Here is a 57,671-nt window from a genome sequence, read left to right on the forward strand (position 1 = left end):
GTTCATATTTCGGATAAAGATGTCATGCCGTCTGTAGGATTGGCATATGGAAAAGAAAATGATGTTTTCGCCATCAATGTGTTTCCTGCATTTACTTATTCTATGGATGCAAAAGAATTCGGTCTTGGATTGTATACTTTGCTTGAATTTACCCCGAGAATCAATGATCGGCTTAATCTTTACAGTATGTTGATTGTAGAATCCGACTTCAGTTTCAAAGAACATCAGTCCAGCAGTCAGGTGATCCGTTTAGGAATAGAAAATAAGAAAAAAATGCAGTTCGGGATAGGAAGTAATATTTCCCAGGCTGGAAGCAGTTTTGATACCGATGTCAATTTCGGTGTATTTATAGGAAAGAAATTTTAATGATATGAAAAAATTATTCACACTCACTTTAGCATTGAGTTTTATACTAAGTATGGCACAGACAGATTATCATTTCCCGGAAGAATCTTCAAAACATGAAGGAACATGGCTACAATGGCCACATCACTATCAGCACGGGATGACCTACCGTAAAAGAGTAGAGCAGACATGGGTAGACATGACAAAAGCTCTTCAGTCGGGCGAGAAGGTTCACATTATTGCCTATAATGCTGAGGAAAAAAACAGAATTATCAGCCTTTTGGAGGAAAATAAAATTCCGATGAAGAATGTTGATTTCAAGGTTTATCCTACCGATGATGTATGGATCAGAGACAACGGGCCTATTTTCGTAAAAGACAGCAAAGGAAATGTTCTGATTGAAGATTGGGGATTTAATGGATGGGGAGAGAAATTTGATTTTGAAAACTGTGATGAAATTCCACAAAAGATAGGTGCGGATCTTGGAATAAAAGTCATCAATCTGAATGAGGAAATGGTGAATGAAGGAGGTTCTGTGGAAACAGATGGAAATGGTGTTTTAATGGCTTGTAAAAGCTCAGTAATCAGTCAGAAAAAAGGGGCTACGAGAAACAAAGACATTACGCAGAAAGAAGCTGAAGAAATGTTTGAAACTTATTATGGAGTATCCAAAGTGATTTGGCTGGACGGAGTAACAGGATTAGACGTTACCGATATGCATATTGACGGATTTATGAAGTTTATTAATCATAATACCATGCTTACGATGAAAGAAGACGATCTTCTTGAGCTGGGACTTTCTGAGAAAGATGTCAATACCCTTTATACGGCAACCAATGTAAACGGGAAAGCGTATAAAAAAATCTACATACCCGCTACTAAAAACAAAGTGAAAACAGCCTACGGAAAACAGCTGGAAGAAAAAGGCTCTTATGTTAATTATTATGTGGCTAATACTGTAGTGCTTGTTCCAAACTATGGAGATCCAAATGATGCAATTGCCAATAAGATTATTCAGGATCAGTATCCCGGTAGAAAAGTAATAGGAATAGACGTAAGAAACCTATATGAAAACGGAGGAATGGTGCATTGTGTAACCCAGCAGCAGCCCGCCGGAAATCCAGTAAGATAAATTCAAAAATTAAATGATAATTATTGTGCATCAGGTGGAGTCAATTGAATAAACTGGTTTCATCTGATGTCTTTTTGTGAAAACAATTCATAGAATACAGTGCTTTCCTTGGTTATTTTTCGTACATTAGTAAGAGGTTATATTTCAAATTCAGGTGAAAAATTATAATCTGTTTGAAATGCCTGCGGATAAGCCGAAACCGTTTCAAAAAGTAGGCAGAATTAAAAAAGACACCTATGGCCAATTTATTTCAAACTCTTACCAACACTGTAAAACATTGGTACATTCCATTAATCTTCGGAATTCTTTTCCTGATCTGTGGTTTTTATGTATTCAGTGTGCCACTTGCAACGTATGTTACACTTTCTATTTTCTTTAGTGTTTCATTCCTGTTTTCAGGAATTACCGAAATATTCTTTTCCTTACAAAACAGTAAATCATTACAGGGCTGGGGCTGGTTTCTGGTAAGTGGATTATTAACAACTGCAATAGGAGTGTATCTTATCGCAAATCCTCAGATTTCAATGACGGTGCTTCCGTTTGTCATAGGATTTACTTTGCTGTTCCGCTCTTTTCAATTATTAGGCTTTGCATTTGACCTGAAAAGTATGAGAATAATGAGCTGGGGAAATGTTGCCCTTGCCAGTGTGGGAGGAATTATCTTTTCTTTGTTGCTGATATTTAATCCGGTATTTACAGGAATTTCATTAGTAACCCTTACCGGAGTTTCTTTTATTTTTATGGGAATAGCTTCCATTATGCTCGCTCTGGATTTAAGAAAAATAAAAAAGATTCCAGGCAAAGTAAGCCAGGAATTAAGAGACAGAATCAAATCTATACAGGAAGAGATTGATGATCTTAAAAAATAAAGAAGAGTAAAGTAATATTTATCAATATAAAAGACCTTTTGAAAGGTCTTTTTTTATTTTTAAAATGACAGAACTGAATTCACATTATTCCCGTTCCAGATGTAAATAAGATTAAAAGGATCAGCCAGATAAAATACATCATCAACGAGAAATTTATACTCATGCCTGCCTTTCGGAACTTCAACCTCTGCGTACCAGTATCCTTTTTGCTTCTCAAGAACAATTGGTTCTTTTAGCCATTGGGTAAAACTTCCGATAAGTTTTACATTTTGAGCACCCGGCCAGGCATTGATTTTAAAAATAACCTTTCGGGAATTTCTTTTTACATATAAATTCGCCAGATAATCATCCGGAGAATTCTGAAGCACAGAGCGAGAGTATTTCTGCGATTGTATAGAATCTCCTTTATATTGATAAGCGATAGCGAGCCAGTCATTAATCAGTATGCTTTTACGCGTTCTCTTTTTCAGGGTTTCAATAAATGTGATGGCATCATCGGTTTTATATGTTCGGAGAAGATCTGCCGCAAAATAAATAGCATCATTATTTTTAAAATTATAAATATCCTGCGAATTTTTAAATAAAGAATTGTAAAGATGAATAGTTTCGGAGATCCCTCTACGCTGATAAACGGAACTTAAAACGGGTCTGATATTTTTTGGAAAATATTCCGTAATGTCTGAAGAATGTTTTCCTTTTTTCAGCTCTTTAGCTAATTTGAATCGGATAGATGTGGTAAAATCTCCCTTTAAATAAACCACCATTTCCTGCTTTTTCAGATTAATGGTCATTGAGTAGTTGGTTATAATATCTCCAGGTTCTCTCTGTGCAGTTTCTGCCAGAATATGGGTAATATTCTTTTCAGTAAAAGAAGGAGACTGAGCCAGAAGATCTGTGGATGTTTCTCTTCTCCAGCAGGCTTCCCGGTGTCCGTTAGCAATGCAGTAATTAGTCAGTGAAAAATTTTGGGTAGTTTTAGTCACAATATAATTCCCGTGAATTGTAGCGTAATCTCCGGAAGAATCAGCAATGAATAATTGAGCTCCTGAAAGCTTTACTAAGTTATAGGGAGCAATCAGTTGAAGCGCCTCTTTTACACTTTTACATTTTTTCAGAATATCATTTACTACCTCCTGTTCCCTGTTTATTTTTGATGAATTAGCAACTACAGGAATATCATCAATTGCAGTATAATCTAAAAAAAGGCCGTGTTCATTCATCCCTCCCTGAGGATATTGCCACATGATATCATTATATCCGTTATGTTTTTCAGACCATAGCATGTATCCCCATGATTTTTCTTCCCTGGGAATATACCAGAATCTGTATTTCATATCAGGGCTTTCATCCTCATTATTGCCTATCCATACATTTTTACCATCATTGGCTAGAAAAATAGTACAGGCATTTATTGGAATGAAAGTGCTTACTATCAAAAATAAGATATATATTATTTGGGGTTTCATTACTTTAAAGATAATTTTTTTTCATAAATGCCTGACAACCTTGTTGTTATTTTTTTATAATAATATTAAAGAAGCTGATTACTCATTTTAAAATTTTAAAAATGGCAGGAAAAAAGAAAACCACCCTTCAAAAAAGATGGTTTATATTTTAAATAAAATTATAGATGCTCTTATTTCTTCATTAATTTTAAAGACTGTCTGTCTCCTTTTTTAGTTTCAATCTGTATGATATAATTTCCTTTTTCCAATCTCTGAATATTCATTTGTTCATTGAATATGGAAGAACCGCTTTGAATTTTTTTGCCGGACATGTCAAAAATGCTGTACTCAAAACTTTCGCTGCTGTATTTCTTATTTTGTATCGTAATATTATCACCTGCGGGGTTAGGATAAAGGGTAAAAGCAGTATTCTGATCTTTTGCTGATGTTTCATTTATTCCCAGAAAACCACTGTTAAACTTAGTCAAAAAAGACTTGGAGCCATACGTTACGCTGCCGCCGGAATAGGCGAGAACAAGTGAGCCATCATTAAGATTAAATAACTTTTTAACATAATCAGCTCTTATTGATGCAGTGGGAGGAGCTGCCATGAAATACTGGAAACCGGCACTTGAAGTGGTATAGTCTACACTTCCGTTAGCATTCAGTCTTGTTACGAATAGTTGCTGAATAAGGTTTTGGGTACCATTATACATGTTCATTAAAGCTCCCATTACTACTATTTTTGAATTAGGTAATACGGTAATCTGTCCCAATGTCAATTGCTGTGCAGTGTTAAAGTAATAATCAGGTGTTTTTCCATTATTAGCAAATCCAGAAACAGAAGACCCATCTGAAATCTGGATTTTAGATAAGAAGAAAGTACCTAGGTATGGAGAGCTTTTCTGGTGCAATACCACAATGGAATTAGTAGCATAATCATATTCAAAATTTCTAACTGAGGAACCATCAGTATTAGGAATAAAAACAGCTCCATTATTACCAAATGTAGAATCATAAGTACCGTCAGGCAGCCTTCTTTCGATATAAGAGTCCTCTGTGTAGATTAAAGTATTGGTTTTAGTACCCGCCATTACCAGTTTTCCGTCATTTTGGATATAGAATTTTTTAGGATAAAATGTATTAAGTGCTAACTTTCCATTGGTACCGAAATTAGTATCAATCACACCATTCTGGTTTACTTTTACCATATAAGAACCCATATTGGAAATAAGAAGATAACTGTTTCCGTTCTGATCTACTGCAAAATCATCTGCTGTACCATTTTGGCTCACAGATTGGGTCGTAAAACCATTGGTGCCAAAACTGGTGTCCAGAGATCCGTCAAGATTAATTCTGGTTAGAAACCAATCATATAAGCTGTGGGTAGGAGTAGCATTTACCCTCCCATAGATCAATATTTTGTTATTGTTTAAAATAATTTTTTTGATAGATTCACTTTTATCTGAAGAATTGATACCCATGTCATAATTCTTTGTTCCAAAGGACGTATCAAGAATTCCACCTTGGTTTACCTTTCTGATGGTGATAGAACCTGTGGATGTAGCAGTAATAAATTGACCATCCGGCAGCATTACAGCATCCGATACTTCTCTATAATCATCATACATGCAATAACCGCCATTTCCAAATGTAGGATCCAGACTAAAGCTTTGGGCATTCAAAAAAATGGTAAAAATTGAAAAGAAGAAGAAATAATGTTTTTTCATAGGTTATAGTTTTTTAATTGATTAAAATTTTAAATCGAATTTGATTCTCAAGTTTTAAAAGTTGGCAAATATACGAACTATTGCTGTAAATGAAGTGGAGACTTGGTGAGTTACCAGATAATGTAAAATATTGTTTCAATAAAAGATTCACAGGTTTTTAAAACCTGTGAGATTTATTAAACTGGTATAATAATCCATAAGTAAATGTATCTGAGTAAGATATTAAAAAAAACAAAAACCATCCTTAAAAAAGGATGGTTTGTAGACCCACAGGGATTCGAACCCCGACTGACGGTACCAAAAACCGGAGTGCTACCGTTACACTATAGGTCTGCTTTATTTTGGTGTTGCAAATTTATATATTTTTTTCTTATTTACAAATATCTTATTTGAATTTTCTGCTGTTTAAATGAAAAAATAGGATTTGTTTTTTTCTAATCTCTGCCTCATTGAAGTAGGGCAAGAACTTTTTCCCAGAAAATCAAATCCGGATGATGGAATTTTTAATGAAAAAATAGTCTATTAATAAAAAACAAAAAACCATCCTTAAAAAGGATGGTTTGTAGACCCACAGGGATTCGAACCCCGAATGACGGTACCAAAAACCGGAGTGTTACCGTTACACTATAGGTCTGTTTTATTTTGGTGGTGCAAATTTAAAGCTTTTTTATTTATATACAAGAACTTTTTGAATTTTTTTTTAAATTTACTGTAGAATTTATTTACGGAAAACATGCTGATAGACTTCAATAATCTCAATATTAATAAATTATCATTCGATACCGAATTTGAAAAGAAAGTGAAAATTTTTCTGGAAGAGTGGTTTTCAGAAAAAACAGGAGTGAACGTACAGACTTCTGGCTCTACCGGAGTACCAAAAATTTTTGAAATTGAGAAAAAGAAAATGATCAATTCTGCGGTGATGACCTGTAAATTTCTTGGATTAAAAGAAGGTGATACGGCATTACTCTGCCTGCCAGTAGAATATATTTCAGGGAAAATGATGATCGTACGTTCTATAGAAAGACACCTGAAATTAAAAATTACCGAGCCTTCTTTAAAACCTGTTGAAAACCTGGAAGAAGAAATAGACTTTTGTGCCATGACACCACTTCAGGTCGAAAACTCGCTGGAAAAACTTCACCTGATCAAAAATTTGATCATTGGAGGTGCTGCTGTTTCAGAAAGCTTGAAAAGTAAGATTCTCCAGATGAATCTTAGCAATTCAAACCGTATTTTTGAAACCTATGGAATGTCTGAAACCCTTTCCCATATTGGTTTAAAACAATTGATGCCAGAGCAGGAAGACTATTTCACAGTTTTTGAAAATGTATCCATTTCTTTGGATGACAGAGGATGTCTGAAGATCTTTGCGCCCAATGTAAATGCTTCTGAATTGCAAACTAATGATTTAGTTGATATTAGAAACGGGAAACAGTTTAAATTTCTCGGAAGAATTGATAACGTGATCAATTCCGGAGGAGCAAAAATTTCCCCGGAAACCCTTGAAGCTTTGGTGAAAAAAGAACTCCTGAACGAAGCAGTATTTATGGGCTTGCCGGATGAAAGTCTGGGACAGAGATTGGTACTTATTATAGAAGGAAATGAATCGGATGAGGTGATAAAGAAAATTTCAGAAATACCTTTTGAGAAGAATTTCCACAGGCCGAAAGAAATTATTTTCATCAATGAAATCCCGAGAACACCCAATGGGAAAATAAACAGACTGGAACTTTATAAAAATATAAACATTAACCTTTAATAAAAAAATGAAAGACTTTTCGAAAGAACTCAGTTTCAAAACTTCCCGCAGCAGCGGGGCAGGAGGACAGAACGTCAATAAAGTGGAAACTGCCGTTACCGTACTTTGGAAAGTCGATAGCTCAGAGTTTTTTAATGAAGATGAAAAAGTATTGATTCAAAATAAACTCAAAAACAGGATTAATGCGGACGGCTTTCTATTCCTGACAGTTTCTGAAAGCAGAACCCAGCTCATGAATAAAAATAAGGCCATCGAAAAAATAATTGAAATTGTAAACAAAGCACTTATTGTTCCTAAAAAGAGAACGGCAACAAAACCCTCAAAAGGACAGAAACAAAAAAGACTGGACAATAAGAAAAAGCTTTCTGATAAGAAAGAGAACAGGCGTTTCAGACTTTAGCTTGCCTGCTTTTTGATCTAAGAAAATCTGAAAGTGTTCTTAGAATGTGGCCGCTACATTCCATTTTTAATCCCTATATTTGTAATAATTACAAAAGTTTTTATAATAATGACAGCAACAATCTTTTTATCAGCAGAAAGCCGACAATCAGGATTGTTGCTGTCATTACTTTATCTTCATACAGATTCTTTTCTGAAAAGTTCTAAGGACTTCATCATTTAGGCCCTGTCAGGATCCAAGACAGGGAAGAATTTCCGATTTTATATATTGTTTTTTGCGGTTTTCCATAGAAGAAAGCTGTCTTACACCTGGATTCTACATTGGATCATTGGGGAATAACTGCATATTAATTAAAAAAATGAAGAAAATGTCCAATTATATTGTTGTAACTACCGGAATTTATGATGCTATAAAAGATACACTCAGAAGAAAAAAAGTGAGCATCGGAGAAGAAAAAAGACTTACAGAAGAACTTAGAAAAGCAAAACAGGTGCTGAGAAGAGACCTGCCTGCCGATATTGTAACGGTAGAAAGGAAAGTGACCTTAAAAGATCATACATTGGATTTTGAGCACGAATATATTTTTGTGCCGTCTACCAAAGCAAAACTTAAAAAGAATAAACATTCCATACTTTCAGATATTGCCCTGGCGGTAGTAGGATATAAAGTAGGTGATATTATAGATTGGCCTTTCAGAGATGGAGAAAGGAAAATTGAGATTCTAAAAGTGGAAGCCTGGGAAGGATAAATTCCGGTTGAATGCCTATTAGGTTGAATTACAATGAAAGCGTGGCTCATTTTGGGTCGCGCTTTTTTATAAACTGAATGTTAGAAAAGGCAAAGACGCAGATTTCGCAGATGTTTATGAAAATCTGTGTGATCTATGTGAAAATTTAATCTAAAATTAAAGGTTTTCCCTTGCTGAAAATCTCAGATTTTATTGCGTCTTAAAATTTTTTATCATGCATCAAACTCTTTGCGCGTTCGCTTTTCCAACAAATAACAATTTAACAAATGATAAAAAAAGACGCTCTGTCACACTTTCTTCAAGTGCTTTGACTGCATTCCGTTTTTAAGTTTTATCTTTGCAAAAATTAAAAAAATGAGCAAACCGATAACTGAATTCATAGAAAAGTATTACCTGCACTTCAACGCAGCTGCATTGGTGGATGCTTCTAAAGGATATGTTGCACATCTTAAAGATGGCGGGAAAATGATGATTACTTTGGCAGGAGCAATGTCTACTGCTGAATTAGGAAAGATTCTTGCTGAAATGATCCGTCAGGGAAAAGTAGATTTTATCTCTTGTACAGGTGCTAACCTTGAAGAAGATTTAATGAACCTTGTAGCACACTCTCACTATGAAAGAGTTCCTCATTACAGAGATTTGACTGCTCAGGATGAGTGGGATCTTTTAGAAAGAGGTCTGAACAGAGTTACAGATACTTGTATTCCTGAAGAAGAAGCTTTCAGAAGATTACAAAAACATATCGTAGAGATCTGGAAAGATGCAGAAGCTAAAGGAGAAAGATATTTTCCACATGAATTCATGTACAAAATGATCCTTTCAGGAGTATTGGAGCAGTATTATGAAATTCCTAGAGAAAACTCTTGGATGATCGCTGCTGCAGAAGCCAATTTACCAATCGTAGTTCCGGGATGGGAAGATTCTACAATGGGTAACATCTTCGCTTCTTACTGTATCAAAGGAGAGCTTAAAGCAACTACAATGAAATCAGGTATCGAATATATGACTTACCTTGCTGACTGGTATACTAAAAATTCAGGAGGAAAAGGAGTTGGATTCTTCCAGATTGGTGGAGGTATCGCAGGAGATTTCCCTATTTGTGTAGTGCCAATGCTATATCAGGATATGGAAATGCATGACATTCCTTTCTGGTCTTATTTCTGCCAGATTTCTGATTCTACAACATCTTACGGTTCATATTCAGGAGCTGTTCCTAATGAGAAAATCACTTGGGGTAAACTGGATATTACTACACCGAAATTCATCGTTGAAAGTGATGCAACAATCTGTGCACCTTTGATGTTCTCTTATATCTTAGAAAACTAAGAACAAATTCTCAAACGAGATTACAATATCAGCGCTTCAATTTATTTGGAGCGCTTTTTTATTTCTTTGGAAAAAATATTAGACTATTTAAACCATTAAGGAAAATGAAGATGATAAGAATAATTAAGTTTCATCTTTGATGAGAAGTAAAGCATGCCGCTAAATAAAATAGCTTTAGCTAATTTCCCTTAATATTCTTTAAAACTTAAATAATCTTAACGGTTCAAATAAGTGGTACACAATATTCCCGCAGATTTTACAGATAAAAAAAATTGTAAAATCAGATTAAGATTAAATAAAATTCAACGGTATAAAATTTTATCGAAGATAAAATCCTTGCGCCCTACAACACATAGTATTAAAATAGTTTTGCGACTTTGCGTTTTCCAAAAAATATACATAAACATCTGTGAAAACCTGTGATATCCTCAGGAAAAATAAAATCAATCCAAAGAATTCACCAGCACAAAATAACGATACGCCAAAATTCTTTTTTCAATCTTATTCAAATGATTGGGATCTTTATTACTCAGTTTTGGGAGAAGTTTTTTATTAACCGCATTCAACAGTCTGAAAAATGATTTTTTCATATCTTTATCTTTTAATGAAACATCACCGAGCTTCATGGAGTTCAAAAATGATGCAAAAAAGATAGTAAGCAGATATGGACGAAATTTTCAAACAACAGGTATACGAAGTAGCAAGGCTTATTCCCAAAGGAAGAGTGTCTACTTATGGCGCTATAGCAAAGGCTGTTGGCTATCCTAATCATTCCAGACATGTAGGAAAAGCGATGGGAGGTTGCCCGAAAGATGTTCCTGCTCACCGTGTCATTTCAAGCTCAGGAGTCTTATCTGTCCCGGAATTTCAACCTAAATTGGAAGCTGAAGGGATTATTATTGAAAATTTCAGAATAAAAAATTTCAAAAAATTGTTCTGGGATCCGTTAAAGGAATTGTAATTTGAGTAGAAATTTAATTAAGAAGATTTTTTAAACGCAAAGCTTTCATTTGTTTTCTTTAATATTTAAGGGAGCAAAGGAGTAATCAATAAAATTAATTCTCTTTAAGCGAACGTAGTTTACTATAACAAAGCTTTATCAGCGACAAAGTCGCAGCTCTTTGCCTTCTGAAATAAAATATAAGAATCATTAGTTCTTTGCGTTAAAAAACACTAGCATACATTAATGCAAAAAAATGTCACTCATAACTTAATATGAGTGACATCTATATTTTTTACAGTTTCAAACCGTATTATTTTCTTCCTCTTGGGAGACCTTTCAGTTCTTCTTTCAGTCTTTCGTTTTCCTCTTTTAATAAAGAAATATAGTTTTGTAGATTTTCAATGATAGCTCCCGGAATATTATCATAATTATTCTGGTTGGTAATTACTCCTGCAGAAGAAGATCTATCATTAAATACAGGATGGTCATTATTAACAACTACTGTAGGTTCTTCCTCTTCATAAATATCTTCTACCGGTACATTCAAAAAACGGGCAAGTTTGTCCCATTCATCTTTTACGATCCTCACATCACCGCTTTCTTTTCTGCTGTAATTAGATACATCTGTTGCGATAAAATCAGCTACCTGCTGTTGAGTGTAGCCTTTTTGCTTTCTGATGACGCGTAATTTTTCTTTTTGCATGACCGACATTTTATACAAAAATGGCAAAAAAGCATAAGCTATACAATAAAAAGTATAAAAAATATAGAGCAGAGGAATGAAGGCTAAGGTAAAAAATAAAAAAGGTTTATAATATGAATGCTGTGTATATTATTTATTGATGATTTTCGCTTTCCCAACCTTCTGTAGACAAAAAAAGACTGCTTCAAAATGAAACAGTCTTCTCTATATTATTTTTCAAGCTGCTTATAGCTTCTCTGTATAAAATCTGTCAGGTCTTTTCCTTTCAGCAGGTTTTGTGAAAGCTTGGCAAGATCCAGAGCGTATTTAATTAAACTCTCTTTCTCTTCCGCATTCTCAGTCTTTAAAATCTGATTAGAAAGCTCACTGTTCGAATTCACCACAAGATTATACATCTCCGGGAAACCTCCCATTCCGAACATACCGCCTCCGCCTGTAGCCTGCATTTCTTTCATTCTTCTCATAAATTCAGGCTGGGTAATCGTGAACGGAGCATCATTACTGTCAAGATCTTCAAGCTGAACAGTAAATTTAGAATCCTGAATTGCTTCTTCTACATTTTTTTTCAAAGATTCTTTTTCCGTTTCATTCAGTTTTGAAATTACCGGCTCGTCTTTTTTGATCAGATTATTCACATGATCAGCGTCTACTCTTGCAAAAGAAATATTTTCCTTTGAAGTTTCAAGTTTCTGAATCACGTGTGAAATAATAGGAGAATCCAATAACAGAATTTCGTATCCTTTATCTTTCGCAGACTGGATATAGCTGTGCTGCTCATCTGCATTGGTAGCATACAATACAACTAACTTGTTATCTTTATCAGTCTGCATTGGTTTGATTTTCTCTACCAATTCATCCCAAAGGAAATATTTACCGTCAGTTGTAGGATATAGTGTGAATTTGTCTGCTTTTTCAGCAAATTTCTCTTCAGTAACAATTCCGTATTCAATAACTACCTTGATGTCGTTCCATTTTTGCTCATAATCTTCACGGTTTTCGTTGATCAGAGAAGCCATTTTGTCGGCTACTTTTTTCGTGATGTAAGACGAGATTTTCTTTACAGCACCGTCTGCCTGAAGGTAAGAACGGGAAACGTTCAATGGGATATCCGGAGAATCAATGACCCCTCTCAGAAGCATCAGGAAGTCCGGAACAATACCTTTTACTTCGTCTGTTACGAATACCTGATTTTGGTATAATTGAATTTTATCCTTGTCGATATTCAAATTGTTACTCAGTTTCGGGAAGAACAGAACTCCGGTAAGGTTGAAAGGATAATCAACATTCAGGTGGATGTTGAATAAAGGTTCTTCAAACTGCATTGGGTACAATTCGTGGTAGAACTTCATATAATCCTCATTAGTCAGTTCGCTTGGAGCAATCGTCCATGCCGGTACCGGATTATTGATGATATTGTCTACTTCTTCTGTTTCAGCTACAGCATCCTCAGGAGCACCTTCCGGTAAAGGAAGGGTATGTGCTTTTGTTCCAAATTTGATTGGAACAGGCATGAACTTGTTATACTTTAATAACAGCTCACGGATTTTTCCTTCTTCTAAAAATTCTACGGAATCTTCAGCAATATGAAGAATAATTTCTGTACCTCTGTCAGTTTTGTCAGCAGTTTCTTCAAGAGTAAATTCCGGGCTTCCGTCACAGATCCAACGTACAGCTGGCTCATCTTTATAAGACTTTGTAAGGATTTCTACTTTTTCTGCTACCATAAACGCAGAGTAGAATCCAAGACCAAAATGTCCGATAATCCCTGAATCTTTTGCAGAGTCTTTATATTTTTCCAGAAACTCTTCAGCGCCTGAGAAAGCAACCTGGTTGATGTATTTCTCAACTTCTTCACCTGTCATTCCAATACCTTGGTCAATGATGCGTAACGTTTTCTGGTCTTTATCAATTTTAACTTCAAGTTTTGGATTTCCATATTCCACTTTTGCTTCACCGATGCTTGTTAAATGCTTTAATTTTAAAGTAGCGTCAGTCGCATTGGAAATCAATTCTCTTAAGAATATTTCGTGGTCACTGTAAAGAAATTTTTTAATAAGCGGGAAAATGTTTTCCACAGATACATTAATATTTCCTTTAGTTGTCATATTTTATAATTTTTAATTTTCAAATATTTCTCAAAAAAAATACCACGAAGAAGAATGTGACAGATTGACATTTTCTCGATTTATAATCAAAAAAGTCTATTGTGTGGATTTTTCAAAGAAATACCTTATTTTTAATTCTTAAAATTCTTTAAAAATGAAGTTGAAATGTACAGTTTTTATTCTGCTCATCATGACCTGTTTTGTGTATGCGCAGAAAAAGCCTTTAGACCATTCTGTTTATGACAGTTGGCAAAATATCGGCTCGAGAAAAATCTCAAATGATGGAAAATGGGTTGCCTATTCTGTAGATGCTCAGGAAGGAAATCCTAACCTTTTTTTATATTCGGTTAAAAATAAAACCTCGAAGAAGTTTGCAAGAGCTGCAAAAGTGAATTTTACAAATGATTCCAGGTTTGCTGTTTTTCAAATCCGTCCGCAGTATAAAGATATAAAAGCGGTAAAAGATAAAAAACTCAAACAAAATAAATTAACAAAAGACAGTCTTGCAATCATTGATTTTTTAAATGATAAAACAGAGAAAATCCCCAATGTAAAAGGTTTTAAAACTCCTGAAAAAGCGGGCTCTTATGTTGCCTATCTCCTGGAAAATACAAAAGATAAATCTTCGGATGATGATTCTGATAAAGATGATGGAGATGAAAAGAAAGATGAGGAGAAAAATGCAAAACCATTGCAATTAGTGGTGCGAAATCTTTTGGATGGAAAAAGTACAACCTACGATAATGTAGTACGCTACGAGTTCAGCAAAAATGGGAAGCAGCTTGTTTTTGTGACTAAAAAACCTGATGAGAAAATCAGCAAAGATAAAAAGGAAAAGAAGGATTCATTAAATAATAAATCTGAGGATAAAAAGATCACTGACAAATCAAAACCAAAGAAATATACTCTTCAAACGGTACAGGTTGTTGATCTGCAAAAAGGAACTGTCAATAAAATCTCTGAAATGGAAGGCGATTTTTCACAGTTGTCTTTTGATGAAGAAGGAAATCAATTGGCCTACGTAGGAACTGCTTCTGCACAGAACGATATGGTGAAACTGTATCAGTTGTATTACTTTAATTTTAAACGAAACAAAAAAGAAATCGTTACCAATGAAAATGCACAGATGAAAAAGAACTGGGTGATTTCTGAAAACCGTTTACCTTTATTCAGTAAAAATGGAAAGCAGCTGTATTTTGGAGTTGGTCCAAAACCTATTGCAAAAGATACAGCAATGATTGCGAATGACCATGCTGTAGTAGATGTCTGGAATTACAGAGATGATTATCTTCAAACGGTACAGTTAAAAGAACTGAAAAATGATTTGAAGAAATCCTATGCAGCAGTAATGCAAACAGAAAAACCGGACTTTTTTAGAAATATCGATGGGGAAGACTTAGATACGTTACGATTGGTAAACGAAGGAAATGCTGAATTCGCAATGGGTATTACAAGTCTTAATAACCGTATTTCTTCGCAGTGGGAAGGTTCAACAAAGAAAACTTACTTCTTGATTGATAATAAAACAGGAGAGAGGACGGAAGTTATTAAAAACCTGGATGGAGCAGTTGCTGTATCTCCGCTTGGAAATTTTGTTGTGATTTTTGACAGAGAAAAAGGGAAATGGCTGAGCTATAACGTGAAAACAAAACAAATACTTCCGTTGAATACCGGTGTACCTGTTTCTTTCGTTGATGAAGAATTTGATATGCCGGATTTTCCGAATTCTTATGGAATTGCATCATGGACGGATAAGGACGAATCTGTGATTATAAGAGACCGTTATGATCTTTGGGAATTTTTCCTGAACGGTTCAAAAAAGCCGAGGAATATTACTAATGGATTTGGGCGTAAGAATAAAATAACATTTGATACGTACGATTTAGATAAAGATATTAAAAGCTTAAACCGAAAATCAGCCATTTATTTGTCAGCGTTTGATAATACGTCCAAGGCGAACGGAATTTTCAAAACATCTATTCAGTCGAATGCTGATCCTGTGAAAATTCAGATGGAAAATGCTTGGGGATACAGAACTCTTCAAAAAGCAAAAAATGCTGAAGAATATATTTTAGTCAAAGAATCGTATACAGATTCTCCCAATATTTTTACAACATCAGATTTCTCAGAACAGCAAAAGCTTAGTAATACCAATCCACAGCAAAGTCAATATAACTGGGGAACTAGCGAACTGGTAAACTGGACAACACCAAAAGGAAATACATCCACGGGAATTTTATACAAGCCGGAAGATTTCAATCCGAATAAAAAATATCCTATGATTGTCTATTTCTATGAAAAACTATCGGATAATTTAAACCGTTATGTTGCACCAGCACCAACACCTTCAAGATTAAATATTTCTTATTTTGTAAGCAATGGATATCTGGTTTTCACCCCTGATATCTCTTACACAGACGGATTCCCAGGAGAATCTGCAATGGAATACATCAATTCCGGAGTTGAAAAATTAAAGCAAAATTCTTGGGTAGATAGTGCTAAAATAGGAATTCAGGGACAAAGCTGGGGAGGTTATCAGGTAGCCTATCTGATTGCTCATACCAATATGTATGCAGCGGCATGGAGTGGTGCTCCTGTTGTCAACATGACTTCCGCATATGGTGGAATCCGATGGACTTCAGGAATGAACAGACAATTTCAGTACGAAAAATCGCAAAGCAGACTAGGAAAAAATCTATGGGAAGCTCCTGATCTTTATATTAAAAACTCACCGCTTTTTACTATTAATCAGGTGAAAACTCCGGTAGTTATTATGAGTAACGATAAAGATGGAGCAGTTCCGTGGTATCAGGGAATCGAAATGTTTACTGCATTACGCCGTCTCGGAAAACCAGTATGGCTTCTGAATTATAACGGTGATGATCACAACCTTATAAAACGCCAGAACAGGAAAGATATTCAAATACGCGAACAACAGTTTTTTGATTACTATCTTAAAGGAGCTAAAGCTCCGGTCTGGATGACGAAAGGGATCCCAGCCACCCAAAAAGGAAAAGACTGGGGATTTGAGCTGACAGATGATAAACCTAATTAATAAAAAATTCCGGCGGAGCCAAAGGCTCCGCCGGAATTTTTTATTACCAAAACAATGAAGAATAAACTGACACAATGGCATTTTTTTTATGATGGGTCTGTTGAGCACTTTTATTATATTTACCGCCAATTATAAATAACAGTATGGGAATCTTTGATTTTTTTAAGAAGAAAAATAACAATCAGGAAAATGTGAGTACTCCGGTTCAGGAAATGGAAATGCCAGAGGAAAAAATAGTAGAGGAAGTGGTGGAAGAAGTTGTGGAAACGATACCAGAAACTCCTTCACAGCAGGTAGAAGAGTCAAAAATAAATGAAGAATTTGAAAAAATCAGGATTTATAATGATTATATAGTGTATTCTATCGCTCTTCAGTTAAGAGGTGAGTATACACCTATTTCAGCTTTTGAAAAAGAAAATGGTGAGGTGGAAGGCTTTGCTTATATGGTAACTGAAGATGCATATGCACTTTCTCCACAGCAGGCGATCGGACAAATGGAGGAAAAGTTTGAGAATGAACTTCAGGCAGGAAAGATTAAATCTTATATGATCCTGTATCATTCTCAGTTTGATCATAACGGAAATCACACTCCGGCAATTCAGGAAGGGGAGTTTAAAGGGATTTCTCTTGCATATCATTTTGCAGGTCATGATAAGTTGAAAACAGGTCTGCCTTATGTTTTCGAAAATCAAAATGTTACTTATAAAGGTTTTGCAGAGTTTTCTCACGAAGAAAATAATACAATCATGAATCATCAGTTAGTGGATGGTAGAGATTATTTCCCGAATACAGAAGCTATTGCGGCTCCTGAAATGACTAACGAGATAGGAATTATTATCAGAAAATCGAACGTTCATAATCTTATGAATACATGGAGCGGAATTTTTGGTCATCAGAATTTCCAGACTAAAGATTACGGTCAGTATCTGACAAATGTTTTAATGCAGTCTACGGTTTCTGATCCGCTCGGAGAAAGCAAAAGTAAGACAGAATTTGAGGATGTAAGGTTCAAAACCATTTTTACTGAGCAACTTAGTACAATAATTCCGGAGGTAAAAACCAATTATGTTTTAGATTTTGAAACGAGATCAATCAGAGAGTGGGAAAATGCACTGAACTTACAGGCTATCGTAGCAGGTCCTGCCAGAGATACTTTTGGCGTTTGGTTCTTTGCAACGGATTATGCAGAAAATAGAAATACATACCTGACACAGCCACATCTTAAGGTGAACGTAAGTGGAATTGTTTTGATCCTTGATGCCCATACAAATACTGATTTACCGGATGGTACCAAAATGAGTGAAGATTTCACAACATATGCACCAAGTCAGGATCTTCCTAATTATGCATGTTTTGACTTCATTGGCCAAATTGTAGACTTTAAGGAAACAGAATTACTTGATGACGGAAGTATTAAAGGATATATTCTGAAACTGAAGCTGATCACGAATGAAGAAAATGAAGATTTCTTTACTATTGATGCTTTTGTGAATAAAGAGAATATGAGAATAGAAACGCTTACCAAAGGAATGAAAGTAACAGGAGCACTTCAGCTGCAAGGTAAAATTGCTGAATAATCTTTAAAAAATATACAAATTCAAGAGGTTGTCCGAAAGGTCGGCCTCTTTTTATTTTGTGATCTAAGTAAAGAGTTGGGTATTATTTAAACGTAAAGGACTAAAAGATACGAAAGCTGATCCTAAGGAAGCAAAGATTTGCGACTTTGTCGCTGATGAAGCTTTGATTAATACGTTCGCTTAGTAAGGATCAATGAAATTGATTCCACCCTTAGCTCCCTCAAAATGGTATAGCTTTAAATAAAAACTTTGCGTTTAATAAAAACATGTACGCTTAAAAACAAAAAAGGCAATCCGAAGACTGCCTTTTCTATATTTTTCTGAAAAATTATTTATTTTTCATTTCCTCTTTGATCTTGTTTTCCAATTCCTCAGAAAGATCAGGATTGTCTTTTAATACATCTTTTACAGCATCACGTCCCTGACCCAATTTAGTCTCTTCGTAGCTGAACCAAGATCCACTTTTCTTCACAATTCCCATATCTACAGCAGTATCCAGAATTTCTCCTACTTTAGAAACTCCTTCTCCATACATGATATCGAATTCTGCCTGCTTGAAAGGAGGTGCTACTTTGTTTTTTACAATCTTCACTTTCACACGGCTACCGATAGCTTCGTCACCTTGTTTGATAGGTGCACTGGCTTTTCTGATATCAATTCTTACAGAAGCATAGAATTTAAGGGCGTTACCTCCGGTAGTCGTTTCAGGGTTTCCGAACATGACACCGATTTTTTCTCTCAACTGGTTGATGAAGATTACTGTACATTTTGTTCTGGAAATAGTCGCAGTCAATTTTCTTAATGCCTGAGACATCAATCTTGCGTGAAGACCCATTTTAGAATCTCCCATTTCTCCTTCAATCTCTGCTTTTGGCGTAAGAGCGGCTACGGAGTCAATTACAACGATATCAATAGCTCCAGAACGGATCAGGTTATCAGCAATTTCTAAAGCCTGTTCACCATTATCCGGTTGAGAAATGATTAAGTTTTCAAGATCGATTCCTAGTTTTCCCGCATAACCCCTGTCGAAAGCATGCTCTGCATCAATGAATGCAGCAATACCCCCTGCTTTTTGAGCCTCAGCAATAGCATGAAGGGTCAAAGTTGTTTTACCTGAAGATTCAGGACCATATATTTCAATGATTCTTCCTTTTGGATATCCGCCTATTCCTAATGCAATATCTAATCCTAAAGAACCGGAAGGAATTACTTCTATTGTATTGTCTATAGATTGATCACCTAAAGTCATTACAGTACCCTTTCCATATGTTTTATCTAGTTTGTCAAGCACTAAAGCGAGTGCTTTTTTCTTATCATCAATGTTACTCATCTCTATTAAAATAATTTCTCAAAAATACATAATTTAAACATCAAAAGCTAATATTATTTATCCCTGAAAGCTGTTTTTAGAGTTAAAAAATGATAAAATTTTGCTGCTGATCTTATTCATAACGAAGCACATGCGAAATGTGGTATCTAAAGTATTTTTTAATTTTTTTACTAAATAAGAGAAGCTGTTTTTTGTTGGAAATCGCAAAGGCGCTAGTTTCATAGAATGCTTTTGTTTTTAAGTCGCAAGGATTATTTTATCTCCGATAAAATTGAATACTGAATATTTCTCTCATGGATTGTGCAGATGCTAATGAAAATCTATGTAATCTGTTTGATCTGCGAGAAGATTTTATACTTTCCCTTGCTGAAAATCTTCGATTTTCTTGCGTCTTAAAAGTTTCCATGATGAATTAAAACTCTTTGTACCTTTGCGATTTCCAACCAAACAAGGTTTTATTTAATGAAAGTTTGAATTTTTAGTGATGTTAAGATAATCTTCCAGTACTTTCATCTGGTCTTTGTTTCCTCTTTGTATTCTCGCTTCACGGCTGACGAGTTGATCATAAATTTTGTTGAAAAGTATTTTCGATTTCGGAAACAGATTTCTGTAAGGTACTTCCGGAATTTGTAATCTTTTACACACTTCATCATCCAGAAGAAACCAGGTACAGGAGATGTGCAGATACCTTAAATTTTTTCTTTGAAATTCAAATTTTAGAATAGGATTTTCCAGCGACTCATCTAGCAGAGAATGGGCAAGAAGAACAGAATCTTTATCCGAAGGAGGCTGCATAGAAGTCCATAAATAAAAATATTCCGTTGCCTGTTTCTTGTCTTCAGGGAGAAGCTGCTCCGGAATTCCCAGAAGATATCCTACGTATTTCCAAAGGTGAAAAATTCCCTGTTCTTCTTCGATAGAAAAACTATTTCCCAGTTTCTGAAGACTATGAAGAAAGACCAGGCTGAATCCGATATAGGTTGCCATCATATCCCACGAATTGATAGGCTCTCCCCAATTTTCAGTATCCCAGTCTTTATAATGTTTTTTAATGGAAAGTCTGGCGTAAGAATGAATCAAACGGGTTTTTATCGCAAATTCGTACCCTTTTGCATGAATGTCCAGTGCGTTGTAGCGGGTTGCATTCACCCAAAAATCCAATGTTTCCGAAAGACGCTTCACTGCACCTTTTTTCAATGCTTCTGTGACAATAAGGGGTTTGTTGAGGTAGGCATAATCATAGCCGCCGATCAGACAATAATCTCTCAGGGAAATCAAAGAATCGAGGTTGCTTCTCATACAAAGTTCAGCACCGTTTTTAAGCAGATTATAATCCAGCCATTGGGGAACTTTTTGAGTTTGGCTGAAAAGCTTTTTTACACTTTCAGGAACTGAATCTGTTTCTGAAACTCCATTTCTGATATAGTGCTCAATTTCTCTTGATGCCTCATGAAATTTTTTAGTGAAATAAACATCTTTTACAACCTCGTCACCGGTTTCATCAACATGATAAAAGTAGGGAGCAAATTTTTCAAATTGTTCAAAGTTCACCTTTGCTCCGGAAAATTCAATAAGCTGTTTTCCATTGCCACTTTCCCAAAAATTTTTGAAATGGGCAGCATCTTTAAAACGGGGTTGTATCATGTTCATTCCTTTACCTATAAAAGTACAAGTTTTGCACCGAAATATACTGGTGAGATTTGTCAGGATAATGATTTCTTTTCTATAGATATCCCCATTCAAAAGTTTTTTTAATCAGCTCAGAGCTGTTTTTGCAATCGGATTTTCTTAAAATATTTTTTCTGTGGGTACGAACAGTTTCTTCTGAAATATTAAGCTGATCGGAAATTTCACATGTTGAATATCCTTTTGCAATGCAATTGATGACTTCAACTTCTCTTTTGGTGAAAATGACAGGGATAGATTCGGGGAATTTGCCATGATCCATCCATTGCATCTGGTGAAAATCTTCCCGGCCGTTGATTCCGGAAACTAGGACAACATAAGAATTTTGGTGCGTGATGTGTTCAATATTGGTATGGATGTTTACTGCCTGCAAAAGCCTGCCATCTTCATCTTTATAAGTATGCAAGGCCTGATGATGAAACAGTTCATAATTACCTTTTGAGGTTCTCATTCGGAAACAGTAGCTGGTTTTCAATTCCTGCTGATAGTCAAAACCGTCAATTTCTTTTATTTTTTCTATGGACATTCTTTCTGCTTCCATCACAAATTCTATATCATCGGGATGGATGAGGTCTATAATTTCTTTCAGATGTACAGGATATTTATGTAGACCATGAATTGCTAAAATATCTTCGTCATGATTACAAATAATGGTGCTGTCTGCAAAATTGATTACATAATAATAGAATTTTCCGGGAGCAAAAATTTCTCCGATTATGTTTTCAATGATGGGAACGGGTAATATTCTGTTGTCGTTCTGTAAAATTTCAGGATAATCATTCCAGACCTTAATGAGGGGATGAGGTCTTTTTGCGTGAGTCAGGTGTTTTTTCTTCATTGGTTAATGTTTTCTTAAAAATAATAAAATTATGTTAAATAAAATCACCCTTTTGTGGTATTTCGTGTGGTAGGTAAGTATTGTAGCTTTAAATAAAACTAATGACCATTTCAAAAAAACTTTAATCTGAAAAATAAATAACCATGAAAACAAAAATTGTATTGCTGTTTCTGCTTGGATGGGTGGGGATGGCGTTTGGACAAGAGAATGAAATAATTTTAGATGGAAACTATTATATAAATCGTATAATAGGTTCTGATAATCCTAAACAAGATAACAAAGGGTTTTATTTTTATGCAAATAAAAAAAATTTAAATGGTAAATATAGATTGACTGTAGATAGAATTGATGGTGATAAGGTCTATTTTAGTATTTGGAGATTTAAAGATAAAGAACTGACGTCTAAAATAAGTGACACAGAGTATATTCTTCCAAAAGAAGAATTTATGACATTAATGAGGCCTTTATATGACAAAATAGATTGGAGGGTAGGCTTTTATACTATGCCCTTTAAATTAAGATTTCATGATTTTAGTTTTGATGCAAATATTAATTTAGGGGGTAATTTAGGAGCAAAAATTCGGATTAATAGAATGAAGAAAGATGGTTTTGCTTTAGAGCCCATGGTTGGAGTTGGGTGGTCAAATATAAAAATGGATGATAGTAATAGCTCGGCAACATCCGCTACTAATATTGGTGCTTTTACTATTAATACTGGATTATTATTTCATATAACATCAGAAATAAATATCGGATTGACTTTAGGATGGGATAACATAAGTGGAAATGATCAAAAAAAATATGATTGGAAGTATAATGGAAAAGGCTGGCTTGGAATTGGTATAAATTTTTCCTTTTCTAAGGAAGAGAAAAATACAGGTTCAAAAGATTCAAATTAAAATGTGTATGCCTTTGCAAAAATTTTGTCATTTTTATGAATAAGAATAAACGAATAAAATAAATATAAACTGCTTCACAAAACAAAAAAACCTTCCCATCGGGAAGGTTTTATATTGCTTATCGCTTATTACTTATTATAAAGAAGCAGCGTGTACAAGCATATCTACTAACTTGTTAGAGTAACCCATTTCGTTGTCATACCAAGAAACAAGTTTCACGAAGTTAGGAGAAAGCATAATACCAGCATCTTTGTCGAAGATAGAAGTTCTCTTATCTCCTACGAAGTCCTGAGATACTACAGCCTCTTCAGTATATCCTAGGATACCTTTCAATTCACCTTCAGAAGCAGCTTTGATTACTGAACAGATTTCTTCATAAGAAGCAGCCTTTTCAATTCTCACTGTTAAATCTACTACAGAAACATCAACAGTAGGTACTCTGAAAGACATACCTGTTAATTTTCCGTTTAGTGAAGGGATTACTTTTCCTACCGCTTTAGCAGCACCTGTAGAAGAAGGGATAATGTTATTTAGAGCAGCTCTACCACCTCTCCAGTCTTTCATTGAAGGACCGTCAACAGTTTTCTGAGTAGCTGTTGTAGCGTGTACAGTTGTCATTAAACCTTCTACGATTCCGAAGTTATCGTGGATTACTTTAGCTAAAGGAGCTAAACAGTTTGTAGTACAAGAAGCGTTGGATAAGATTTTGATATCATCCGTAAGTTCCTTGTGGTTTACACCCATTACGAACATTGGAGTATCATCTTTAGAAGGAGCAGAAAGAATTACTTTCTTAGCACCTGCAGTAATGTGTTTTGCAGCGCTTTCTTTATCTAAGAATAAACCAGTAGATTCTACTACGTAATCTGCACCAATTTCATTCCACTTTAGGTTGCTTGGGTCTTTTTCAGCAGTTACTCTGATTTTTTTTCCGTTTACTACAAGGTCATTTCCTTCTACAGAAACTTCACCTGGGAAAATACCGTGTACAGAGTCATATTTTAACATGTAAGCCATGTATTCTGCATTGATTAGGTCATTGATTCCTACAACTTCAATGTTGTCTCTTTCAGTCATTGCTCTGAAAACAAGACGTCCAATTCTACCAAAACCGTTGATACCTACTTTAATTGTTGACATAATAGTTTGTTTTTATTAGATTATAAAAATAATTAGATTGCTAAAATTTCTGAAATCAGCAAAAGATCACTGTTGATTTCGTTATGTTTTTTAATGGCTTCTTCTATTGGCGTATACGTCAAATCATTGGAACGCATTCCTGCCATTACATTGTTTTGTCCTTCCATTAATCCTGTTACAGCACCATATCCTAATCTGCTTGCTAAAACCCTGTCTGCACAGCTTGGAGAACCTCCTCTCTGCATATGCCCCAAAATAGCGACACGGATGTCATAATCAGGGAATGTCTGTTTTGTTTTTTCTGCAAGTTCGTAAACGTTAGCTAGTTTTTCGCCTTCCGCTACCACTACAATACTGGATGATTTTCCTGTTTTTTCAGCATTTCTGAATTTCACGAAAAGCTCATCAATACTATCTTTTTTCTCAGGAATTAAAATATCCAGAGCACCTGTTGCCAATCCGCTGTTTAAAGCAATAAAACCAGCATCACGACCCATTACTTCCACAAAGAAAACTCTGTTATGGGAAGTTGCCGTGTCACGGATTTTATCAATAGCATCCATTGCAGTATTCAAAGCAGTATCGTAACCGATGGTATTATCCGTTCCGAAAATATCGTTGTCGATAGTTCCCGGGATACCGATTACTCTGATTCCGAATTCTTCATTAAAGATTTTTGCACCGGTAAATGTTCCGTCTCCTCCAATACATACCAATCCGTCTATTCCAAGTTTTACGCAGTTGTCGTAAGCTTTCTGACGGCCTTCTTTCGTTCTGAACTCAGCGGATCTGGCAGATTTTAGAATCGTTCCACCCTGGTTGATTATATTTTTTACGGAACGAGCTCCCATTCTCAGGAAATCATCGTTGATAAGGCCGTTGTAACCTTCTCTTACTCCGTAACATTCGATATTATAGTAATTGGCGGTTCTTACTACCGCTCTTAATGCCGCATTCATACCCGGAGAGTCACCTCCTGAAGTAAGAACTGCAATCTTTTTTACAGCACTCTCTTTCATCAAGTAAAAAATTTCGAACACAAATTTACAAAAACAAGTTCAGATTATCGTAGTAACTTTCCAATAGTTTTGAATATAAATTATTAAAAGCTTCTGAAGTTTGTAGGTTTAAAAAAATATCGTGCAGTTTTCGTTTCCGAAGCATTCACGTCAAGGTCGTACCAAGGCGTAAAATAGGGATTAAATGGATTGGAGAGCACATGAACCGATTGAGCAGGTGTGAAACCTTCACTTAATAAGAACAATCTTTTACCTTCCTGATTTTTACAGACACCAGAAATAAAAACGATGTGTCCCGGACTGCCTGGTGTAATCAGAATATCTCCCGTTTTCAGATCAGAATTCCTCATTGCCGGCTTTGTTTCTTTGTTTAATGAAATCGTTCCGGCATAATTAAAAATCAGATCCAGATAATTTCTGAAACTCTCATAAGAATCATCAAATGCAGCCGTTTTTCTGAAGTTGACCGAATTTCCATTCACAAAAGCTCTCATTCCGTTTTTATAATCATTCCAGCTGAAAAGATCTCCACTGGTAAAATGAAATTTAATTTCATCAAATTTTTTCGTTTTATAAAGATACTCGGCTCTTATACGGATAGCGGCATCAGCACATTGCTGAAGATCCTTATTTCCGGTATCAATATCAAAAACGGCTTCATGAAGATGCTGGGTAGAAATAGGCGTTTCGTCATATTTTAAAATTTGGCTGCCATAAGGTTTCAACTTAAAATTTTCGATAAAATGCCCAAAAGAACCTGGTTTTTCTTCAATCCACTCATAGCCTTCCGGTGGAGAAAATCTTTCCCTAATGGTATTTTTATTCTTATTGATTTTTAAGGCATTTTCTGTAATTAAATGCTCGTTCTTATCCGGCTCAGCCAACAGACGATCTGATGATTTTTCTTTTGTACAGCCTGTGAGAATTAAAAATGCTGTGATTCCGGTGATAACTTGTTTCATGTGTTTTTAGTGTACACAAATATCATTTTTTTTCACAGATCTGCCAATATATAATCTGAAAATCTGTTAGTTTAATGACTCTTCGTTCTCAGGAATCAATAATTTTCCCCAATCATTCAATTTCCAGAGGATTTCCACCAGTTTTTCACCAAGTTCTGTCAAAGTGTACTCAACCCTTGGAGGAAGTTCATTAAAAGACTGCCTGGTTAAAATACCATCTTCAACCATTTCACTCAACTGCTGATTGAGAACTCTCCGGTCAACTTTAGCAATACCACGCAAAAACTCACTGGGGCGTTTTTTTCCTTCATTAATCTGCCAGACGATAGGAATTTTCCACTTTCCACTAATGGTATTGACGGCCACTTCCAACGGACAAATTTTATTTTCTTCTGCTCTTCCCTTTGTTTCCATAAAATTGACTTTTTTATCCCTATGAGTGAAAAATATGCGGTATTGTTTTTGTCCGCACACTTTCAGACTTTTGTAAAGATAACCATTAAATAGTATGGCAGAAAAACGAAAAGGAGCCCGTTCCATCAAAGATATTCCACCGGATATTTTGGAACAGCTGAATAGGGGAGAAATTGAAACCGCCAATCTTACAGAATGGCTGGCCGTAGATCAAAGGCTGCTGCTGGAAAATTTACTATTGCAGAATAATCGCAGAGAATATTTGAAACCTATTTTAGAAAATCTGGATCAACTGAAAAAGCAAACGGTTAATACCATTAATGAAACCATTGGTGTTGGGCTTCTTAATCTAGCTGTAGAAAATAAAGATGATGAATTTCTTCACAAATTGGAAACTCATCCCGCGGATCTTGTACGTTGCTGGGCAGCCTATACCATTGGCCGAAACCATGATTTAAAATTGAAAGAAAAGTTGTACAAAATTAAATCGTTTGCTGTAGATACTCATTTTGGTGTGAGAGAAATCTGCTGGATGGCGGTACGTCCGGATATTTCCAAAAATCTTGAGGAAAGCTTATCTATTTTATCAGAATGGACGATACATGAGAATGAAAATGTGAGACGTTTTGCCAGCGAATCTACAAGACCAAGAGGAGTTTGGTGTGAACATATTGATGCTTTAAAACAAAATCCCGGATTAGGACTGGATATTTTAGAACCTTTACGATCTGACTCTTCCAGATATGTACAGGACAGTGTCGGAAATTGGCTCAATGATGCCAGTAAATCACAACCCGAGTTTGTAGTGGAAATCTGCGATGAATGGCTTCGTGAAAGTCCGACAAAAGAAACCCAATATATCATTAAAAAAGCCTTACGAACCCTTAAAAAGTAAGAGTTATCCACAAAAAATGAATGCAGATATAATTCGTTATCGCATACATTGCATATTTTCAGGCTTTTAAAAACCGTTTTTCTTCGTTGGAAAGGTAATATTCTGCTCTTTTTTCTGATAAAAATAAGATTTAAAAAATTCTAATATTAACGGAATGTTAATTGAAAAAAGTTATCCACAATATGAGTTTTCGATGAATGTGAATTATATCTCTCATGAAATGAGATGATTAAATAATTGGCTTCACAAAAGAACTGAAAATGATCTTTTTTTTAGTCGAAATAAAAAGTTATCCACAATATGGAATTTTACTACCATTTTTCAGTCAGATATTTCCAGTATCTTTTTGGTACATGTTGAATATGAAGTTTCATATTTTTTCTTTCCACGATATTGGTTTTCGTGAAATAACGTTGCCAAAGCACCTGATAACTTTTTTCTTCATCATGAAACTTCTGCTGATAATGATGGAGGTCAATCTTTTCATCAGGATAGAAGAAATCACAAATGTCCAGATTATAGAGAAGACCATAGTTTCTTCGAAGATCGTAAATCATCCATTTCTGATCCTGATACCGGTCTTTAAAATGTTTTCTGATCAAAGGGAGAACATTGAAGTCGGGATCTATTTTGGAGAAAAAAACACCATCCTGCATTTTTTCAAAACGGACAAAAGCGGTCATTCTGTGCCTTTCCCTGTCTACTGATTTGCAGATTTTTGAAATTTTTAAAACATCAGAATCAGCAAAATTTTCAAGAATATTGTTTTGCGGATATTTAATAGATTGCCTTACCGCAGATAAGATGAGGTTTTCCAGATCCGGCTCCTCAGATAAAAAAACTTTTAAAAGTTTGTAAACACCCTGTTTCCCAATATTCTGTTCCAGTTTATTCAGAACCCTTTCAGATTTGTCTGGCTGGGTAATGACTTCATGAATCTCTGCAAAGATATTTTCCTGATGAAATCTTTCTCTGCTGGTAATTTCCACATCCTTATAACGGTATTCGAAAATTTCAAATATCGCAGTGAAAAGACCGTCAAAACTTCCATCGTAGAGTAGGGTTGTCATGTATTGAATTAGTTGGTTTGCCATTCTGAATGAAATAAAATGATGTGAAGAATCTGGTTTATTGAAGAGATTCTTCCTTCGTCAGAATGACAGTCGTGTTGTATTATAAATTAGTGTCCATTCTTGAAAATATTAGTGTTATTTGTGTTTGATATCAAGATCAAAACAAAGTCAGCTGCTGGGAAAACTGATTGTGAAATTTGGATGAACTTCCACCTATCAGCAGTTTTCTGAAGTTTTTATCCGTTAAATATTTCAGATAAGCATTTCCGGCATTAAAATCAATGAAATATTTTGCACGGTTGACAGCCGCTCCCAGTTTTTTCAAATGATCCATGGTTAAAACCTGAAAACGTCTGGCACTCACAATTTTTTGAGCAGTTTTTACTCCAATTCCCGGAATTCTTAAAATCAGCTGATATTCTGCGGTTTGCAGATTGATAGGAAACTGGTGAAGATTTCGTAATGCCCAGCTTAATTTCGGATCTACTTCAAGATCGAGGAAAGGAACATTGGGGTCTAAAATCTCTTCTGCTTTAAAACCATAAAATCTCATCAGCCAATCCGACTGATACAATCGGTTTTCCCTGAGCATAGGAACTTCTGTTGTTAAAGAAGGCAGTCTCTGATCTTCCAGAACAGGAACATATCCGGAATAATACACCCTTTTCAGATTAAAATTTTTGTAAAAATGATCGGCAACTTTGATGATCTGCAAGTCATTTTCATTGGTTGCACCTACAATCATCTGGGTAGATTGTCCAGCAGGAGCAAACTTGGGAACTTTTTTCAGAATTTTCTTTTCATCCTTATATTGAATAATCCCTTTTTGGATATAGCGCATCGGGCTGATCATATCCTGTCTGTTTTTTTCAGGTGCCAGCAATTTTAATCCGCTTTCTGTAGGAATTTCAATATTTACAGATAACCGGTCTGCATATAAAGCGGCTTCCTGCATCAGATCATCACTTGCTCCCGGAATAGATTTAAGATGAATATATCCATTAAAGTTCTCTTCCAGACGCAGTTTTTTGGCAACCCTTACCAGTCTTTCCATCGTTGTATCAGCATTTTTGAATATCCCTGAACTCAGAAATAATCCTTCAATATAGTTTCTACGGTAAAAATTAATAGTAAGATCTACCACTTCTTCTACTGTAAAAGCTGCTCTTTTAATATCATTTGAACTTCTGGAAACACAGTAAGCACAATCGTAGATACAATGATTGGTCAACAGAATTTTAAGAAGGGAAACACATCTCCCGTCTTCCGTATAGGTATGACAAATCCCGCTTGCAGAACTGTCTCCTAAAGCTCCCTTTTTATTTTTCCTCGTGCCTCCGCTTGATGAACAGGAAACATCGTATTTCGCTGCATCAGCAAGGATCTCGAGCTTTTCTTTAAGGCGGTCAAAATTCATCTTTTTAACGCTTGATATGTTTTGTATCTAAAGTGTAATTTAATTTTGTTCAAATTTAGTTCCAAAATTGATAAATGTCAATCTTTTTTCATAGAAGTTATCAACAAAAAAGAGTCTCAAAATCATTATATTTACGGCTCATTAAAGTTTATATCATGAATCATAAACCAATCGAAGGTTTTTCCAAGCTTCCAAAGCAGGGGAAAATCGAATGGCTCGTAAACGAATATCTTGAAGGAAACCAGGAATATCAAAATATATTAAAACAGTACTGGAACGATGATGCGGATCTTCAGAAACTTCACGAAGAATTCTCTGAAAATACCATCTCCAATTTTTATATGCCTTACGGAATTGCTCCGAACTTTTTGATCGACGGAAAATTATTGGCACTTCCAATGGCCGTTGAAGAAAGTTCAGTAGTGGCTGCTGCTTCAAAAGCTGCAAAGTTCTGGATAGACAAAGGAGGTTTCAAAACTACCATTATCAATACTGAAAAACTGGGGCACACCCACTTTATTTTTAATGTAGAACCTCACAAATTATTGCATTTCTTTAATTTCAGTTTAAAGAAAAAATTATTTGAAACAACGGAAGATATTACTTCCAACATGAGAAAACGTGGTGGCGGTATCTTAAATATCAGTCTGGTGGATAAAACAGCAGAAATGCCGAATTACTACCAACTGAAAGCAAGCTTTGATACCGTAGATTCAATGGGAGCCAACTTTATCAACTCATGCCTTGAGCAGTTTGGAAAAACGCTGAGACAGGAAGTAGCTACCAGCGTAGATTTTACTCAGGAAGAAAAGAATTCACTGCAGATCGTGATGAATATTCTTTCCAATTTTACCCCTGATTGTATTGTAAGGGCTGAGGTTTCCTGTAAAATGGAAGATTTAAAAGATGACAGCGGGATTTCTCCTGAAGAGTTTGCCGCTAAATTCAAACAGGCTGTTACCATTGCAGAAATTGAACCTTACCGCGCAACAACCCATAATAAAGGAGTCATGAATGGAGTAGATGCCGTTGTAATCGCTACCGGAAATGATTTCAGAGCTACAGAAGCCTGTGCACATGCGTATGCTGCAAGAGACGGGCAATACAGATCTTTGACCCACTGTACAACAGATAACGGAGTGTTCAGATTCTGGATTGATCTTCCGATTTCTGTAGGAGTAGTAGGAGGACTTACCAATCTTCACCCTTTGGTAAAATTTTCTCTGGCACTTCTTGGAAAACCTTCTGCACAGGAACTGATGAGTATTCTTGCCGTTTCAGGTCTTGCACAAAACTTTGGGGCTTTACGTTCTCTGGTGACCACAGGAATTCAGAAAGGACATATGAAAATGCACTTGTTGAATATTCTGAACCAATTGGGAGCAACCGAAGAAGAAAAACAGCACTTTGTGACATATTTCAAAGATAAGACGGTGAGCCACCATGAGGTGATCAATGAATTTAACAGAATGAGAGGAAACTAATGTTACAGATCATTTTGCCCATTGTATTCCTTCTTTTTGGATTTTTTCTTAAGAAAACAAACCATGAAGGTTTCAAAAGTTCCAAGAGATTCGCCAATATGTTTATCATACTGGGGATTTCTACACTGGTTGCCAAGTTCATTTTAATGTACTTAAAATCAAAATAGTGAAAAAAAGTATTGTATTTTTCTTATTGATTTCAGGTTTAAGTTTTTCGCAGCAGAAAAATTTAAAAATACAGGATTTGCAGCCTAAATCTGAAAATTTTGTGTTTCCGGTTGTTTCTTACGCTGGAAATCCCGCGGTTGCCAATAAGATCAATACATTTCTTCAGGTCAATGAACTGGAATATATCCCAAATTCCGGGGGGAATCCTTTTAAACTGGCCTCTACAGCCACGAATTCCTATTCCAACTATGTTTATTTTTATGATTGGAAGAAATTGGAAACCCCTAAAAATATTTTAAGTATAAATATGAATGGAGAAGCTTCGGGAGCCTATCCGGAAGAATTTTCAGACTGGAAAAACTTTGATCTGAGAACTGGAAATTATATCAATGCTGAAGCTTTATTTCAAACAAGTGCTTCCAAAACGGTTGCAGGTTTGATTCAGAAAAAAATAAAAAAAAGAGTCAATGACTTTCTCGTAAAATTAAAATCCGAAAAGAATCCATCAGAAGAAGTTCAGGAACAGATTGGCTTATATGAAGAATGCTTCATGGATTATACTTTGAATGGCATCCGGTATTTTTTTGGAAAGAATAAACTCACTTTTGTTGCCGGAAGATGTTCCAATCATGCCATGCGGGCATTGGATGATTTGGGAAGTCACGAACTGGAATTTACCTATAAAGAACTTGAAAAATACCTGAGTATTTATGGTAAGAATCTGATTTCAGGGTCTGAAAAGATTAGGCAGACGGGTCCAGGGAATAAATTATTCAAAGGAAAAATTGACGGAAAATATCCTATTACGGTTTTATTTAACGAAATCAATGAGGATGATTCCTTTTCAGCTACTTACTGGTATGATAAGAATAAAAAGCCGATCAACTGGAGGGGAGAATTTGTCCATGATCATTTTTCCATCACAGAAGATGATTACCATAGTGAGGAACTTAAGGAATGGATACCAAAAGCTTTAATAGAAGCGGATTTGAAAGGAAATAAAATCATTGGTACGTGGCAGGATTATAAAACAAAAAAATATTTAACCCTAGAATTAGAAGAGTTATAAAATGAAAACAATTACTTTAGTTTTTGGAGCAGTTTACGGAATGGTTTCTGTAATCCTGGGTGCATTCGGAGCACACGCTTTAAAGAAAATATTAGCTGTGGAAAGACTGGAAAGTTTTGAAACAGGTGTAAGATATCAGATGTATGCAGCTTTTTTCCTGCTGATCATCGGATATATCTTGAAATTCGAAACTTCTGCTGAAAAATGGACTTCCATTTTAATGATTGCAGGTACTCTTTTATTCTCAGTAAGCATCTATTTCCTGAGTATGCAGGATTATTTGGGAATGAATCTTAAATTCTTAGGCCCAATCACTCCGCTTGGAGGTCTGATGATGATCTTAAGCTGGGGAATGCTGATTTTTTATTTTGCTAAAAACAGAATTTAATTTTGCAGTTCATGCAAAAAAGGAGATCTACGATATATTATGTAGATTATTTATTGAAGAATTGCGCTATGACTCCTCGTTTTTTACTGTTTTTTGTTGCTCTCATAATTTCTTGTTTAAGTGTTCAAAAAATGAATGCACAAGGAAAAAAATTACAGAATAGTAGTATTATAACAGAAGTGAAAAATATACAAAAGCGTTTTTCCGATAGTGTTAAACACTATGATTACAAAAAAGATGCGGCTTTATATCGTCAAAAGTATGGAAGTTTTTATAGTGAAAAATTAAAGAATTTAAAAAATCTATATGAAAACATCTATGACAAAGAGGTGATAATCGGAAAAACAGATCCAAGTATTTCTTTTAAAACAACGAGCGGAATACAGGTCAAAAATAATGTATCTCAAACAGAAATTACTCCTCCGAAGGAAGTGAAAAATAAATCCGTTGATATTGCTGAGGTTGAAAATTACCAACAGCTTGAAGAGTTGAGGAAACGGTTAACGCTTGATTTTCCTACTTATTTAATGGAAGATTTTGACGGAGGAAACTATCGTTGTAAATTGAATTTTACAATTGATGTGGACGGGAAATTCAAAAAAGTAAAATATAGTGAATCATCTGATACAGAATTCAGTATCATTAGTGCATTGTTCCTGTATGCCATCGGAGGCTTGGAAAAGCCTTTGTTTTATAACAAAAAACCAATTGTACAAGCCTTTGCGCAGCCCATTATATTAAGATTCGAATAAATAAAGTACGCATTATCAAAACTGTAATAATCAGTAAAGACAAATGATGATATTCTTTTACTATTTAAAATAAATTACAATGAAAATCAATAGAAGAAGGCGCTTAATTAAAACATTTGATCTTTTGGATCAGCCCATCAGATTCAATCCGTTTGTGTTCAGCCGTACTTTTTTTATGTGGGCTGTTACAGGTCTGGTAGGCGGTATCATCGCCGGAGGATATTGGATTGTACTGGAACATTTTACAGAATTTTTAGCCGAATTTCAAGGCTGGCAGGTAATTCCAACCATGGCCATCTGTGGTTTGCTTGCCGGGCTCGTGATCCATTTTATTGGTGACCCGGGAGAAATTCATCTGATTGTTAATAATATCAGATTCAATAAAGGAAAACTGGAACCCAAGAACAATCCATCGATGATCCTTTCTTCTCTTTTTTGTGTAGCATCAGGAGGAAGTTTAGGACCAGAAGCACCTTTGGTACAGGTTACAGGATCTACAGGAACCTGGCTGGGGAAAATTTTCAGACTGAAAGGAGAAGAGCTGAGGTCTTTGAGTATTGCCGGTATGGCTTCCGGTTTTACCGCATTATTTGGTGCTCCGCTTGGAGGCAGTCTTTTCTCTTTAGAGATTTTGCATCATAAACATGCTGTAGAATACTATAAAGCCATTATTCCTGCATTGGTAGCCAGCTGTTTCAGTTATCTGATGTTTGCTTTGATTATCCATCTGGGAATTGGGGCAACATGGGATTTGAAAGCGTATCATTATACCGGAGTATATGATTTTGCTTATGCTACTGCTTTTGGAATTGTGGGCACTTTATTCGGATGGATTTTCATTTTTGTGGTCAAATTTTTCAAGAAAGTTTTTGAATACAGAAAATTTCCGATTTACATTAAAACATTCGTAGGTGGAATTATTTTAGGAATTATCGCCTATAATTTTCCCATTACAAGATACTTCGGTCACAACGAGATCAATCAGCTGATCGGTGGAAATTTCGGACTGAATTTTTTAATTCTGATTCTGGTTTTTAAAATACTGGCTATTGCTATTACAGTGACTTCCGGATGGAGAGGAGGTTTCATTATCCCATTGTTCTTTGTGGGAACTACATTGGGACTGATTATCCATAATCTATTTCCGACAGTAGATACCACGTTAGCCATTGTAAGCTGTATGGCTGCCATCAATGCCTGTGTGACGAGAACACCGATGAGTACTACAATTATACTGGGAACACTTACCGGATTTACCTATTTTGTGCCAATATTATTTGCGAGCCTTACCGGATATTTCCTGGCACCTAAAATTCCGTTTATCGGATCACAGTCTGAGAAATTAGAGGAAGAATAGGGGGAAATCGAAAGATATGTTAAAAATCAAGTCCATCAGACTTTAATTTTTAAGTCAATAAACTTGAACTTCCATGTCTTTTTAGTAAATTTGTCAACCTTTAAATATTAAAATAAAATAATAAAAATAATATGAATCTTCACGAGTATCAATCAAAAGAGATTTTATCAAAGTATGGAGTAGCTATCCAACGTGGTTTCGTTGCAAACAACGTAGATGAAGCTGTAGCAGCTGCTGAAAAATTGACTGCTGAAACCGGAGCACAGGCTTGGGTTGTAAAAGCACAGATTCACGCAGGTGGTCGTGGTAAAGGTGGGGGTGTTAAGTTTTCTCCAAACATGGATAAACTTAAAGAAAACGCTCAGAATATTATCGGAATGCAGTTGGTAACTCCACAAACTTCTGCTGAAGGTAAAAAAGTACACTCTGTTTTGGTTGCAGAAGATGTTTATTATCCTGGAGAATCTGAAACTAAAGAATTTTATGTTTCTATTCTTTTAGATAGAGCTGAAGGGAAAAATACAATCGTATATTCTACTGAAGGTGGTATGGATATTGAGCACGTTGCTGAAGTAACTCCTCATTTGATCCACAACGAATTGATTGATCCTGCTATTGGTCTTCAAGGGTTCCAGGCTAGAAAAATTGCTTTCAACCTAGGTCTTGAAGGAAATGCATTCAAAGAATTTGTGAAATTTATTTCTTCTCTTTACAATGCTTACACAGGAATTGATGCTTCTCTTTTCGAAATCAACCCGGTATTAAAAACTTCTGATAACAAGATTATCGCTGTAGATGCTAAAGTAACTTTAGATGACAACTCATTGTTCCGTCACAAAGACTTAGCTGAGCTTAGAGATACAAGAGAAGAAGATCCAATGGATGTAGAAGCTGGTGAAGCTGGTCTTAACTTCGTAAAACTAGATGGTAACGTTGCTTGTATGGTAAACGGAGCTGGTCTTGCAATGGCAACTATGGATATCATCAAATTATCAGGTGGTAACCCTGCTAACTTCCTTGACGTAGGAGGTACTGCAGATGCTCAGAGAGTACAGACTGCTTTCGGAATCATCCTAAGAGATCCAAACGTAAAAGCTATCCTGATCAACATCTTCGGAGGTATCGTAAGATGTGACAGAGTTGCTCAGGGTGTTGTAGATGCTTACAAAGCGATGGGTAGTCTTCCGGTTCCATTGATCGTAAGATTACAGGGAACTAACGCTGTAGAAGCTAAAAAATTAATTGATGAGTCTGGTCTTCCGGTACACTCTGCAATTACTTTAGAAGAAGCTGCAAACAAAGTAAAAGAAGTTTTAGCGTAATCTAAAATTTTTAAATAAAATATAAACCGCTCCATTTTTGGAGCGGTTTTTTTTGTTTCTAAATCTATCTAAGCGTGAATTTTTTTATATATCTGCTTTATCTGCAAAATCATCGTGAGGGATAAAGTATATTTATCAGAGATAAGATCTTGACGTCTTAAAATGTGATTGGAAGAATTACGCTTTTCGAAGTCCAATCTTTAATAACATAAAAAAGACCACTTCAACAATTGAAATGGTCTTCATTTTTTTATAAATAATTTTACTTATCCTGATGGCTTTCAGGTAAAATATTCTCTCCACTCGTAATACTGATACTCGTAGGCGTTACCAACTGAACTTTATCCACATCAAAACGTTCTTTAATGCCTAAATAAGCTTTACTTCTTACCTGTGCAAGATTGGCACCTATCTTTATCCAAAACTTCACCTGAAGGTTAAATGCTCCTTGTTTAAGGTCTGTGAAAATAACTTCAATAGTGTCTAACTTATCCACATTATCAAGGTTTTTAATTACATCAAGAATTCCTTTCTGTGCTTTACTGATATCTTCGTCAGCGGGAATCTCAAAGTTTAAAATAATCCTGCGTTGTGGGGAAGCAGTGATATTATAGAATGGTGCATTGAATACAACCTGATTAGGAATATAAGCCTTCTTTCCATCATCAGTCAGAAGTTTTGTAGTTAAGAAACCAATTTCCTGTACTGTTCCGGAATGTGCTCCAATGGTAATATAATCTCCTACTTTGTATGCTTTATCAATTCCAATAAGCATTCCTGAAAAAATACTTGAAACAAGATCTTTCAGGGCAACCCCGGCAATAACCCCGGCAACTCCTAAGCTTCCGATAAATTTCCAGAGAAAACCACTGAAGCCCATTATTTCAAGAGCAATAAAGGTTCCCATCAGCATAATCAGGAATCTGAAAATACTGATTAAAGTAACTAATGAACTCTCTTTTTGGCTTTTCGGAAAAAATTTATGAAATAATTTTACAGCTCCTTTACTTAAATATTTACTGGTAATCAGGAAAAATGTAAACACTAAAATTCCCACAATCAGTTTAGGAGTAAGCGCGGCAAATGTTACATACCAACTTTCCAATACTTTATAAACCACGTCTACATACCTGAGGCCCGTTTTCTCCATGAATAAAAATTTTTAATTAAAGATATAAATTTTCATCAAAAAATTTGCCAGTTCGAAAAAGTCTACTAAATTTGTAGACTAGAAAGAAAGAACATTATGTCAATCAAACTAGGAGATACAGCACCCAATTTTCAGGCAGAGTCATCTGTAGGTGACATCAATTTTTATAATTATCTTGGAGATTCCTGGGGAATTCTGTTTTCGCATCCTGCAGATTATACACCGGTATGCACTACAGAACTGGGTTACACGGCGAAATTGCAGTCTGAATTTGATGCCAGAGGAACCAAAGTAATTGCTTTGAGTGTAGATGGAGTAGAGGATCACCAAAACTGGGTGAAAGATATTAATGAAACTCAGAACACCCGTGTTCAGTTTCCCATTATTGCTGATAAAGACAGAAAAGTTTCGGAGCTGTATGATTTTATTCACCCGAATGCTTCGGCTACGGCCACTGTACGTTCTCTTCTGATAATTGATCCTTCCAAAAAAGTAAGACTGATTATTACCTATCCGGCCTCTACAGGAAGGAATTTTAACGAAATCCTTAGAGTGCTGGATTCTTTACAGCTTGTAGATAATTATCGCGTGGCTACACCTGTTAATTGGGAAAATGGTGAGGATGTTATTATTCCGCCTACCATTTCTACAGAGGAAGCCCGGGAAATATTCCCAAAAGGCGTAACGGAAATAAAACCGTATCTAAGATACACGCCCCAACCTAATACATGATTTATTTGATTTTTTATAGTTTAGTTTTAATTTGTACGAAAAGCGCCCCAGAAATAAAATTCCGGGGCGCTTTCATTTTTTTATAAGTATTTCAGTAATTACTTAACGTCGTTGATGATTTGTTTACCTTTAGACGTTGGAAGATAAATCTGGAATCCTAGACCAAATGTAATTTTGTTTGTATATCCACCGCTTCCGAATCCTGCGTTAGCATCGTATTTTACTAAACCTTCCAATCCAATGTTTGGAGTGATGAAGTAAGAATAACCAGGCCCGAATCCGAAGTTAAGACCGTTAGAAGAAGAACCTCCTTTAGAGATAGATGTACCTCCTATACCTAAATTACCTTCGAAGAACCATCTCCCGTGGTGTAGTAAGTTATTAACTCCCTGCTCGCCCGGGTTAAGATAGTAACGTCCCAATGCCCCTACGTTATAAGTAAAAGTAGTTGGTGCATCTTTAGCTCCTTTGAAACCTAAATCTACATATCCTCCTAATGCAATATTGTCCTCAATGAAATAAGCTCCTTTCGGCTGAATATTAAAATCATAACCACCTCCTTTGTTTAAACCGAAGTTGGCTCCTGCAAGGTTACCCCCTACCATCCAATTACCTTTTTGAATCTGAGCGTTGGCAGTTGCTGTTAAGCCTGCTACGGCTAATATCCCTGTTAAAATAAGTTTTTTCATAATTTATTATTTTAATAATTAAATGTTTATTATTCACGAATTATAGAAAAAACAATAAATGTGCCATTCTCTTAATTTTAGGTAATTTTTCTAAATAAACGTTAACATTATCAGGAAGATATATTTTATTTTTTTAACATATTAAATGAGGATTTCGTAATGATAAAGAAAATAAAAGGGTGGTTTAAAAATGAAAATGATAAAAACAGGTGTCAGATCATTAATGCCTCAAAATACTGTTTTTTCTCTTTCTTCTGCTTTTAGATTAATTAAATAAATAGAAGAATAAGAGAGATAATAAGTCCTGCAATGGTAAACTTGATACCACGTTTGAAAGCTTTTGTTTTAGGATTAAACATCCAGAAACTTGAAATCACAAAGAAAAAAAGAGAAACTCCGAAGAATACACTTAGAGGAGATATGGCATCTTTAGACTGTGATTTGTGAAGAGAGACCATTTTGTCCAGTACAAAAGGCAATTCCTTTTTAGTGTACTTTGCTTTTCCGGTAGCACTGTCATAAGTTCCTTGTTTAAAATAAAGAACACTTCCTTCTGTTTTTTCCACTTCAAGACCTTTCATTTTAAGCTCTTTCTTCAGCTCTTTCTCTGTAAGATTAGCAGCGATATTTTTTTCGTATTTCTTTTCGTTCTTTAGAAAGTCTGTGTCTCTGTACACCAGAAGAATTCCACTTAAAGAATATACAGCCATAATCCCGGCAAGAAAATATCCCAGGTATCGGTGTGTGATTCTCATGAAACTCCTTGTGTCTTTAATCTTATCCATATCTTATTGTTTTGTTTTTGTTTTAAAATTTCAAAAGTGGAAACTGCAAAAATGCAATTTCCACTTTTAATGAAAGAATTACTATATAAAGACTTTTACAGTCTGTATGTCAATGTGAAATAGTAGTTTCTAGGAGTGATAGGATTCACTGAATAGTTTTCGTGAACATTGTAGTTTACGACATCAAACAGGTTCCCCACTTTCCCTTGAATAGAGAATTTTTTCCAACCATAACCTACACTTATATCAACAGTTGTGAACCCGTTGATATCAATCATTCTTGTTTGTTGGGTTTGTCCTTTTACATCATTCCAGCCTGCTTGTCTCTTTCCTGTATAGAATGCAGTAGCTCCTACTTTCAGACCTTTTGCAAAATCTGTAAAAGTATAAAATACAGAAGCGTTTGCTGTAAGTGCAGGAGTTCTTACCAATTTTTGATCTTCAACAAATCCGTTATCCGGAGTTTTTGTATATACTGTGTTGTTATAAGAAATACCTCCAATTAAAGAAAGATATTTTGTAGGATTTCCTGTGATATCCAATTCAACACCTCTACTTCTTATATTACCTGCATATATTTTATAGAGCGCCACTTTGTTGTCTGCAAGATATGGAGATGTATAAGCATCTCTGTTATTGATCTGGTAGGCAGTTAAGTTAACAGCGATAGCATTATTCCATAAATTTTTCTTCACCCCGATTTCATACTGATCAATTGTAGATGCTTTTAAAGATTGATTGTACTGATCAAATCCTGAATTAGGTGAGAATGAATTAGTATATGTTGCAAAAACAGATAGATTATCATTAGGGTTGTAGATAAGTCCTACCTTTGGAGATACAGCATGAGCCTGTGAACCACTTGCTGCTGTAGGAGTTTCTGTTCCCTTTAAGAAATCTTTTACTTCTGTATCGTCGTTTTTTAAATAAGACCATCTTACTCCTGCCAATACTTTGAACTCTTTGGTAACATTAATTAAATCCTGTGCATAAAGACCAAATCTTTTTGTAGCGATTCTGTTTCTGGATGATCTGTATGTATCTGGCATAGCACCATCAGTTGACCAGGTAGAAGGATTATTTAAATATAAAGTCCCATAATTAACGTTAGCAGGATTAGTAAAATTATAAGCGTAAGTATCTGCTAAACCATAATCTCCATCAGCCCCGAATAGTACTTTATGAATGATATTTCCGGTTTTGAATTCACCGTTTAGATTAACTTGTAATGATGTATAGTTCTGTTCAGTATAATTTCTACCTAAAGTTCTTGCCCAGGAAGGGTTAAAATTACCTTTAGCAGATTCATACTGCCACTGAATTCTTTCTGTTGAAAAATAATCTTTTGTATAATTCTGGTAGGACGCAACTGCATTTAAGCTCCATTTGCTATTTAATTGATGATTCAAAACAACATCTGTAGTAGCTTGTTGGTTGGTTTGATATTGCCAGTTAGCACCTAAAAAGCTTCTACGGTCAACTTCAGTAGCTAATCTGGATACTCCGGTCGTTTTATCAGTAACACTTCCGATTCCAAAATCAGGAGTAAAATTTTGATATAAATAATCTCCTTCTACAATTAGCTGAGTATTTTCACTTAAATTAAAAACAAAAGATGGATTGAAATAGTGCTTTTTAGATTCTACCATATCTCTGAAACTTTCAGCATATTCATAAGTACCATTCACTCTGAAAGCTACTTTCTTGCTTAAAGGTCCATAGATATCAAACATAGGTTTGTAAGAATTCCAGCTGCCGGCACTTAGTCCCACTGAACCACCAAATTCAAACTTTGGTTTTTTTGTAATAAGATTGACAATTCCACCAGGACCTACGTTACCATATAGCATGGCATTTGCCCCTTTTAAAACTTCAACTCTTTCCAGACCACTTACTTCAGGAAAAACTCCACTGTTTACTCTTGCTCCGTTTTTAAAGATATTATCATTTCCAAAGATAAAACCTCTTCCCCCAAAGCTATCCTGAGAACTTCCTCTAGCAGAGGTTAAGTAAATACCATTTACATTTTTGATGACATCACTCAACTGTTTTGCCTGCTGCTGCTCAATAATTTCATGAGTAACAATCGCAATAGGCTGTGGATTTTCCATTACTGTTAGGTTTGACTTTGTCGATAATGGCCTTGCCTGGTTTGGGTTTCCTGTTTTATGAAGATTAATATCTTCAATAGTCTGGGTTCTGATCGTATCTGCTTCAGCATTTTTCATCTGAGAACTCACTGAAACAGCGATACATAGCAGACCTAAAGAAAGTAGTTGTCTTTTCATTTTATTTTTATGTAGAACAGTTTTAAATAAGGCGCAAATGTAAGTATTTGTTTAGAATAGATAAAAATAATTTTATGATTTAAATCATATTCTACTATTAATGGCATGGATTATTTCTATACTTCCTTTAGATCAGGGTATGGAGTATTTTTTATGAATATATTTGTTAAAAATTTTAATATGCAATTGGTAAAAGCAGGGCTTTGTGCCTTTGGGATGAGCGGAAAAGTATTCCATGCTCCTTTTTTGAAAGAACATCCAGGATTCTTCATTTCTGCAATAGTAGAAAGAAGTAAAGAGGAGTCAAAAGAAAAATATCCGGAAGCAACCATTTACCGTTCTGTGGAAGAAATGCTTCATCAGGCAGATGTAGAGCTGGTTATTATCAATACTCCGGTTCAAACGCATTATGAATATGCGAAAAAAGCCTTGGAGGCCGGAAAAAATATTATTGTAGAAAAACCTTTTACAGTAAATGTTTCTGAGGCAGAAGAGCTGGTGCAGTTGGCAGAAGAAAAGGGATTGTTTCTGAGTGTTTATCAAAACCGAAGATTCGACAGAGATTTTTTACAGGTTCAGAAGATTTTAAATGATAAAAAAATAGGAAATATTAAAGAAGCTGAAATCCGTTTCGACAGATTCCGTACTACTCCAAGTGGAAAGCAGCATAAGGAAAGTCCGGATCAGGTAGGTTCAGGATCTCTTCATGATTTGGGATCGCATCTTGTAGATCAGGCGGTACAATATTTTGGGTATCCTGAAAAATTGTTTGCAGATGTATTTTCTATGAAAGGAAAAGAATTTGCAAATGATTATTTCGAGATTCTGCTGTTCTATAAAAATGACCTGAGAGTGAGATTGAAGACATCAGTTTTCAGTAAAGAGGGCCACTATGCATATACTATTCATGGTAACAGAGGAAGTTTTTTACAGGAAAGAACAGATAATCAAGAAAACGAATTGGTGGCGGGTGCTATTCCTGAATATGGTAAAGAGTGGACACTGCCACTGAAGGAATCTGATGGAATTTTAAATTTCCTGAATGATCATTCTGAAACAGAAAGAATTCTGACTTCCAGTGAAGCCGGAAATTATATGGATTATTACCAGCAGATCTATGAGCATATTGTTTTTGGATACGCTTTGCCATCTCCGGGAAAAGAAGTGATCCAGAATATGAAAATCATTGATGCTTCCCTGCAAAGTGCAAGAGAAGAAAGAGTTATTCAATTATAAATGATGAGTTATGAATTATGAATGAATTCAAAGTTTAAGGTTTAAAGTTCAAGGTTGATAGTAGTTGTGATTAGAAATTTTCAACTCATTTACACTCAAACTCACCAAATTCATTCATAATTCATAATTTTTAATTCATAACTATTAAAGGATTTCCTGAAGTTCCAGCCATCTCATTTCGTGGTTTTCCAGTTTTTCTGAAATGGTTTCCAGATCTGCAGAAAGTTTGGCAATTTTTTCATAATCAGACTCATTGTTGAGCTGATCCAGAATTTTGGAACGCTGATCTTCCAGTTCAGGCATTTCTTTTTCTATGGTTTCCAATTCTCTCTGCTCTTTAAACGTTAATTTTCGCTTAGGACTTGAAGATGAGCTGTTTTCTACTACAGGAGTTGTTTCTTTAGCCGGTTCCGGTTTTGCCGTTGCATTTTTTTCTAATGCTTCCTCACGGCTTCTTGCTTCTCTGTATTCTGAGAAATTTCCAACAAAATCTCTGATTTTTCCTTCTCCTTCAAAAGCCAGAACATGATCTACAATTCTGTCCATGAAGTACCTGTCGTGGGAAACAATAATCAGAGATCCCTGAAATTGCTGAAGGAAATTTTCAAGAACTGTTAATGTAGGGAGATCCAGATCATTCGTAGGTTCATCAAAAATCAGGAAATTAGGATTCTGATATAAAATATACATCAGGTGAAGCCTTCTCTTTTCGCCACCCGAAAGTTTAGAAATAGGAGAGTACTGAGTCTGATCGTCAAATAAGAATAATCTTAAGAACTGCGATGCAGACAGGCTTCTTCCATTAGCTAAAGGATAAAATTCTGCAATCTCTTTAATGAAATCAATTACACGTTCATCCTCCTTATAAGTAAGACCTTTCTGAGCGAAATAACCGAAAGATATTGTTTCTCCCGTTTCAATTTCCCCTTTGTCGGCCTTTTCAAGCCCTTGAATGATATTGAGAAGCGTAGATTTTCCAGCTCCGTTTTTTCCTATGATTCCCACTTTTTCACCACGTTGAAACTGGTAGCTGAAATCTTTTAGCAGGACTTTCGGCCCAAAACTTTTATCAATGTTTTTAAGTTCAAGAATCTTATTTCCAAGACGCTTCATCTCAAAGTCCAGTTCAAGCCCGTCTTTTCTGGTGTCGGTTTTGGCTACTTTTTCCGTTTCGTAGAAAGCATCAATTCTGCTTTTTGATTTTGTGGTTCTTGCTTTTGGCTGTCTTCGCATCCATTCCAGTTCCTTTCTGTAAAGGTTATTGGCCTTATCAATAGTAGAATTAAGATTCTCCTCACGGATCATTTTGTTTTCAAGATAAGTAGCATATGAACCGTTATGAACATACAGATTTCTATCTTCCATTTCCCAGATAATATCACATACGCTGTCAAGGAAATATCGGTCGTGGGTTACAAGCAGTAAAGTGATTTTTGCTTTGTTCAAATAATTTTCAAGCCATTCTACCATATCCACATCCAGGTGGTTGGTAGGTTCGTCCATGATAAGGAGGGTGTGTCTGTGCTCGGCTCTTGTTTCTGTTAAAAGTTTAGCCAGCGCCACACGTTTGATTTGCCCTCCGGAAAGAGTTCCCATTTTGGCATCCAGATCCGTAATCTTAAGCTGGGAAAGAATTTGTTTCATTTCATTCTCGAGATCCCATGCCTTATGGACTTCCATATCAGCTAATGCTTTCTCTATAAAATCATGATCAGTGGAATGAAGAGATTTATGGTAATTCTTAAGCGCAAGAATAGGCTCCGAATCCAATGTCATCATGAATTCATCAATGGTGAGTTTAGGATCATAATTAATTTCCTGGTCAAATAATACCACCTGGATATCTTTGTTGATGATCGCAGTTCCGCTGTCTGCAATTTCTTTACCCATTAATATTTTCAAGAGGGTAGATTTTCCACTCCCGTTTTTGGCAACAATAGCAATTTTATCTCCTTCATTGATGTGAAAAGAAATGTTTTCAAACAAAACTTTGATGCCGTAAGATTTGGTAAGATTTTCTGCAGAAACGTAATTCATTGGAAATTAATGGTTTGATTTTAATTTTGAATAGAACCGCAAAAGTACGAAAATGTAGCCTAAAATTTTCTGTAACAGCTTTTATAAAAATGAAGATTTATGATTTTTTAATAGACTGTGTCCATTGTCTGAAAAAACTATTCAGTAAATTTGATAACCTATAATTAAATAACACAGTAAAAATATTAATACAAAAAAATCTGATTGAAGTAATGAAAAAAGTTATTGTCGACATGGATGGTGTAATGGCTGATGTTTACCATCAGCTGGTACAATTTGAAAAAAGAGATACGGGAAGAGAAATTGAAATCAGTGATTTGGCTGGAAAGTCTGAAATAGAATCTTTCCCCAACGGAAAAAAACACGTGAATGAGGTAGGATTTTTCAGGACCTTACCTCTGATGAAAGGAAGCCGCGAGGCCATGGAATATCTGAATAATAAATACGATCTTTATATTGTATCTGCAGGCATGGAGTTTCCCAACAGCTTAAGAGAAAAATATGACTGGCTGGCAGAGCATTTTCCATTCATTACCTGGGAGCAGATTGTTCTTTGCGGAAGTAAAAAAGTGGTTTCTGGGGACGTAATGATTGATGATTATCCTAAAAATTTAGATCATTTTGATGGTCAGAGACTTATATTCACTCAACCCCATAATGAATTGATTGAAAATGAAACCTACGACAGAGTTCATTCCTGGGAAGAAGTGATGAATATTCTTTAAGAGCTGGGAGTAGGAAGATGGAGGCTGGAAGTCCCGTCAGAAAGCTGATTTCTGAATGTTATTTTATGAAGTAAAATATACGGTTAGTATTAACTTCCATCTTCCCTTCTTGCTAATCAAGTGTCAGTCTTTTCAGTGACCAGGAATTACCATTGTAAATATCAAGATCCACTTTGGCATTAATGCCATGAACAATCCCGTTTTCTGTAAACTGCCAGAAATCCCACTGGTCATCAGGAGAAGGAGAGGGTACATCATTGTAATTGGCCAGCCATAGCGGATAGCCTTCAAATTCACCTTTCAGGAAATCTTTATAATAATGATAATAAGTATAAATGATAGGTTTTTCACCATAAGCCTCTTCCACAATTTTACACCATACTTTCAGGTCTTCAATTAATTTTTTGTTGGTTTTACGCTTAGGGATTTTTTCAATATCAAGAATCGGAGGAAGGTCCCCGCTTTCAAGTTTTACATTCTCCAGAAAATTATTTGCCTGGATCACAGGATCTTCATCAGCCCTGTAAAAATGATAAGCACCCCGAATAAGATCGTGTTTTTTAGCACTTTCCCAGAATTCGTCAAAATGCTTGTCGGCACTTCGGTTTCCCATCGTAGCACGCATTACTACAAATTCTAACGGAATTGTTTTATTTCCAATACTCAGGCTGTCCCATTTGATATCTTCTCTGTTCTGATAATGAGAAACATCAAAACCATAAGTCTTATCAAGATTACTGCTTAGTATTCTCTGAATTCTTAAAGATTCTTTTTCAGTGTTATGAAGTTTTCTATGCTTAAATTTATTAAAGTACAATGCATAATAATAGCTGACAGACTGCTTCAAATAAAGTCCTGTTCCTACCAATGCTATGATTAATATTGCCAATATCATCCATCTTCGGAAAAAATACTTCTTCCGTCTTGATTTATGGACTTGTTTGGCAGTTTTTTTGGTGTACTTTTTAGGTGTCATAAAGTTTTGCAAAACTAACTTTTTTCACTACGAAATGCTAAAATAAAATCAGTAAATTTGTGTATTATGGAAACACGCGAAAAAATCATCATCATAGGAGGAGGATTTGCGGGGCTGCAGCTTGCAAAAACATTGAATAACAAGAACAAAAAAGTAATCGTTCTGGATAAAATGAACCATCATATGTTCCAGCCGCTTTTTTATCAGGTAGCCTCAGGAAGAATAGAACCTTCCAATATTTCTTTCCCTTTCAGAAAGATTTTTCAGCAGTCCAGAAACACACAGTTTCGTATGACAGAGGTGAAAGAAATAGACCCTGTCAACAATAAAGTCGTTACCGACGAAGCCGAATTTACGTATGATAAACTCATTATCGCTACGGGTTGTAAAACTAATTTTTTTGGGAATAAAGATCTGGAAGGAAAAGCTTTCGGAATGAAAAATACCCAGGAAGCCATCAGTATCAGAAATCATGTTCTGATGACCTTTGAAAAACTGATTATTGAAAAAAGCCGAAGTGATGATGGAAACTGGAATATTGTTATCGTAGGAAGCGGACCTACCGGGGTAGAACTGGCTGGTGCTTTTGCCGAGATGAAAAAAGATATCCTTCCAAGAGATTATCCATACATGAACTTTGATCACCTGAAAATTATTCTGGTAAGCTCCACAGAAAAACCGCTTGCCGTGATGAGCAGTGAAGCTCAGGAGAAATCTGAAAAATACCTTAAAGACCTTGGGGTAACTTTTATGAGCGGAGAAGTGGTTACGGATTATGACGGAGATAAAGTTCATTTGAAAAGTGGAAAAGAAATCCCATCCAATAATGTGATCTGGGCAGCCGGTGTTACAGGAAATGTTGTAGGTGGTTTTCCGGAAGACAAGTTAGTACGAAACAGATATATTGTAGATCGCTATAATAAAATACAAGGGTACGATAATATTTATGCCATTGGGGATATTGCCTATATGGAGACTCCAAAATATGCACAGGGGCATCCTCAGGTAGCCAATGTAGCCATAAATCAGGCAAAAAATTTAGGTAAAAATTTATTAAAGAAAAGTCAGAGCGAATGGAAAGAATATGAGTATGACGACAAAGGTTCATTAGCAACTATTGGAAAGCACAGAGCCGTTGTTGATCTGCCATTTATAAAATTCCAGGGATTTTTTGCGTGGTATTTCTGGATGTTTCTCCATTTAATGCTAATTTTGAGCGTTAGAAATAAGCTGGCCATATTCTTCAACTGGATGTGGAGCTATATCAACAAAGATTCTTCTTTAAGATTAATTATTATACCTACTAAGAAAAACGGAACATTACAATGAGAATTGACATAATAAGCGTACTTCCGGAATTGATGGAGAGTCCGTTCCAGGCTTCTATTTTAAAAAGAGCAATGGATAAAGGACTGGCAGAAGTACATTTTCATCAGTTGAGAGACTGGGCTATCAATAAGCACAGGCAGATTGATGATGAACCATACGGAGGCGGAGCGGGAATGGTAATGATGATAGAGCCGCTGGATAAATGCATCTCAGAGCTTAAGTCCCAAAGAAATTATGATGAAGTAATCTATCTGACACCGGATGGAGTTACTTTGAATCAGAAAATAGCCAACACACTTTCCATCAAGGAAAATCTTATTTTTCTTTGCGGGCACTATAAAGGAATAGACCAAAGAGTAAGAGATCTTCATATTACAAAAGAAATATCCATTGGAGATTACGTTCTTACAGGAGGAGAACTGGCTGCCTGTGTTCTTGCAGATTCAGTGATAAGACTGCTTCCCGGAGTTTTGAATGATGAACAGAGTGCTTTAACGGATAGTTTTCAGGATGATCTTCTTTCACCGCCCATTTATACCAGACCAGAAAGTTATAAAGGACTGGATGTGCCTAAAATTTTACTGAGTGGAAATCTAGGAAAGATTGAAGAGTGGCGCCATGATGAGGCTGTAAGGATCACCAAAGAGAAACGTCCGGATTTACTTGAATAAATCTTAGTGTATTTACCTTATTTTTTCTTATCGATATTATTCCATTTGTTATGCATGTAAATGGAATAATATTTGTTATATGTTTAACAAATATTAAAAAATATTAATATTTTCGATTTTATATGAAAAAATTATTTAATAATCGGGGATTTGATGTATTGTCTCATTTTTGATTAATATGTTAAAAGTCCCTAATTGTTGAAAAATTAATTCGTTATATGTGGTTTCATTAGTATTTTTATTATATTTGAACTGTTTTTTAATAGGAATTGATTTTCTTTTATAGGGTAAATCAATAGAATTTCAAAAAAAAATAATAAATTTACATCCTTAAAGAAAAAGAACATATATAAATTAAAGTAAAGAAATTAATGTAGATGGAGCTGTTCTCTTTTTATAATGTTGAAAATTTATTTTTGCCCGATCCGAAACCTGTCCACAAATTAGATCCTACCCGGTCAGGATTAAGGAATTGGGATGAAAAGAGATATAAAAACAAACTTTTTAAAATCTCACACGTATTTCAGCTGATGAAAGAAGATAATGGTGTATTGCCATTCATGATTGGATTGTCTGAAGTTTCCGGAAGAAAAGTTCTGGAAGATCTCGTGGAGATGGAACCCTTTAATTCGGAATATGGGATTGTACATTACAATTCTATGGATGAAAGAAAAGTGGATGTTGCCATGTTATATGATAAAAATAAAGTAGAGGTTATAGATTCTGAAACCATTACTTTCTTTTTTGAAATAGAAAATAAAAACACAGGAAATTACGACACAACAAGAGACGTACTTTTTTCAAAAATAAAATATAAAGGGGAAATTATTAATGTCTTTATCGCCCATCTTCCCTCTAAGCGAGAAAAAGATATTAATAAGCCAAAAAGAACCTTTATATTGAATGAAGTCCGGGAACGGATTATGAAAATTGTAAATGCTGATAAAGAGCATGTCATTTTGTGTGGTGATTTCAACGAAAACCCGGATGATGAAAATTTAGTACAGATTCTCTATGACAATGACCATGAGAAGGTTTTAACGAACCCTTTTCAGCAATTGTTTTCTACAAGAAATTATTCTACTTTTCATTATAAATCTGGATTGCTGTATGATCAGATCATTATGTCAAGATCTTTGCTTGATAATAAGACGCTGGTTTTTCAGGAGGCACATATATTCAATTCTGAAAAAATCCGCAGCAGAACCAGAAATTTTGAAGGACGGCCTTTCCGAACGTATGCTGGTACGCGGTACTTAGGAGGATATAGTGATCACTTTCCGGTTTTTGTAAAATTTAAAAATTTACAGTAAAAAACATAAATAATAAAAAAAGTAGAAAATGAAAAATTCGAGCAACACAAGCTACCATTTGGATTCTATTGACAAAGAAATCATCTACATGTTGATGGATAATGCTAAAACTTCTTTAGCCCACATTTCAAAAAATGTTGGAATTTCCACCACTGCAGTGCATCAAAGAATCAAAAAACTCGAACATGCAGGAGTTATTGAAAATTCAATATCATTTCTTAATCCTAAGAAAATAGGATATAAGGTGATTTCCTACATCGGCGTATTTCTGGATCAGCCTAGCCATTATCCAGAAGTGGTAAAGTCTTTACATGACATTAACGAAGTAGTGGAGGCCCACTATACTACAGGAAATTATACCATCTTCCTGAAAGTTCTTTGTAAAGATAATGATCATTTAATGCAAATCCTTAATAAGCTTCAGAAGCTGAAGGGAGTAACAAGAACAGAAACCTTTATTTCTTTGGAACAAGGTATTTACAGACAATTGAAAGTATAACAATATGAACATAGCCCAATATTTGGATTCAACCTACCTGAAGACACCAGAACAGTCAGGTATTTCCCATGAAAAAACGCTTCAAAAAGATATAGAACTAGCGCAGGAAGCAATAGATAAAGGTATTTTTGCAGTGATGATTCGTCCAGATTATGTATCTGAGGTCAAAAAATATATTCAGGAAAAAAATTCAAATGTTGCAGTAGGAACTGTAATAGGCTTTCATGAAGGAACCTATTCTATTGAAGAAAAGCTTGCAGAAGCCTCAAAAGCAATAGAAGATGGTGCTGATGAATTGGATTTTGTAATTAATTATACAGCTTATCTCCAGGGAGATGTACAACTGGTAAAAGAAGAATTTGTAAAATGTACAAGATTGTCTCTTGAACATCATAAAGTAGCGAAATGGATTATTGAAATTGCTGCTTTGACGAATGAACAGATTGCGGATCTTACTAAAAATATTTCTATCTGGGCAGAAGAGAACTTCTCCGAAAATGATTTGTCAAAGATCTTTGTTAAATCTTCAACAGGGTTTTATGAAACTACTGATGGAAAACCTAACGGAGCAACCTTTGAAGGAATCACTATCATGCTTGAAAATGCAGGGAAACTTCCTGTAAAAGCAGCAGGTGGTGTAAAAACACCCGAAGATGCTGAGAAAATGATCAGCATGGGAGTAAAGAGAATCGGAACCTCTTCAGCATTAGCTCTGATTAAAAATGAATCCACATCAGAAGGATATTAATTTAAATTTTAAATCATAAAAAAACCATCAGCTTGCTGATGGTTTTTATTTTTATAGCTGTGCCTGATATTCTTCGTAGAACTGTTGGGTTTCTTGGATTAAGCTGTTCATCTCTTCCAATGTGAAAACTTCCAGGAATTTTTTTCTGAACTCCTTGAAGTGAGGGATTCCTCTGAAATAATTGCTGTAATGCTGTCTCATTTCTACCAATCCTAATCTTTCACCTTTCCATTCTGCACTCCATTCCGCATGCTGGCGAACAGCTAATAATCGGTCTGATATTGTAGGTTCAGGCAAATGTTCCCCTGTTTTAAAGAAATGCTTGATTTCATTAAATATCCATGGATAACCAATAGCAGCACGGCCTATCATAATTCCGTCACATGCGTACTTTTGTTTGTATGCTAAAGCTTTTTCAGCAGAATCTATATCCCCATTTCCAAAGATTGGAATTTCAATATTAGGATTTTGTTTAATTCTGGAAATATGTTCCCAGTCCGCTTCACCCTTATACATCTGAGCACGGGTTCTGGCATGTATGGTAAGGGCTTTGATTCCTGTTTCCTGCAGACGTTCGGCTACTTCATCAATATTAATGGTGTGGCTGTCCCATCCTAAACGGGTTTTAACAGTTACAGGCAGGTGAGTAGAGCTTACAACGGCTTTTGTAAGACGAACCATTAGATCAATATCTTTCAAAACTCCTGCTCCTGCTCCCTTGCAGACAACTTTTTTTACAGGACATCCAAAATTAATATCTACCAGATCCGGATTTACTGTTTCAACAATTCTTGCAGACATGGCCATGGCCTCTTCATCTCCACCGAAGATCTGTATGCCAACCGGTCTTTCATAATCAAAGATATCCAGCTTTTTACGGCTTTTGATAGCGTCACGAATCAACCCTTCGGAAGAAATAAATTCCGAATACATCAAATCTGCACCGTGCATTTTACACAAACGTCTGAACGGAGGATCACTTACATCTTCCATCGGAGCCAGCAAAAGTGGAAATTCCGGCAGTTCTATGTTGCCTATTTTTATCATGGTGCAAATTTACGAAATTCTGAAAAAACAATATTTTATAAATTAACATGTGGTATCGTGTTTTATTTGTGTTGGTTTATTTAAGGGATTTTATGATATTTCGTTTAATTTTTATTTAATATAATTATTTGATTTTCAATAATTTTTAATTTTTATTGAGAATTATTTTTTATATTTAGTATAATAAAAATTAATGTCATGAGAAAAATTCTATTTTGTTTGATGGTAATTTTGGTTTCATCAAATTTTTATTCACAAGTGAATATCTCTGCTACGGCAGGAACAGCTACAGGAACTTATACTACATTAAAAGGAGCATTCGATGCTATTAATGCAGGAACACATCAGGGAGCAATTTCAATCAGTATCACAGCCAACACTACAGAAACAGCAACTGCCAGCCTTAATGCCAGCGGTGGAGCAACAAGCTATACTTCCGTTGCGATCAAACCGGCAACAGGAGTTACAGCAACTATTTCAGGTGATATTGCCAGTGCACCTTTGGTGAGAATACTAGGAAGTAATATTACCCTGGATGGAAGCAATATCGCTTCAGGAACAACACGAAATCTTACACTTACCAATACCTCAGTTACAGCTCCACAGGTACTTACATTTATCGCAGCTTCTGCTGCCGCTGCAAATACTAATATTATGGTTAAAAACCTAAATATGGTAAATGGTATCAATACTTCTTCAGCTTTTGTAATGTATGATGGGAATACCACTCCTACAGGTGGTTTTTTTAATAATGTTACTATTCAGAATAATTCTGTGAAGAAAGCATATATGGGAATGTATTTATTTGCTGCAACAGGAGCTGGTAATGGAGCCAATACATTGGTAACAGGAAATGATTTATCTGCTTCGGGAACAGATGCCATCCGCCTCGGTGGTATTTATGTACAGGGAGCTGATGGGGTAACCGTAAGTAATAATACCATTGGAAACTTTGAAACAACAAATGCTGAGATTAAGAGAGGAATCTGGCTGGCAACTTCAGCCATTAACTGCTCTATTATTTCCAATACGATTACTAATCTTGGCTATACGGGTACTTCTACAGGAGGAGCAGCCGGAATAACCATTACCTCGGGTAATACGGGAGCATCTGCCACAGCTAATATTATCGTAAGAGCAAATACAATTTCTAATTTCACTTCCAGTGGTACAGGGACTGTGTTTGCGGGGATTTATGCAGGGGCTGCAACAGCCGGAATGACGATAATTAATAATAAAATTAATGGCATAAAGAATACCAATACATCCGGATACGGAGCTCAGGGCATCTATCTGGCATCAACAAGTCTTACCTCCAATGCATTAGTGGCTAATAATATTGTGAATGGTGTGGCTGGTTATGGATATGCAACAACAGGAGGGGTAAATGACAATGGAAACGGAATTGTTATCGCTTCCGGAGGAGGGTATAAATTATATTATAATACTGTAGTGATGGATGTAAGCCAGACTGTTGCAGGAAGACCTTCTGCTTTAAATATAACAAGCGGAGTAACCGGTCTGGGAGGAATTGATGTAAGAAATAATCTTTTTGTCAATACACAAACACAGGCTGGGGATAGATATGCTATTTATGCCGGAGCAGCCAGTACGGTTTTTTCTACTATTAATTTTAACAATTTTTACTCTTCAGGAACTAATCTTGGATTTATCGGAGGATTGGCGAAAGCTGCACTTGTGGATATTCAGGCAGGATTTGGAGGAAATGTAAACTCACTGAATATTCTGCCGGTATTTGTTTCAGCTACTGATTTCCATTTGTCTGCGACGGGAAATGCAGCGCTTGATAATAAAGGAACTCCGGTGGCTGAAGTGACATTGGACGCTGCTGGAAATATCAGAAATGTTTTAACACCGGATCTTGGAAGCTTTGAGTTCACAGCTACTTTATTGGCAGTAAATGAATCAGCGAAAAAGAATACAGTAAGTGTTTATCCGAATCCTGTTGTAGATTACCTTTATATCAATAATGACAGCAGAATCAAAGATGTGGAAGTGTATAATGTTTCAGGACAAAGAATTCTTAACGAAGCAATCAATGCAGAAAAAGGTTCTGTAGATATGAGACGTGCTCCTGCAGGAGTTTATATCTTAAAAGTGAATGCTGAGAAAGGATCACAATCACTGAAAATTATTAAAAAATAAATTAAACTGATAACCAATAAGAATCCCCAATAGTCATATTGGGGATTTTTTTATTTAAATAATACTATTGTTCTTAGAAACTAGCCTTTACCTGCATACTTCCAATATGAATCGTTCTGTCACCCGAGTTTCTCCCTTCATAGTTAAGATTCAGCTGAATAAATGAGTTGATAGCTTGTTGGATAAATACACTCCATACCTGGTTTTTTCCAGGCTTCAGACCGTCCAGCATCTGGTTTCCTACAATACTGAAATTGTTTCCGGTAAAATTGTTACTGATGAATGAGAAGTTTCCACGAATAGACGTTTTTCTGCGTTCCCATTGGATTGTTCCTGTAACATCAAAAGCTTTTAGAAGCTCTTCGCCATCCAGCCTTTGCTTCTGACGGAAAGCTGAAGATAATTCTGCCTGAATTGCATCCGTGAATTTATAAGTTGCTTTAGGTTTTGTTTCAAAGTTATTAAGACGGTAATCTCTTGTTCCAAACAATTGCGAAGAGTTTTTAATATCATGAACGGAGTTTTCCCAGTCTACCCTGAATTCTTTATTAAACCAATATCCTACATTCAGGAAATGAGAGGTCTGCTCACGTTCTTCATTACTGAAATTGGCATTGATAAGGTTATCGTTGGTGATGAATCTGTAGTTTCCGTTCCAGCCTGATTTGTCAGTAGGATTGAACTGTACGGAAGCAAGGATATTTTGATTTTTAAGGATCTGGTCACTATTCTTTTCAAAAGGATTCAACACAAGAACTTTATCTTTTTTATAGAATGAGTTTTGGGAATTCAATGAAATATTAAAATTCCAACGTTTTAAAAATCCGTTCTCCGAGTTGAAAACAATAGCCGGATTGACAAATAAAGCTAACTGTAATTTATTTTTGTTGGAAGGGATATATCGTACAGAATTTGTATACACACGGATATATTGTGCCAGATCCGAGTATTCTGCAATTTCAAATTCGTCCAGCTGCTGAATACCATCACCGTTATAATCCGTCCATTTGTACACACCCTGTCCATCTGTTACCTTAATGTACTGGAATTCTCTTTGTGCTTCCTGTCCGTTTCCAAGTTCATAAAAAGCCTGAAGACGCATACCGTTTCTGAAAAGCTGCTGATTGTATAAGATATTTCCAACCACAAAGTCATTGTTTCTGGTAACATCACCCTCTGCTCCGGAGTAGAAGAATTTTCTATAATGAATTAAAGCATTTAAAGTAGTTCTTTCTGTTTTGATGATCTGGCTTTCTGCCATGAATCCCAGAATATTGTTCATATTCTGAAGTCTGTTATCACGCACAGAGTCATTATCCCTCATGTATACTTTCGCCAATAATTTGGTCCTTGTGCTGTCGCCGATTTTCTTTTGCAGGAAGATTTCTTTCCAGCTGAAACTCGTGACATCCATAAGTCGGGTATCATTGTATTTTTTCTCATTGTGCTCCATACTTCCACCAATCGCCCAGCTTCCTTTTTTACCGGTAAATTCTGTTGAAACTCCTCCACGGATAAATTTAGTGTCCTGAAGCGTAGCAGTAGTATTCAGGTAAGATAAACTTCCTTTCGTAAAAAATTTTCCTGTGATCCAACCGAAGTCCAGGTCGTTTTTGAGCCCTTTGTAAGAGTTTTGTTCATTCAGATAATTGACACGGTAATTCAAAGTAGATTTATTGTTCCATTTATTCAGGAAACTGAAAATAAACCTGTTTTGAGTTTTCTTATTAAATTCCTGTGCAAGGTTGAAATCTCTGGAGAATTCCACATCATTGATACGGTCTAGGATATGAAACTGTTTGTCTATGTATTGATATTCGAAACTAGGTGTTCCTTTCCATGCGTTCTTTGTGAAAGTTTTATTTCCAAAAATACGCCATGCATAGCCCATATTTTGGTCAGAATCTTTGGATGAGAATAAATTGACATCATAATTACTCAGGGAAATATCAGCTCCTATTTTTCCTTCATTCAATAAATATTCAGAATTCAAAGAGTACACCTGTGATTTCTGAGGCGAAGGAAGTTTTCTTACTGCTCTGTAATCTCCGGCATTAGGGCCTACATATTGGAAAACACGTCCGTTATTAGTGGTTTGAGCTATTTTATAGTCTCCCAGATTAGCACCAAAATAAGTAAAAGAAACCTGATAAAGTGTTAAACTCTGATCTGTTGAAAACTCATAGAAATTTCCTGCAGTATTTAATTTGTATAAAATTTTATTGACATCATACTCTGTTACTACTCCTGATGGGGCATACATCAGATTAGGATCATTTCCGGCTTCTGCAAGGATTTGTTCATCCTCCTTAGAAAGGCTTAAAGAAAGTGGAGCGTTCTTGTTGTCATTTTCCATGAACCAGTTTAGTCCTACTTTGAATCTTTCTCTCTGATGCTCAAGCTTTCCGGTAAATAAATATCTTGAATAATTTCTGTTGGCGTAGTTATAAGAAATCGTGATGAAATTCTGCTGGAAAATAGGACGGAAACTGGTAAAAGTAACTTCACCCGTATTGTAATTGATGATATAATCCTGGTTTTCCCCACGTTTCATCAAAATACCATCAATGAAAACCTGCTCGGAACCGGAGATCAGTGTAATAAACTGCTCACCGTTCTTCCCTGTCAGGCGATAAGGTCCCTGGTTACCTTCAACCCCCTGGAAACGGATTCTGTGGAATTCACTTCGTGCAACACCTGCAGAAATATCTACCAATGTTTTGTTTTCCTTCCCGAATTCGGTCTGGAATTGCAGTCCCATGCTTCTTCTCTGGTATTTGGCAAAATAATTTTTAGACTCTACAAGATCAAGATGCCCGGCTCTAAGGATAGACTTTTCTTTAATGTTAAGCTGCATATAGATTTTGTCAAACTCCTCTAAAGTCTGCGTATAACCGTCCGCCTGAATAGGAAGATTGTGGTCTGAA

General features: G+C 35.6%; 49 protein-coding genes and 2 tRNA genes (2 of these 51 only partly in view). 27 read left to right on the plus strand and 24 right to left on the minus strand.

All coding sequences use genetic code 11. From position 1 onward, the window contains the following. The 3 genes from LKL37_RS11535 to LKL37_RS11545 all read left to right on the plus strand — a co-directional run. Positions 1 to 366, plus strand: the 3' portion of a protein-coding gene (locus tag LKL37_RS11535; protein ID WP_431610724.1) for a hypothetical protein. It extends 246 nt beyond the left edge of the window; only the last 366 of its 612 coding nucleotides appear in the window; the start codon falls outside the window, past its left edge; it ends in the stop codon at positions 364 to 366. Between the two features lie 4 nt (positions 367 to 370). Then, positions 371 to 1,477: an agmatine deiminase family protein gene (locus tag LKL37_RS11540; RefSeq protein ID WP_431610725.1), complete on the plus strand. Its 1,107-nt coding sequence runs from the start codon at positions 371 to 373 to the stop codon at positions 1,475 to 1,477. 236 nt (positions 1,478 to 1,713) lie between these two features. Then, positions 1,714 to 2,346 (plus strand): HdeD family acid-resistance protein, encoded by a 633-nt coding sequence (locus LKL37_RS11545; protein WP_431610726.1) that lies wholly within the window; start codon positions 1,714 to 1,716, stop codon positions 2,344 to 2,346. 59 nt (positions 2,347 to 2,405) lie between these two features. Here LKL37_RS11545 and LKL37_RS11550 read toward each other — a convergent pair whose 3' ends face one another. The 4 genes from LKL37_RS11550 to LKL37_RS11565 form a co-directional block, all read right to left on the minus strand. After that, entirely contained in the window at positions 2,406 to 3,812 is a 1,407-nt protein-coding gene (locus LKL37_RS11550; RefSeq protein WP_431610727.1) for a hypothetical protein, read from the minus strand. Between the two features lie 170 nt (positions 3,813 to 3,982). After that, entirely contained in the window at positions 3,983 to 5,521 is a 1,539-nt protein-coding gene (locus tag LKL37_RS11555; RefSeq protein ID WP_431610728.1) for a T9SS type A sorting domain-containing protein, read from the minus strand. A 262-nt stretch (positions 5,522 to 5,783) separates the two neighbouring features. Next, a tRNA-Gln gene (locus tag LKL37_RS11560) sits at positions 5,784 to 5,854 on the minus strand. 230 nt (positions 5,855 to 6,084) lie between these two features. Then, positions 6,085 to 6,155, minus strand: a tRNA-Gln gene (locus LKL37_RS11565). 99 nt (positions 6,156 to 6,254) lie between these two features. On the opposite strand from LKL37_RS11565, the gene LKL37_RS11570 reads away from it, so the two are divergent. The 4 genes from LKL37_RS11570 to LKL37_RS11585 all read left to right on the plus strand — a co-directional run bounded on the left by LKL37_RS11570 (position 6,255) and on the right by LKL37_RS11585 (position 9,757). After that, on the plus strand, positions 6,255 to 7,283 hold the full coding sequence (locus LKL37_RS11570; protein ID WP_431610729.1) for an AMP-binding protein: 1,029 nt from the start codon (positions 6,255 to 6,257) through the stop codon (positions 7,281 to 7,283). Positions 7,284 to 7,290: 7 nt separating this feature from the next. Then, positions 7,291 to 7,683 carry an alternative ribosome rescue aminoacyl-tRNA hydrolase ArfB gene (gene arfB / locus LKL37_RS11575; protein ID WP_431610730.1) on the plus strand — a complete coding sequence of 131 codons (393 nt, stop codon included), beginning with the start codon at positions 7,291 to 7,293 and terminating at the stop codon, positions 7,681 to 7,683. Positions 7,684 to 8,050: 367 nt separating this feature from the next. After that, entirely contained in the window at positions 8,051 to 8,431 is a 381-nt protein-coding gene (locus tag LKL37_RS11580) for a GreA/GreB family elongation factor (protein WP_431610731.1), read from the plus strand. 354 nt (positions 8,432 to 8,785) lie between these two features. Then, the gene (locus LKL37_RS11585) at positions 8,786 to 9,757 is read left to right on the plus strand and encodes a deoxyhypusine synthase family protein (protein WP_034673009.1); all 972 of its coding nucleotides are present in this window, start codon (positions 8,786 to 8,788) and stop codon (positions 9,755 to 9,757) included. 443 nt (positions 9,758 to 10,200) lie between these two features. Here LKL37_RS11585 and LKL37_RS11590 read toward each other — a convergent pair whose 3' ends face one another. Next, positions 10,201 to 10,347 (minus strand): hypothetical protein, encoded by a 147-nt coding sequence (locus tag LKL37_RS11590; RefSeq protein WP_431610732.1) that lies wholly within the window; start codon positions 10,345 to 10,347, stop codon positions 10,201 to 10,203. A 74-nt stretch (positions 10,348 to 10,421) separates the two neighbouring features. Between LKL37_RS11590 and LKL37_RS11595 the strand changes: the two genes are divergently transcribed. Then, complete coding sequence (locus LKL37_RS11595; RefSeq protein ID WP_431610733.1) at positions 10,422 to 10,718, plus strand: MGMT family protein; 297 nt, start codon at positions 10,422 to 10,424, stop codon at positions 10,716 to 10,718. Between the two features lie 292 nt (positions 10,719 to 11,010). Here LKL37_RS11595 and LKL37_RS11600 read toward each other — a convergent pair whose 3' ends face one another. After that, complete coding sequence (locus LKL37_RS11600; protein WP_431610734.1) at positions 11,011 to 11,403, minus strand: helix-turn-helix transcriptional regulator; 393 nt, start codon at positions 11,401 to 11,403, stop codon at positions 11,011 to 11,013. 209 nt (positions 11,404 to 11,612) lie between these two features. Then, a complete protein-coding gene (htpG, locus tag LKL37_RS11605; protein WP_431610735.1) occupies positions 11,613 to 13,508 on the minus strand; it encodes a molecular chaperone HtpG in 1,896 nt (631 codons plus the stop codon). A gap of 154 nt (positions 13,509 to 13,662) precedes the next feature. Here htpG and LKL37_RS11610 point away from each other — a divergent pair, with 154 nt between their 5' ends. Both LKL37_RS11610 and LKL37_RS11615 read left to right on the plus strand, forming a co-directional pair. After that, positions 13,663 to 16,563, plus strand: a complete 2,901-nt coding sequence (locus tag LKL37_RS11610; RefSeq protein ID WP_431610736.1) for an alpha/beta hydrolase family protein — start codon at positions 13,663 to 13,665, stop codon at positions 16,561 to 16,563. A gap of 143 nt (positions 16,564 to 16,706) precedes the next feature. Then, positions 16,707 to 18,140 (plus strand): hypothetical protein, encoded by a 1,434-nt coding sequence (locus LKL37_RS11615; RefSeq protein WP_431610737.1) that lies wholly within the window; start codon positions 16,707 to 16,709, stop codon positions 18,138 to 18,140. Between the two features lie 328 nt (positions 18,141 to 18,468). Here LKL37_RS11615 and recA read toward each other — a convergent pair whose 3' ends face one another. From recA to LKL37_RS11630, 3 genes are all read right to left on the minus strand, one after another. Continuing rightward, positions 18,469 to 19,470 carry a recombinase RecA gene (gene recA, locus LKL37_RS11620; protein WP_105703959.1) on the minus strand — a complete coding sequence of 334 codons (1,002 nt, stop codon included), beginning with the start codon at positions 19,468 to 19,470 and terminating at the stop codon, positions 18,469 to 18,471. Between the two features lie 459 nt (positions 19,471 to 19,929). Beyond that, positions 19,930 to 21,114 (minus strand): oxygenase MpaB family protein, encoded by a 1,185-nt coding sequence (locus tag LKL37_RS11625; protein WP_431610738.1) that lies wholly within the window; start codon positions 21,112 to 21,114, stop codon positions 19,930 to 19,932. Between the two features lie 79 nt (positions 21,115 to 21,193). Continuing rightward, positions 21,194 to 21,994, minus strand: a complete 801-nt coding sequence (locus LKL37_RS11630; protein WP_431610739.1) for a response regulator transcription factor — start codon at positions 21,992 to 21,994, stop codon at positions 21,194 to 21,196. Positions 21,995 to 22,137: 143 nt separating this feature from the next. On the opposite strand from LKL37_RS11630, the gene LKL37_RS11635 reads away from it, so the two are divergent. Further along, positions 22,138 to 22,893 carry a hypothetical protein gene (locus tag LKL37_RS11635; RefSeq protein WP_431610741.1) on the plus strand — a complete coding sequence of 252 codons (756 nt, stop codon included), beginning with the start codon at positions 22,138 to 22,140 and terminating at the stop codon, positions 22,891 to 22,893. A gap of 135 nt (positions 22,894 to 23,028) precedes the next feature. Here LKL37_RS11635 and gap read toward each other — a convergent pair whose 3' ends face one another. The 4 genes from gap to LKL37_RS11655 form a co-directional block, all read right to left on the minus strand. Continuing rightward, positions 23,029 to 24,033, minus strand: a complete 1,005-nt coding sequence (gene gap, locus LKL37_RS11640) for a type I glyceraldehyde-3-phosphate dehydrogenase (RefSeq protein ID WP_047096698.1) — start codon at positions 24,031 to 24,033, stop codon at positions 23,029 to 23,031. 32 nt (positions 24,034 to 24,065) lie between these two features. After that, positions 24,066 to 25,052 carry a 6-phosphofructokinase gene (gene pfkA, locus LKL37_RS11645; RefSeq protein ID WP_105703955.1) on the minus strand — a complete coding sequence of 329 codons (987 nt, stop codon included), beginning with the start codon at positions 25,050 to 25,052 and terminating at the stop codon, positions 24,066 to 24,068. Between the two features lie 83 nt (positions 25,053 to 25,135). Further along, the gene (locus LKL37_RS11650; RefSeq protein ID WP_431610742.1) at positions 25,136 to 26,014 is read right to left on the minus strand and encodes a DUF4846 domain-containing protein; all 879 of its coding nucleotides are present in this window, start codon (positions 26,012 to 26,014) and stop codon (positions 25,136 to 25,138) included. Between the two features lie 66 nt (positions 26,015 to 26,080). Continuing rightward, the gene (locus LKL37_RS11655; protein WP_431610743.1) at positions 26,081 to 26,428 is read right to left on the minus strand and encodes a winged helix-turn-helix transcriptional regulator; all 348 of its coding nucleotides are present in this window, start codon (positions 26,426 to 26,428) and stop codon (positions 26,081 to 26,083) included. A gap of 94 nt (positions 26,429 to 26,522) precedes the next feature. Between LKL37_RS11655 and LKL37_RS11660 the strand changes: the two genes are divergently transcribed. Continuing rightward, on the plus strand, positions 26,523 to 27,323 hold the full coding sequence (locus LKL37_RS11660; RefSeq protein ID WP_431610744.1) for a DNA alkylation repair protein: 801 nt from the start codon (positions 26,523 to 26,525) through the stop codon (positions 27,321 to 27,323). 311 nt (positions 27,324 to 27,634) lie between these two features. On the opposite strand, the gene LKL37_RS11665 is transcribed toward LKL37_RS11660, so the two are convergent. Continuing rightward, the gene (locus LKL37_RS11665; protein ID WP_431610745.1) at positions 27,635 to 28,417 is read right to left on the minus strand and encodes a TIGR03915 family putative DNA repair protein; all 783 of its coding nucleotides are present in this window, start codon (positions 28,415 to 28,417) and stop codon (positions 27,635 to 27,637) included. 136 nt (positions 28,418 to 28,553) lie between these two features. Next, positions 28,554 to 29,813: a putative DNA modification/repair radical SAM protein gene (locus LKL37_RS11670; RefSeq protein WP_431610746.1), complete on the minus strand. Its 1,260-nt coding sequence runs from the start codon at positions 29,811 to 29,813 to the stop codon at positions 28,554 to 28,556. 155 nt (positions 29,814 to 29,968) lie between these two features. Between LKL37_RS11670 and LKL37_RS11675 the strand changes: the two genes are divergently transcribed. From LKL37_RS11675 to sucC, 6 genes are all read left to right on the plus strand, one after another. Continuing rightward, positions 29,969 to 31,297, plus strand: a complete 1,329-nt coding sequence (locus LKL37_RS11675; protein ID WP_431610747.1) for a hydroxymethylglutaryl-CoA reductase, degradative — start codon at positions 29,969 to 29,971, stop codon at positions 31,295 to 31,297. A gap of 166 nt (positions 31,298 to 31,463) precedes the next feature. Further along, the gene (locus LKL37_RS11680; RefSeq protein ID WP_431610748.1) at positions 31,464 to 32,534 is read left to right on the plus strand and encodes a hypothetical protein; all 1,071 of its coding nucleotides are present in this window, start codon (positions 31,464 to 31,466) and stop codon (positions 32,532 to 32,534) included. 1 nt (position 32,535) lies between these two features. After that, positions 32,536 to 32,922: a DUF423 domain-containing protein gene (locus LKL37_RS11685; protein ID WP_047096689.1), complete on the plus strand. Its 387-nt coding sequence runs from the start codon at positions 32,536 to 32,538 to the stop codon at positions 32,920 to 32,922. Between the two features lie 11 nt (positions 32,923 to 32,933). Beyond that, positions 32,934 to 33,674 carry a hypothetical protein gene (locus tag LKL37_RS11690; RefSeq protein ID WP_431610749.1) on the plus strand — a complete coding sequence of 247 codons (741 nt, stop codon included), beginning with the start codon at positions 32,934 to 32,936 and terminating at the stop codon, positions 33,672 to 33,674. Positions 33,675 to 33,753: 79 nt separating this feature from the next. Further along, positions 33,754 to 35,031 carry a chloride channel protein gene (locus tag LKL37_RS11695; RefSeq protein WP_431610750.1) on the plus strand — a complete coding sequence of 426 codons (1,278 nt, stop codon included), beginning with the start codon at positions 33,754 to 33,756 and terminating at the stop codon, positions 35,029 to 35,031. A gap of 131 nt (positions 35,032 to 35,162) precedes the next feature. After that, the gene (gene sucC, locus LKL37_RS11700) at positions 35,163 to 36,353 is read left to right on the plus strand and encodes an ADP-forming succinate--CoA ligase subunit beta (RefSeq protein WP_034694875.1); all 1,191 of its coding nucleotides are present in this window, start codon (positions 35,163 to 35,165) and stop codon (positions 36,351 to 36,353) included. A 262-nt stretch (positions 36,354 to 36,615) separates the two neighbouring features. On the opposite strand, the gene LKL37_RS11705 is transcribed toward sucC, so the two are convergent. Further along, positions 36,616 to 37,503, minus strand: a complete 888-nt coding sequence (locus LKL37_RS11705) for a mechanosensitive ion channel family protein (protein ID WP_431610751.1) — start codon at positions 37,501 to 37,503, stop codon at positions 36,616 to 36,618. 96 nt (positions 37,504 to 37,599) lie between these two features. On the opposite strand from LKL37_RS11705, the gene LKL37_RS11710 reads away from it, so the two are divergent. Beyond that, positions 37,600 to 38,235, plus strand: coding sequence for a peroxiredoxin (locus tag LKL37_RS11710; protein ID WP_431610752.1), 636 nt, complete (start codon positions 37,600 to 37,602; stop codon positions 38,233 to 38,235). 98 nt (positions 38,236 to 38,333) lie between these two features. Here LKL37_RS11710 and LKL37_RS11715 read toward each other — a convergent pair whose 3' ends face one another. From LKL37_RS11715 to LKL37_RS11725, 3 genes are all read right to left on the minus strand, one after another. Next, a complete protein-coding gene (locus LKL37_RS11715; RefSeq protein ID WP_431610753.1) occupies positions 38,334 to 38,924 on the minus strand; it encodes a hypothetical protein in 591 nt (196 codons plus the stop codon). Between the two features lie 269 nt (positions 38,925 to 39,193). Beyond that, positions 39,194 to 39,709 carry a hypothetical protein gene (locus LKL37_RS11720; RefSeq protein WP_105703943.1) on the minus strand — a complete coding sequence of 172 codons (516 nt, stop codon included), beginning with the start codon at positions 39,707 to 39,709 and terminating at the stop codon, positions 39,194 to 39,196. Between the two features lie 95 nt (positions 39,710 to 39,804). After that, positions 39,805 to 41,997: a TonB-dependent siderophore receptor gene (locus LKL37_RS11725; RefSeq protein ID WP_431610754.1), complete on the minus strand. Its 2,193-nt coding sequence runs from the start codon at positions 41,995 to 41,997 to the stop codon at positions 39,805 to 39,807. A 180-nt stretch (positions 41,998 to 42,177) separates the two neighbouring features. On the opposite strand from LKL37_RS11725, the gene LKL37_RS11730 reads away from it, so the two are divergent. Further along, complete coding sequence (locus tag LKL37_RS11730) at positions 42,178 to 43,233, plus strand: Gfo/Idh/MocA family oxidoreductase (protein WP_431610755.1); 1,056 nt, start codon at positions 42,178 to 42,180, stop codon at positions 43,231 to 43,233. Between the two features lie 144 nt (positions 43,234 to 43,377). On the opposite strand, the gene LKL37_RS11735 is transcribed toward LKL37_RS11730, so the two are convergent. Continuing rightward, a complete protein-coding gene (locus LKL37_RS11735) occupies positions 43,378 to 45,270 on the minus strand; it encodes an ABC-F family ATP-binding cassette domain-containing protein (protein ID WP_431610756.1) in 1,893 nt (630 codons plus the stop codon). A gap of 212 nt (positions 45,271 to 45,482) precedes the next feature. Between LKL37_RS11735 and LKL37_RS11740 the strand changes: the two genes are divergently transcribed. Then, positions 45,483 to 45,995, plus strand: coding sequence for a 5' nucleotidase, NT5C type (locus tag LKL37_RS11740; protein WP_431610757.1), 513 nt, complete (start codon positions 45,483 to 45,485; stop codon positions 45,993 to 45,995). A gap of 112 nt (positions 45,996 to 46,107) precedes the next feature. On the opposite strand, the gene LKL37_RS11745 is transcribed toward LKL37_RS11740, so the two are convergent. After that, the gene (locus LKL37_RS11745) at positions 46,108 to 46,971 is read right to left on the minus strand and encodes a glycoside hydrolase family 25 protein (protein ID WP_431610759.1); all 864 of its coding nucleotides are present in this window, start codon (positions 46,969 to 46,971) and stop codon (positions 46,108 to 46,110) included. Positions 46,972 to 47,037: 66 nt separating this feature from the next. On the opposite strand from LKL37_RS11745, the gene LKL37_RS11750 reads away from it, so the two are divergent. The 5 genes from LKL37_RS11750 to deoC all read left to right on the plus strand — a co-directional run bounded on the left by LKL37_RS11750 (position 47,038) and on the right by deoC (position 51,531). After that, the gene (locus LKL37_RS11750; protein ID WP_431610760.1) at positions 47,038 to 48,300 is read left to right on the plus strand and encodes an NAD(P)/FAD-dependent oxidoreductase; all 1,263 of its coding nucleotides are present in this window, start codon (positions 47,038 to 47,040) and stop codon (positions 48,298 to 48,300) included. Continuing rightward, positions 48,297 to 48,971 carry a tRNA (guanosine(37)-N1)-methyltransferase TrmD gene (trmD, locus tag LKL37_RS11755; protein ID WP_431610761.1) on the plus strand — a complete coding sequence of 225 codons (675 nt, stop codon included), beginning with the start codon at positions 48,297 to 48,299 and terminating at the stop codon, positions 48,969 to 48,971. The genes LKL37_RS11750 and trmD overlap by 4 nt, the downstream gene beginning before the upstream one ends. A 377-nt stretch (positions 48,972 to 49,348) precedes the next feature. Further along, positions 49,349 to 50,284 carry an endonuclease gene (locus LKL37_RS11760; RefSeq protein ID WP_431610762.1) on the plus strand — a complete coding sequence of 312 codons (936 nt, stop codon included), beginning with the start codon at positions 49,349 to 49,351 and terminating at the stop codon, positions 50,282 to 50,284. 28 nt (positions 50,285 to 50,312) lie between these two features. Then, the gene (locus LKL37_RS11765) at positions 50,313 to 50,783 is read left to right on the plus strand and encodes an Lrp/AsnC ligand binding domain-containing protein (protein WP_047379047.1); all 471 of its coding nucleotides are present in this window, start codon (positions 50,313 to 50,315) and stop codon (positions 50,781 to 50,783) included. A gap of 4 nt (positions 50,784 to 50,787) precedes the next feature. Continuing rightward, positions 50,788 to 51,531, plus strand: coding sequence for a deoxyribose-phosphate aldolase (gene deoC, locus LKL37_RS11770; protein WP_431610763.1), 744 nt, complete (start codon positions 50,788 to 50,790; stop codon positions 51,529 to 51,531). 51 nt (positions 51,532 to 51,582) lie between these two features. On the opposite strand, the gene dusB is transcribed toward deoC, so the two are convergent. Further along, positions 51,583 to 52,578: a tRNA dihydrouridine synthase DusB gene (gene dusB, locus LKL37_RS11775; protein WP_431610764.1), complete on the minus strand. Its 996-nt coding sequence runs from the start codon at positions 52,576 to 52,578 to the stop codon at positions 51,583 to 51,585. Between the two features lie 198 nt (positions 52,579 to 52,776). On the opposite strand from dusB, the gene LKL37_RS11780 reads away from it, so the two are divergent. Then, positions 52,777 to 54,744 carry a T9SS type A sorting domain-containing protein gene (locus tag LKL37_RS11780; RefSeq protein ID WP_431610765.1) on the plus strand — a complete coding sequence of 656 codons (1,968 nt, stop codon included), beginning with the start codon at positions 52,777 to 52,779 and terminating at the stop codon, positions 54,742 to 54,744. Positions 54,745 to 54,817: 73 nt separating this feature from the next. On the opposite strand, the gene LKL37_RS11785 is transcribed toward LKL37_RS11780, so the two are convergent. Continuing rightward, on the minus strand, positions 54,818 to 57,671 hold the 3' portion of the coding sequence (locus tag LKL37_RS11785) for a hypothetical protein (protein ID WP_431610766.1). The gene runs 374 nt beyond the window's last position; only the last 2,854 of its 3,228 coding nucleotides appear in the window; its start codon lies beyond the right edge, outside the window; its stop codon occupies positions 54,818 to 54,820.

Source organism: Chryseobacterium sp. 'Rf worker isolate 10', from assembly GCF_050753305.1.
Classification (GTDB): Bacteria; Bacteroidota; Bacteroidia; order Flavobacteriales; family Weeksellaceae; genus Chryseobacterium.

Coding starts and splice junctions, on each gene's coding strand:
- LKL37_RS11695 (WP_431610750.1), top strand. CDS start 33,754: ATGAAAATCAATAGAAGAAGGCGCTTAATTAAAACATTTGATCTTTTG.
- LKL37_RS11670 (WP_431610746.1), bottom strand. CDS start 29,813: ATGAATTTTGACCGCCTTAAAGAAAAGCTCGAGATCCTTGCTGATGCA.
- deoC (WP_431610763.1), top strand. CDS start 50,788: ATGAACATAGCCCAATATTTGGATTCAACCTACCTGAAGACACCAGAA.
- LKL37_RS11740 (WP_431610757.1), top strand. CDS start 45,483: ATGAAAAAAGTTATTGTCGACATGGATGGTGTAATGGCTGATGTTTAC.
- LKL37_RS11540 (WP_431610725.1), top strand. CDS start 371: ATGAAAAAATTATTCACACTCACTTTAGCATTGAGTTTTATACTAAGT.
- LKL37_RS11550 (WP_431610727.1), bottom strand. CDS start 3,812: ATGAAACCCCAAATAATATATATCTTATTTTTGATAGTAAGCACTTTC.
- LKL37_RS11610 (WP_431610736.1), top strand. CDS start 13,663: ATGAAGTTGAAATGTACAGTTTTTATTCTGCTCATCATGACCTGTTTT.
- LKL37_RS11615 (WP_431610737.1), top strand. CDS start 16,707: ATGGGAATCTTTGATTTTTTTAAGAAGAAAAATAACAATCAGGAAAAT.
- LKL37_RS11725 (WP_431610754.1), bottom strand. CDS start 41,997: ATGAAAAGACAACTACTTTCTTTAGGTCTGCTATGTATCGCTGTTTCA.
- trmD (WP_431610761.1), top strand. CDS start 48,297: ATGAGAATTGACATAATAAGCGTACTTCCGGAATTGATGGAGAGTCCG.
- LKL37_RS11685 (WP_047096689.1), top strand. CDS start 32,536: ATGAAAACAATTACTTTAGTTTTTGGAGCAGTTTACGGAATGGTTTCT.
- LKL37_RS11600 (WP_431610734.1), bottom strand. CDS start 11,403: ATGCAAAAAGAAAAATTACGCGTCATCAGAAAGCAAAAAGGCTACACT.
- LKL37_RS11545 (WP_431610726.1), top strand. CDS start 1,714: ATGGCCAATTTATTTCAAACTCTTACCAACACTGTAAAACATTGGTAC.
- LKL37_RS11690 (WP_431610749.1), top strand. CDS start 32,934: ATGCAAAAAAGGAGATCTACGATATATTATGTAGATTATTTATTGAAG.
- LKL37_RS11570 (WP_431610729.1), top strand. CDS start 6,255: ATGCTGATAGACTTCAATAATCTCAATATTAATAAATTATCATTCGAT.
- LKL37_RS11730 (WP_431610755.1), top strand. CDS start 42,178: ATGCAATTGGTAAAAGCAGGGCTTTGTGCCTTTGGGATGAGCGGAAAA.
- LKL37_RS11745 (WP_431610759.1), bottom strand. CDS start 46,971: ATGACACCTAAAAAGTACACCAAAAAAACTGCCAAACAAGTCCATAAA.
- LKL37_RS11595 (WP_431610733.1), top strand. CDS start 10,422: ATGGACGAAATTTTCAAACAACAGGTATACGAAGTAGCAAGGCTTATT.
- LKL37_RS11655 (WP_431610743.1), bottom strand. CDS start 26,428: ATGGAAACAAAGGGAAGAGCAGAAGAAAATAAAATTTGTCCGTTGGAA.
- LKL37_RS11750 (WP_431610760.1), top strand. CDS start 47,038: ATGGAAACACGCGAAAAAATCATCATCATAGGAGGAGGATTTGCGGGG.
- LKL37_RS11780 (WP_431610765.1), top strand. CDS start 52,777: ATGAGAAAAATTCTATTTTGTTTGATGGTAATTTTGGTTTCATCAAAT.
- sucC (WP_034694875.1), top strand. CDS start 35,163: ATGAATCTTCACGAGTATCAATCAAAAGAGATTTTATCAAAGTATGGA.
- LKL37_RS11630 (WP_431610739.1), bottom strand. CDS start 21,994: ATGAAGAAAAAACACCTGACTCACGCAAAAAGACCTCATCCCCTCATT.
- LKL37_RS11720 (WP_105703943.1), bottom strand. CDS start 39,709: ATGGATAAGATTAAAGACACAAGGAGTTTCATGAGAATCACACACCGA.
- LKL37_RS11710 (WP_431610752.1), top strand. CDS start 37,600: ATGTCAATCAAACTAGGAGATACAGCACCCAATTTTCAGGCAGAGTCA.
- LKL37_RS11635 (WP_431610741.1), top strand. CDS start 22,138: ATGAAAACAAAAATTGTATTGCTGTTTCTGCTTGGATGGGTGGGGATG.
- LKL37_RS11760 (WP_431610762.1), top strand. CDS start 49,349: ATGGAGCTGTTCTCTTTTTATAATGTTGAAAATTTATTTTTGCCCGAT.
- gap (WP_047096698.1), bottom strand. CDS start 24,033: ATGTCAACAATTAAAGTAGGTATCAACGGTTTTGGTAGAATTGGACGT.
- LKL37_RS11705 (WP_431610751.1), bottom strand. CDS start 37,503: ATGGAGAAAACGGGCCTCAGGTATGTAGACGTGGTTTATAAAGTATTG.
- LKL37_RS11665 (WP_431610745.1), bottom strand. CDS start 28,417: ATGGCAAACCAACTAATTCAATACATGACAACCCTACTCTACGATGGA.
- pfkA (WP_105703955.1), bottom strand. CDS start 25,052: ATGAAAGAGAGTGCTGTAAAAAAGATTGCAGTTCTTACTTCAGGAGGT.
- LKL37_RS11735 (WP_431610756.1), bottom strand. CDS start 45,270: ATGAATTACGTTTCTGCAGAAAATCTTACCAAATCTTACGGCATCAAA.
- LKL37_RS11765 (WP_047379047.1), top strand. CDS start 50,313: ATGAAAAATTCGAGCAACACAAGCTACCATTTGGATTCTATTGACAAA.
- dusB (WP_431610764.1), bottom strand. CDS start 52,578: ATGATAAAAATAGGCAACATAGAACTGCCGGAATTTCCACTTTTGCTG.
- LKL37_RS11660 (WP_431610744.1), top strand. CDS start 26,523: ATGGCAGAAAAACGAAAAGGAGCCCGTTCCATCAAAGATATTCCACCG.
- arfB (WP_431610730.1), top strand. CDS start 7,291: ATGAAAGACTTTTCGAAAGAACTCAGTTTCAAAACTTCCCGCAGCAGC.
- LKL37_RS11580 (WP_431610731.1), top strand. CDS start 8,051: ATGTCCAATTATATTGTTGTAACTACCGGAATTTATGATGCTATAAAA.
- LKL37_RS11715 (WP_431610753.1), bottom strand. CDS start 38,924: ATGAAAAAACTTATTTTAACAGGGATATTAGCCGTAGCAGGCTTAACA.
- LKL37_RS11650 (WP_431610742.1), bottom strand. CDS start 26,014: ATGAAACAAGTTATCACCGGAATCACAGCATTTTTAATTCTCACAGGC.
- htpG (WP_431610735.1), bottom strand. CDS start 13,508: ATGACAACTAAAGGAAATATTAATGTATCTGTGGAAAACATTTTCCCG.
- LKL37_RS11625 (WP_431610738.1), bottom strand. CDS start 21,114: ATGATACAACCCCGTTTTAAAGATGCTGCCCATTTCAAAAATTTTTGG.
- LKL37_RS11555 (WP_431610728.1), bottom strand. CDS start 5,521: ATGAAAAAACATTATTTCTTCTTCTTTTCAATTTTTACCATTTTTTTG.
- recA (WP_105703959.1), bottom strand. CDS start 19,470: ATGAGTAACATTGATGATAAGAAAAAAGCACTCGCTTTAGTGCTTGAC.
- LKL37_RS11585 (WP_034673009.1), top strand. CDS start 8,786: ATGAGCAAACCGATAACTGAATTCATAGAAAAGTATTACCTGCACTTC.
- LKL37_RS11590 (WP_431610732.1), bottom strand. CDS start 10,347: ATGAAAAAATCATTTTTCAGACTGTTGAATGCGGTTAATAAAAAACTT.
- LKL37_RS11675 (WP_431610747.1), top strand. CDS start 29,969: ATGAATCATAAACCAATCGAAGGTTTTTCCAAGCTTCCAAAGCAGGGG.